The organism is Aminivibrio sp., from assembly GCF_016756745.1.
Taxonomy (GTDB): domain Bacteria; phylum Synergistota; class Synergistia; order Synergistales; family Aminobacteriaceae; genus Aminivibrio.
This window is the reverse complement of sequence record NZ_JAESIH010000041.1, coordinates 7,104-63,702: the sequence shown is the minus strand read 5'-3', so window position 1 is coordinate 63,702 and position 56,599 is coordinate 7,104. Positions and strand designations below refer to the sequence as shown.

General features: G+C 59.7%; 56 protein-coding genes, 2 tRNA genes and 1 riboswitch (1 of these 59 running past the window's edge). Of the genes, 23 read left to right on the top strand and 35 right to left on the bottom strand.

Features of this window, described 5'->3' with window-relative positions; translation table 11 throughout:
* The 17 genes from JMJ95_RS05335 to murJ form a co-directional block, all read right to left on the bottom strand.
* A protein-coding gene (locus JMJ95_RS05335; protein WP_290683399.1) for a DUF5752 family protein crosses the window boundary here: on the bottom strand, positions 1–643 show its 5' portion. It extends 35 nt beyond the left edge of the window; only the first 643 of its 678 coding nucleotides appear in the window; the start codon lies at positions 641–643; the stop codon falls past the left edge of the window.
* A 408-nt stretch (positions 644–1,051) separates the two neighbouring features.
* Positions 1,052–1,921: a protein translocase subunit SecF gene (gene secF / locus JMJ95_RS05330; RefSeq protein WP_290683397.1), complete on the bottom strand. Its 870-nt coding sequence runs from the start codon at positions 1,919–1,921 to the stop codon at positions 1,052–1,054.
* An 18-nt stretch (positions 1,922–1,939) separates the two neighbouring features.
* Complete coding sequence (gene secD, locus JMJ95_RS05325; RefSeq protein ID WP_290683395.1) at positions 1,940–3,337, bottom strand: protein translocase subunit SecD; 1,398 nt, start codon at positions 3,335–3,337, stop codon at positions 1,940–1,942.
* 118 nt (positions 3,338–3,455) lie between these two features.
* Positions 3,456–3,818: a preprotein translocase subunit YajC gene (gene yajC, locus JMJ95_RS05320; protein WP_290683393.1), complete on the bottom strand. Its 363-nt coding sequence runs from the start codon at positions 3,816–3,818 to the stop codon at positions 3,456–3,458.
* Between the two features lie 69 nt (positions 3,819–3,887).
* Entirely contained in the window at positions 3,888–4,514 is a 627-nt protein-coding gene (locus tag JMJ95_RS05315; RefSeq protein WP_290683391.1) for a redox-sensing transcriptional repressor Rex, read from the bottom strand.
* 57 nt (positions 4,515–4,571) lie between these two features.
* Positions 4,572–4,952, bottom strand: coding sequence for a RidA family protein (locus JMJ95_RS05310; protein WP_290683389.1), 381 nt, complete (start codon positions 4,950–4,952; stop codon positions 4,572–4,574).
* 22 nt (positions 4,953–4,974) lie between these two features.
* Entirely contained in the window at positions 4,975–6,258 is a 1,284-nt protein-coding gene (eno, locus tag JMJ95_RS05305) for a phosphopyruvate hydratase (RefSeq protein ID WP_290683387.1), read from the bottom strand.
* 57 nt (positions 6,259–6,315) lie between these two features.
* The gene (locus tag JMJ95_RS05300) at positions 6,316–6,594 is read right to left on the bottom strand and encodes an RNA-binding S4 domain-containing protein (RefSeq protein WP_290683385.1); all 279 of its coding nucleotides are present in this window, start codon (positions 6,592–6,594) and stop codon (positions 6,316–6,318) included.
* Positions 6,595–6,681: 87 nt separating this feature from the next.
* The gene (gene dnaG, locus JMJ95_RS05295; protein ID WP_290683383.1) at positions 6,682–8,412 is read right to left on the bottom strand and encodes a DNA primase; all 1,731 of its coding nucleotides are present in this window, start codon (positions 8,410–8,412) and stop codon (positions 6,682–6,684) included.
* Between the two features lie 75 nt (positions 8,413–8,487).
* Complete coding sequence (locus JMJ95_RS05290; RefSeq protein WP_290683381.1) at positions 8,488–10,449, bottom strand: sodium-translocating pyrophosphatase; 1,962 nt, start codon at positions 10,447–10,449, stop codon at positions 8,488–8,490.
* 130 nt (positions 10,450–10,579) lie between these two features.
* Entirely contained in the window at positions 10,580–11,215 is a 636-nt protein-coding gene (locus JMJ95_RS05285) for a molybdopterin-guanine dinucleotide biosynthesis protein MobB (protein ID WP_290683379.1), read from the bottom strand.
* Between the two features lie 60 nt (positions 11,216–11,275).
* Positions 11,276–12,805 (bottom strand): glutamine-hydrolyzing GMP synthase, encoded by a 1,530-nt coding sequence (guaA, locus tag JMJ95_RS05280; RefSeq protein WP_290683377.1) that lies wholly within the window; start codon positions 12,803–12,805, stop codon positions 11,276–11,278.
* Positions 12,806–13,341: 536 nt separating this feature from the next.
* Positions 13,342–14,973 (bottom strand): chaperonin GroEL, encoded by a 1,632-nt coding sequence (gene groL, locus JMJ95_RS05275; RefSeq protein ID WP_290683375.1) that lies wholly within the window; start codon positions 14,971–14,973, stop codon positions 13,342–13,344.
* 28 nt (positions 14,974–15,001) lie between these two features.
* A complete protein-coding gene (groES, locus tag JMJ95_RS05270) occupies positions 15,002–15,292 on the bottom strand; it encodes a co-chaperone GroES (protein WP_290683373.1) in 291 nt (96 codons plus the stop codon).
* 199 nt (positions 15,293–15,491) lie between these two features.
* On the bottom strand, positions 15,492–16,517 hold the full coding sequence (tsaD, locus tag JMJ95_RS05265; RefSeq protein ID WP_290683371.1) for a tRNA (adenosine(37)-N6)-threonylcarbamoyltransferase complex transferase subunit TsaD: 1,026 nt from the start codon (positions 16,515–16,517) through the stop codon (positions 15,492–15,494).
* On the bottom strand, positions 16,514–17,044 hold the full coding sequence (locus JMJ95_RS05260; protein ID WP_290683369.1) for a hypothetical protein: 531 nt from the start codon (positions 17,042–17,044) through the stop codon (positions 16,514–16,516). Before JMJ95_RS05260 ends, tsaD begins: the two co-directional genes overlap by 4 nt.
* A 3-nt stretch (positions 17,045–17,047) precedes the next feature.
* The gene (gene murJ / locus JMJ95_RS05255; protein WP_290683367.1) at positions 17,048–18,634 is read right to left on the bottom strand and encodes a murein biosynthesis integral membrane protein MurJ; all 1,587 of its coding nucleotides are present in this window, start codon (positions 18,632–18,634) and stop codon (positions 17,048–17,050) included.
* A 65-nt stretch (positions 18,635–18,699) separates the two neighbouring features.
* Between murJ and JMJ95_RS05250 the strand changes: the two genes are divergently transcribed.
* A complete protein-coding gene (locus JMJ95_RS05250; protein ID WP_290683365.1) occupies positions 18,700–19,170 on the top strand; it encodes a hydrogenase maturation protease in 471 nt (156 codons plus the stop codon).
* On the opposite strand, the gene lptB is transcribed toward JMJ95_RS05250, so the two are convergent.
* The 4 genes from lptB to thrC all read right to left on the bottom strand — a co-directional run bounded on the left by lptB (position 19,143) and on the right by thrC (position 23,172).
* Positions 19,143–19,868, bottom strand: coding sequence for an LPS export ABC transporter ATP-binding protein (gene lptB / locus JMJ95_RS05245; RefSeq protein ID WP_290683363.1), 726 nt, complete (start codon positions 19,866–19,868; stop codon positions 19,143–19,145). The genes JMJ95_RS05250 and lptB overlap by 28 nt on opposite strands.
* Positions 19,865–20,602, bottom strand: a complete 738-nt coding sequence (locus JMJ95_RS05240; protein ID WP_290683361.1) for a hypothetical protein — start codon at positions 20,600–20,602, stop codon at positions 19,865–19,867. Before JMJ95_RS05240 ends, lptB begins: the two co-directional genes overlap by 4 nt.
* A 63-nt stretch (positions 20,603–20,665) precedes the next feature.
* Entirely contained in the window at positions 20,666–22,126 is a 1,461-nt protein-coding gene (gene thrB, locus JMJ95_RS05235; protein WP_290683359.1) for a homoserine kinase, read from the bottom strand.
* Positions 22,123–23,172: a threonine synthase gene (thrC, locus tag JMJ95_RS05230; protein WP_290683357.1), complete on the bottom strand. Its 1,050-nt coding sequence runs from the start codon at positions 23,170–23,172 to the stop codon at positions 22,123–22,125. Before thrC ends, thrB begins: the two co-directional genes overlap by 4 nt.
* 405 nt (positions 23,173–23,577) lie before the next feature.
* Here thrC and JMJ95_RS05225 point away from each other — a divergent pair, with 405 nt between their 5' ends.
* Together JMJ95_RS05225 and JMJ95_RS05220 are read left to right on the top strand one after the other, a co-directional pair.
* Positions 23,578–23,904, top strand: coding sequence for a cupin domain-containing protein (locus JMJ95_RS05225; protein WP_290683355.1), 327 nt, complete (start codon positions 23,578–23,580; stop codon positions 23,902–23,904).
* 353 nt (positions 23,905–24,257) lie between these two features.
* Positions 24,258–24,647, top strand: coding sequence for a hypothetical protein (locus tag JMJ95_RS05220; protein ID WP_290683353.1), 390 nt, complete (start codon positions 24,258–24,260; stop codon positions 24,645–24,647).
* Here JMJ95_RS05220 and JMJ95_RS05215 read toward each other — a convergent pair.
* Positions 24,607–25,167 carry a nitroreductase family protein gene (locus tag JMJ95_RS05215; protein ID WP_290683351.1) on the bottom strand — a complete coding sequence of 187 codons (561 nt, stop codon included), beginning with the start codon at positions 25,165–25,167 and terminating at the stop codon, positions 24,607–24,609. The genes JMJ95_RS05220 and JMJ95_RS05215 overlap by 41 nt on opposite strands.
* 410 nt (positions 25,168–25,577) lie before the next feature.
* Positions 25,578–26,363, bottom strand: a complete 786-nt coding sequence (locus JMJ95_RS05210; RefSeq protein ID WP_290683349.1) for a hypothetical protein — start codon at positions 26,361–26,363, stop codon at positions 25,578–25,580.
* Positions 26,364–27,032: 669 nt separating this feature from the next.
* Here JMJ95_RS05210 and JMJ95_RS13915 point away from each other — a divergent pair.
* The 8 genes from JMJ95_RS13915 to JMJ95_RS05170 all read left to right on the top strand — a co-directional run bounded on the left by JMJ95_RS13915 (position 27,033) and on the right by JMJ95_RS05170 (position 31,655).
* Positions 27,033–27,104: a hypothetical protein gene (locus JMJ95_RS13915; protein WP_367153760.1), complete on the top strand. Its 72-nt coding sequence runs from the start codon at positions 27,033–27,035 to the stop codon at positions 27,102–27,104.
* A 474-nt stretch (positions 27,105–27,578) separates the two neighbouring features.
* Positions 27,579–27,652 (top strand) — tRNA-Gln (locus JMJ95_RS05200).
* An 8-nt stretch (positions 27,653–27,660) separates the two neighbouring features.
* Positions 27,661–27,736 (top strand) — tRNA-Glu (locus JMJ95_RS05195).
* 151 nt (positions 27,737–27,887) lie between these two features.
* Complete coding sequence (locus tag JMJ95_RS05190; RefSeq protein WP_290683345.1) at positions 27,888–28,706, top strand: aminotransferase class IV; 819 nt, start codon at positions 27,888–27,890, stop codon at positions 28,704–28,706.
* A gap of 56 nt (positions 28,707–28,762) precedes the next feature.
* On the top strand, positions 28,763–29,323 hold the full coding sequence (locus tag JMJ95_RS05185) for a LemA family protein (RefSeq protein ID WP_290683343.1): 561 nt from the start codon (positions 28,763–28,765) through the stop codon (positions 29,321–29,323).
* A 12-nt stretch (positions 29,324–29,335) separates the two neighbouring features.
* Positions 29,336–30,265, top strand: a complete 930-nt coding sequence (htpX, locus tag JMJ95_RS05180; protein ID WP_290683341.1) for a zinc metalloprotease HtpX — start codon at positions 29,336–29,338, stop codon at positions 30,263–30,265.
* Positions 30,266–30,267: 2 nt separating this feature from the next.
* A complete protein-coding gene (gene yccX, locus JMJ95_RS05175; protein WP_290683339.1) occupies positions 30,268–30,543 on the top strand; it encodes an acylphosphatase in 276 nt (91 codons plus the stop codon).
* Between the two features lie 23 nt (positions 30,544–30,566).
* A complete protein-coding gene (locus tag JMJ95_RS05170; RefSeq protein WP_290683337.1) occupies positions 30,567–31,655 on the top strand; it encodes an AbrB family transcriptional regulator in 1,089 nt (362 codons plus the stop codon).
* Here JMJ95_RS05170 and JMJ95_RS05165 read toward each other — a convergent pair.
* The 6 genes from JMJ95_RS05165 to JMJ95_RS05140 form a co-directional block, all read right to left on the bottom strand.
* Positions 31,652–33,085: an FGGY family carbohydrate kinase gene (locus tag JMJ95_RS05165; RefSeq protein ID WP_290683335.1), complete on the bottom strand. Its 1,434-nt coding sequence runs from the start codon at positions 33,083–33,085 to the stop codon at positions 31,652–31,654. The genes JMJ95_RS05170 and JMJ95_RS05165 overlap by 4 nt on opposite strands.
* Positions 33,086–33,167: 82 nt before the next feature.
* Positions 33,168–34,097, bottom strand: coding sequence for a sugar ABC transporter substrate-binding protein (locus JMJ95_RS05160; RefSeq protein WP_290683333.1), 930 nt, complete (start codon positions 34,095–34,097; stop codon positions 33,168–33,170).
* A 58-nt stretch (positions 34,098–34,155) separates the two neighbouring features.
* On the bottom strand, positions 34,156–35,115 hold the full coding sequence (locus JMJ95_RS05155) for an ABC transporter permease (RefSeq protein ID WP_290683331.1): 960 nt from the start codon (positions 35,113–35,115) through the stop codon (positions 34,156–34,158).
* Between the two features lies 1 nt (position 35,116).
* Complete coding sequence (locus JMJ95_RS05150) at positions 35,117–36,598, bottom strand: sugar ABC transporter ATP-binding protein (RefSeq protein WP_290683329.1); 1,482 nt, start codon at positions 36,596–36,598, stop codon at positions 35,117–35,119.
* The gene (locus JMJ95_RS05145; protein WP_290683327.1) at positions 36,595–37,404 is read right to left on the bottom strand and encodes a BtpA/SgcQ family protein; all 810 of its coding nucleotides are present in this window, start codon (positions 37,402–37,404) and stop codon (positions 36,595–36,597) included. Before JMJ95_RS05145 ends, JMJ95_RS05150 begins: the two co-directional genes overlap by 4 nt.
* Positions 37,391–38,353, bottom strand: a complete 963-nt coding sequence (locus tag JMJ95_RS05140; protein ID WP_290683325.1) for a sugar-binding transcriptional regulator — start codon at positions 38,351–38,353, stop codon at positions 37,391–37,393. Before JMJ95_RS05140 ends, JMJ95_RS05145 begins: the two co-directional genes overlap by 14 nt.
* A 386-nt stretch (positions 38,354–38,739) precedes the next feature.
* On the opposite strand from JMJ95_RS05140, the gene JMJ95_RS05135 reads away from it, so the two are divergent.
* From JMJ95_RS05135 to JMJ95_RS05125, 3 genes are read left to right on the top strand one after another with little or no spacing between them, the layout of a single operon-like run.
* Complete coding sequence (locus JMJ95_RS05135) at positions 38,740–39,765, top strand: aldo/keto reductase (RefSeq protein ID WP_290683323.1); 1,026 nt, start codon at positions 38,740–38,742, stop codon at positions 39,763–39,765.
* A 6-nt stretch (positions 39,766–39,771) separates the two neighbouring features.
* Positions 39,772–40,641 carry a DMT family transporter gene (locus tag JMJ95_RS05130; RefSeq protein WP_290683322.1) on the top strand — a complete coding sequence of 290 codons (870 nt, stop codon included), beginning with the start codon at positions 39,772–39,774 and terminating at the stop codon, positions 40,639–40,641.
* Between the two features lie 34 nt (positions 40,642–40,675).
* Entirely contained in the window at positions 40,676–41,920 is a 1,245-nt protein-coding gene (locus JMJ95_RS05125; RefSeq protein ID WP_290683321.1) for a Zn-dependent hydrolase, read from the top strand.
* A 49-nt stretch (positions 41,921–41,969) separates the two neighbouring features.
* Here JMJ95_RS05125 and glgB read toward each other — a convergent pair whose 3' ends face one another.
* On the bottom strand, positions 41,970–43,889 hold the full coding sequence (gene glgB, locus JMJ95_RS05120; RefSeq protein WP_290683320.1) for a 1,4-alpha-glucan branching protein GlgB: 1,920 nt from the start codon (positions 43,887–43,889) through the stop codon (positions 41,970–41,972).
* A gap of 101 nt (positions 43,890–43,990) precedes the next feature.
* On the opposite strand from glgB, the gene JMJ95_RS05115 reads away from it, so the two are divergent.
* Complete coding sequence (locus JMJ95_RS05115; protein ID WP_290683318.1) at positions 43,991–45,094, top strand: A/G-specific adenine glycosylase; 1,104 nt, start codon at positions 43,991–43,993, stop codon at positions 45,092–45,094.
* Here JMJ95_RS05115 and thiT read toward each other — a convergent pair.
* The 3 genes from thiT to JMJ95_RS05100 form a co-directional block, all read right to left on the bottom strand.
* A complete protein-coding gene (gene thiT / locus JMJ95_RS05110) occupies positions 45,051–45,566 on the bottom strand; it encodes an energy-coupled thiamine transporter ThiT (RefSeq protein WP_290683316.1) in 516 nt (171 codons plus the stop codon). The genes JMJ95_RS05115 and thiT overlap by 44 nt on opposite strands.
* Before the next feature lie 37 nt (positions 45,567–45,603).
* Positions 45,604–45,711, bottom strand: a riboswitch (TPP riboswitch).
* Positions 45,712–45,899: 188 nt separating this feature from the next.
* On the bottom strand, positions 45,900–46,076 hold the full coding sequence (locus JMJ95_RS05105) for a pyrimidine dimer DNA glycosylase/endonuclease V (protein WP_290683314.1): 177 nt from the start codon (positions 46,074–46,076) through the stop codon (positions 45,900–45,902).
* Positions 46,077–46,126: 50 nt separating this feature from the next.
* Entirely contained in the window at positions 46,127–46,999 is an 873-nt protein-coding gene (locus tag JMJ95_RS05100) for a VIT1/CCC1 transporter family protein (protein ID WP_290683312.1), read from the bottom strand.
* Between the two features lie 164 nt (positions 47,000–47,163).
* Between JMJ95_RS05100 and JMJ95_RS05095 the strand changes: the two genes are divergently transcribed.
* The 7 genes from JMJ95_RS05095 to JMJ95_RS05065 all read left to right on the top strand — a co-directional run bounded on the left by JMJ95_RS05095 (position 47,164) and on the right by JMJ95_RS05065 (position 52,799).
* On the top strand, positions 47,164–48,447 hold the full coding sequence (locus tag JMJ95_RS05095; RefSeq protein WP_290683310.1) for a radical SAM protein: 1,284 nt from the start codon (positions 47,164–47,166) through the stop codon (positions 48,445–48,447).
* A gap of 115 nt (positions 48,448–48,562) precedes the next feature.
* On the top strand, positions 48,563–49,504 hold the full coding sequence (locus tag JMJ95_RS05090; RefSeq protein WP_290683308.1) for a helix-turn-helix domain-containing GNAT family N-acetyltransferase: 942 nt from the start codon (positions 48,563–48,565) through the stop codon (positions 49,502–49,504).
* 453 nt (positions 49,505–49,957) lie between these two features.
* Positions 49,958–50,401, top strand: a complete 444-nt coding sequence (locus tag JMJ95_RS05085) for a hypothetical protein (protein ID WP_290683306.1) — start codon at positions 49,958–49,960, stop codon at positions 50,399–50,401.
* A gap of 24 nt (positions 50,402–50,425) precedes the next feature.
* Positions 50,426–51,028 carry a cyclase family protein gene (locus tag JMJ95_RS05080; RefSeq protein ID WP_290683304.1) on the top strand — a complete coding sequence of 201 codons (603 nt, stop codon included), beginning with the start codon at positions 50,426–50,428 and terminating at the stop codon, positions 51,026–51,028.
* A 378-nt stretch (positions 51,029–51,406) separates the two neighbouring features.
* A complete protein-coding gene (locus tag JMJ95_RS05075) occupies positions 51,407–51,682 on the top strand; it encodes a response regulator (protein ID WP_367153759.1) in 276 nt (91 codons plus the stop codon).
* 196 nt (positions 51,683–51,878) lie between these two features.
* Positions 51,879–52,061, top strand: a complete 183-nt coding sequence (locus tag JMJ95_RS05070) for a hypothetical protein (RefSeq protein ID WP_290683300.1) — start codon at positions 51,879–51,881, stop codon at positions 52,059–52,061.
* Between the two features lie 84 nt (positions 52,062–52,145).
* A complete protein-coding gene (locus tag JMJ95_RS05065; protein ID WP_290683298.1) occupies positions 52,146–52,799 on the top strand; it encodes a TrkA family potassium uptake protein in 654 nt (217 codons plus the stop codon).
* 445 nt (positions 52,800–53,244) lie between these two features.
* Here the strand turns inward: JMJ95_RS05065 and JMJ95_RS05060 are convergent, their stop codons facing one another.
* Together JMJ95_RS05060 and JMJ95_RS05055 are read right to left on the bottom strand one after the other, a co-directional pair.
* A complete protein-coding gene (locus JMJ95_RS05060) occupies positions 53,245–54,480 on the bottom strand; it encodes a glycosyltransferase family 4 protein (protein ID WP_290683296.1) in 1,236 nt (411 codons plus the stop codon).
* A gap of 2 nt (positions 54,481–54,482) precedes the next feature.
* Positions 54,483–55,388, bottom strand: coding sequence for a glycosyltransferase family A protein (locus JMJ95_RS05055; protein ID WP_290683294.1), 906 nt, complete (start codon positions 55,386–55,388; stop codon positions 54,483–54,485).
* Positions 55,389–55,574: 186 nt separating this feature from the next.
* Between JMJ95_RS05055 and JMJ95_RS05050 the strand changes: the two genes are divergently transcribed.
* Complete coding sequence (locus tag JMJ95_RS05050; RefSeq protein WP_290683292.1) at positions 55,575–56,267, top strand: PHP domain-containing protein; 693 nt, start codon at positions 55,575–55,577, stop codon at positions 56,265–56,267.
* Positions 56,268–56,599 lie beyond the last annotated feature (332 nt).

Genomic DNA, 56,599 nt, shown 5'->3' with positions numbered 1-56,599 from the left:
GAATGGAGACAATCTGTCCCTTCAGTTCTCCGAGGGAAAAAAGATAGGAATCCACCCTGCCGAGGAGCCTCCTCACCTCGGCGGTCGTCTCGCCGAACTGCTCGAGCCAGAGGGTGAAGTCGTCCTTTCCCTCGGGAGAACGTCGCCGGCCGTCGAGAAAGTGGTGAAAGAAACTCTGCCGGGTGGCTGTTTTGACCGCTGCGGGAAAATCCTCCAGGGAGGAAGCGACCTTCCCCGTAGCGAACATGAACTTTCTGCAGGCAATAAAATAGAATTCCCTATCCGCCTTCTTCCAGCTCAAAAAATCCCCCTGGTCGATGCGAGACTCGAGGATATCCTCAAGGATCGACCGAAGTTCCGCGAAGTCCTTGCACTTCACGGGATTGATCGCGCTGAGGACTTCCGCCAGCTCGATGTCCCCCAGGCCTCCATCGGCCCAGGAAGCAAAATCGTTGTTGAACTCAGACTCGGCGATATGAGGGCGGAGCATTCTGCCCCAGAAATGATAGTAGAGGGAACTTTCGGGTATTTCGGGGATGGCGGACCGGAGTTCCCTGAGAGTCTGTGCTCGAAGGCCCGTACTCACGGGCAGAATAGAGCATTCCATAAATCTGAAAGGACCGTCGGCTCCAGTAGTGTTCATGGCTGTAACCTCCTTTATGCAGTCGATGAATTTATCTCCGTTTCATCTTTCGGCTTTATCGGTATTATATGAGTATAACACATAATTTCCTTGTTCTACAATTAAAGTCGTTATTCCTAAATCCGCAGGCAGCGGGGAGTGTCACCAGTGCTCGCTTGGGCCGCCGGTGCAGATTGTCGTCCTTGACAACTGCACCTGAAACCGACATCCGTGTCGGTTTCTCTCCCCCGGGCGCTGTGCCCGGCGACACTCCCTCTGCCTGAAAAACCTGCGGATTTAGGTTATTCCCCTAAATCCGAAGACAGGAAGGAGCGTCACCGGTGCCCTGCCGGGGAGTCTGCAGAGAGGCGCCGGGAAGAGAATAAAAAAAGGAGCCCCCTGAAGGGGGCCCTGGAGTACTGAGAAAAATCAGCCCTTCTGGGGAGACTTCATCCACCATTCCGCCAAAAGGCCTGATGCTACGTAGATGGAGCTGTAGGTTCCCACCAGAATGCCCACCAGCAGAGCGAAGGAAAAACTTCTGAGGACCTCGCCGCCCCAGACGTAGAGAGCGACTACGGGAAGAAGGGTAGTGACCGACGTGTTGATGGTCCTGGAGATTGTCTGGTTGATTGAGTTGTTGAGCAGATCGACGATCCCCTCGCGCCTGAGGTTTTTCCAGTTCTCCCGGATGCGGTCCAGGACGACGATGGTGTCGTTGAGCGAATATCCCACGATGGTAAGAATGGCCGCGATGAAGGACGAGGAAATCTCCATGCCGGTAATGCTGAAAATTCCCAGGGTGATGACGGCGTCGTGAAGAAGGGCCGCCACACTCACCACGGCGAAGCGGAACTGGAAGCGGACGGTGATGTAGGCCAAAATGCCCGCCAGGGCGAGGATCAGGGCTATAAAGGCCTCCTGCCTCAGCTCGGCGCCCACCACGGGACCGACTTTTTCCAGCCGTATGATCTGAATGCCGGGAAATTTGGTACGAAGGGCGTTCACGGCCTGCTTGCGGGCTTCTTCCTCGTTGGCGCTTATCCGGATGATGACGCCCCGCTCACTGTAGGATTGGATGACGGAACCGCCCTGCCCCACAGAGTTCAGGACCTGCCGGATGTCCTCGATGGCCGTCGGCTGGGCGAACTCGGCCTGCACCACGTTGCCTCCCGTGAAGTCGATGCCGAGGTTCAGCCCCTTGAAGAATATGAGCCCAAGGCTTGCCACAACACAGACAAGGCTGAGAAGAAGAGCGGTTTTGCGGTGCTGCATGAAGTTGATGTTAGAAATTCTCATGATCGTCTTTCCTTCCTCTCACGAGCGGGGCAGCAGGGAACCCGCCGCGCCCCGTCCTCCAATGAAGTACTGGAGGAGCGCCCTGGTGACGAGAACGTTGCAGAAGACACTCGCCACGATGCCGATGCTCAGGGTCACGGCGAAGCCGCGGACCGGTCCGCTGCCGAAGTAAAAGAGCACGGCGGCGGCGATGAGGGTTGTGATGTTGGCGTCAAGGATGGTTGTCAGGGCTTTCTTGAAGCCTGCATCGATGGCCGCGAGAGGAGTCTTTCCCGCCCTGGTCTCTTCCCTCATCCGTTCATAGATGAGCACGTTGCCGTCCACGGCCATGCCTATGGTCAGAACGATACCCGCGATTCCGGGAAGGGTGAGGGTCGCCTTGAGGGAGATGAGGCCCGCAAAGACGAGGAGGATGGCCACCGCAAGGGCAGCATCCGCCGCAATGCCGAGGGTACGGTAGTACAGCAGCATGAAAAGGAACACCAGGGATGCGCCTATAAGACCGGCACGGATTCCGGAGTTGATGGAGTCTTCGCCGAGGCTCGGCCCAACGGACCTGTTTTCGATGACTTCGACGGCGATGGGAAGGGCTCCGGCCCGGAGCATAATGGAAAGCCGGCTTGCCTCCGCAGCGCTGAACCGTCCGGAAATCTGGGCATTGCCGCCGGTAATCCTCTCCTGGACCACGGGGGCCGAGATAACCACGCCGTCAAGGACGATGGCAATCTGCCGACCCACGTTGTCCGCTGTGGCCCTGTCAAAGAGCTTCGCGCCCTCGGAACTGAAAGTGAGGCCCACCACCGGTCTGCCCAGGTTGTCGTACCGGGTCTTGGCGTCCACGAGGTCTTTTCCGCTCACCAGCACAGGGCCGAGAAGATAGTATCGGCCTTCATCGTCCCTGGACACCCTGGAGCCGGTTATTTCTTCGCTCCGTTTGGCGAGAGCTTCCCTGGCCGCCTCGATCTGGGACCTGGCTTCGTTCCATCGGGTCTCCGCTCTCTGGAATTCCTCGTCGCTGTCGTAGTTCGGCCTCTGGGGGCCGGGGGGAACGGCGGCGGTGGCCTCGATGACGGACCGGAACTCCAGTTCGGCTGTCTTGCCTATGAGTTCGAGAGCCGCGTCAGGATCCTGTATTCCGGGAAGGTCAACTATGACTCTGTCCCGGCCTTCCCTCTGAATGACCGGTTCGGCCACGCCGTACTGGTCAACCCTGTTCCGCAGGACGGCGAGGAGCCTTTCGATGCTGTCCTCCGTCACCTTGCTGTCCTCCGATTCCTTCGCCTGAAGGACGATGTGCGCGCCGCCCTTCAGGTCAAGCCCGAGGTTGATCTTTCCCGATATGGGAAACACCGTCACGAGAGCCGCAACAACCACGATGGCGACTAAACCGAGCCGCCAGCGGTCTCTTCTGAGCATAATTCTTCCCTCCTGGACATACCGCGAAATTAGTGCATATCAAAGGACCGGAAAAAGCGGAGCGGCCGCCCGGAGGCGACCCTCTCCGCACCGGTGTCTTTCCTCACCTGGGAAAAGGTCAGTTTTTCTCCTCTTCCGTTTTGCCTGCATCCTCCCTGGGGGCGAACTCCTTCTGCTGGGGGGCTGCCGCGGAACGCTTGGTGGCCACTGCGGACTTCAGTATCCGGACTTTCACTCCGTCGGCGATTTCCACGACAATGCTGTCATCCTTTACTTCCCTGATGGTAGCGAAAAATCCGCCGATGGTTACGATCTGGTCGCCCCTGGAAAGGGACGCGAGAAGTTCCTCCTGGGCTCTCTGCCGTTTCTTTTGGGGCCTGATGATGAAGAAGTAGAAGATAACGACGAATATCGCGAGGGGAAAAAGCATTCCCATAAGATTGCCCTGTCCTCCAGCTGTCTGTCCGCACTGCTGATTCATGAAAAAAACGCCTCCTCAAAGTATTTTGGTTCAAAGGCCCCGAAGGGGACCATGATATTCTATCAAATACTACTCTTCTTTGTGCTTGAGGAAAAAAAGCAGCTTCTCGAGCTCGACGGAAATGTCCACCGCCGCGAGAAGCACATTCTCCGGAACGGAAAGGGAGACCGGCGCGAAATTGAGAATCCCCTTCACCGTCCCCGCCTCGGCTGCCTTGTCGACCACGTGCTGTGCAGCTCCTCCGGGGACGGTGAGTATCAGGACCTCTATTTCCTTCTCCCGGACGATCTCCGCAATGTCTTCCGCAGAATAGCAGGGGATGCCCTGAATTTCCTTTCCGATCTTTTCCGTGTCCACGTCGAAAAGAGCCCTGATGCGAAATTTGTCGTTCCGGAAGGCCTGGTATCCAAGCAGCGCTTCCCCGAGCTTTCCCACTCCGACGAGCCCGATGGACCATTTCCTGGGTGAGGCCAGAATGCGGCTGATATGCTTGTGGAGCCGGTCAACGTGGTATCCGACCCCCCTTTTGCCGATCTCTCCGAAATAGGAAAGGTCCTTTCTCACCTGGCTGGCCTTGAAGGAAAGCATCTCGCCCATTTCCTGGGAGGAAACAACTTTCTGTCCTTCGGCGACAAGCTGCTCCAGCAGGCGTTGGTACTGTACAAGCCGTTCAATTGTGGGTTCAGCTATCTTCATTTCCGCACTTCCTTCAGTGGGATGGTGAAGGGGCGGAGGTATTCTCCGCCCCGGAAGCTATTCCTTCCAGGCGACGACTTCGATTTCCACGAGGGCGCCCTTGGGCAGGGCGCTCACTTCCACGAAGGACCGCGCCGGCGGTTCCTTGTCGAAGTGCTTCGCGTACACGCCGTTGACCACGGCGAAATCTCCCATGCTTGCGGCGAAAACGGTGGCCTTGATCACATCGGAAAGGGAGTAACCGGCACTCTCGAGAACCGCCCTGACGTTCTTCAGAACCTGTTCCGCCTGCTGCTCCACTCCGCCCTCGACGAAATTCCCCGTGGCAGGGTCGATGGGAATCTGTCCCGAGCAGAAAAGGAAATTCCCTGCCCTTACGGCCTGGCTGTAAGGGCCTACGGCCGCTGGGGCCGCTGCGGTGGAAATAATTTCTTTCATCTCGTTTCCTCCTTCGTGGATATTATCTGCAGGAGTTTCCCCTGAACTGGGAAAGCCTGGCATAGGGCGCCCGTTCCAGGTCTTCGGCGATTCGCAGGAGCTGATTGTACTTGGCGACTCTGTCGATCCGCGCGGGAGCTCCGGTCTTGATCTGGCCGGCCCCGGTGGCGACGGAAAGGTCGCTGATGAAGGTATCGTCCGTCTCGCCGGAGCGGTGGGAGATGATGGTCCCGTAGCCGTACCTCTTCGCGAGGGCAATGACGTTGAGGGTCTCGGAGAGTGTGCCGATCTGGTTCAGCTTGATGAGGATCGCATTCGCAATGCCTTCCTCGATGCCCCTGGAGAGCTTTTCGGGGTTGGTGACGAAGAGGTCGTCACCAACGATCTGGATTTTCTTGCCGAGCCTCGAGGTCATGACGGCCCATCCGGCCCAGTCGTCCTCAGCCATGCCGTCTTCGATGGAGAGGATGGGATAGTCCCGGCAGAGTTCCTCCCAGTAGCCCACCATCTCCTCGGCGGAGAAGACTTTGTTCTCCCCGGCGAAATGATACTTGCCGTCCTTGAACAATTCCGATGCCGCAGGGTCGAGGGCCAGGCTGACATCCTTTCCTGGGGCGTATCCGGCCTTCTCCACCGCCTCGAGGATGAGGTCGATGGCCTCCCTGTTGCTCTTCAGGTCCGGGGCGAATCCGCCCTCGTCGCCGATGGCGGTGCTGTATCCCCTGGAGTTGACCGTTTTCTTGAGGGAATGGTAGGTCTCAACCCCAATGCGGAGGGCTTCGGCAAAGGTCTCGGCCCCGTGGGGAACGATCATGAACTCCTGGATGTCCACGTTGTTGTCCGCGTGGGCGCCGCCGTTGATCACGTTCATCATGGGCGTGGGGAGGGAGAAGGGCCCGAGGCCGCCTATCCATGCCCACAGGGGCATGTCATGGTCGTCTGCGGCAGCCCTGGCCGCGGCCAGGGACACGCCGAGAATGGCGTTGGCGCCGAGCTCGCTCTTGTTCGGCGTTCCGTCAAGCTCCATAAGGGCTGCGTCGAGCTCGGTCTGATCGTCGGCATCAAACCCCATGAGCTCGGGGGCGATCTTCTCGTTGACTCCGTTCACGGCCTTCAGGACGCCCTTGCCGTTGTATCTGGGACCGCCGTCACGAAGCTCCACCGCCTCGTAGGTTCCGGTGGACGCCCCGGAGGGAACGGCCGCCCTTCCCGATGCCCCGCTGTCAAGCCAGACCTCCACTTCCACCGTGGGGTTTCCCCGGGAGTCGATTATTTCCCTTCCGTGCACTCCTATAATACTGCTCATCGATCTCAGCTCCTTTTCAGTTCCATCCTCGTCCGAACAGGGGATGATTTTCTGCCGCTACCACGGTTTCTCCGCCGGATCCGCCCGCCGTTCCTCCCGAACGCCGTAGGCCCCTCCGGGAGCGCCCCGCTTCAGTGCGTTTTCATCGTCGCAGAGGACCTCCACGGTCAGGATCCTCGACGGATAGGCTATGTCGAGAACGTCCCCGGCCCGAACCTCCGCCGCGGGCTTGCACTGCCTGCCGTTGATCCTCACTGCGCCGAGGGTGACCATTTCCTGAGCCGCGGTGCGCCTCTTAACGAGGCGGGCAAGTTTCAGATATTTGTCCAGTCTCATGATTCTTCTTCCTCCGGTTTTGAAACCAACGAAAAGTATATCAAACCTCGTCCTCATTTTTCAATTCTTTCACAAAGTCATTTTTCCTTATTCCCGGGGATTGCTCTTGAGCAGCATGGCCACCTCCCGGAACCTCAGAAGATCTTCCCTGTCCGCCTCCCCCCGGGAAAGTTTTTCCCTGATGCGTTCATATTCCCGGCGGGCCTTCTTCTTGGCGAGGATGCCCAGAACCACGTCCCAGGCGGCCTGGTTTTCCCCGAGCCCTTCACACCAGTCCCCTCCGCGGGCGATGGCCCTGAGAGGGAAGGTTTCGCCGAGGGAATGCCAGCGGGCCTCCACTTCATCCCTGGAGGGGGCGGAAAGAAGGGCGGCGGCCACCGTCTGGAGCCGTTCGTCCTCAAGAAGGGAGAGGACTTTTATTTCGTCGGCGGTCCTTCGGATGTGGTCGTCCTTCCACAACAGGGCGCAGAGGGCGGCCTCCACTTCGTCAGTCTCATGTTCCTTCTCGGCCGGGGCACGCTTTCCCTTCGCCGGGGCCGTGGTTTCCCGGCCCGCGCCCCTCTTCCGGTAGTCTTCCAGGAGGCTGCTGAGTTCATGGGGAAAGATGCCCATGGCGGAGGCGACCCTCGCCAGGTACGGAGCCACGTCCACCGGGGACAGGCTGCCCAGGCCCGACAAAATCTCGTCGGTGGCCTTTCGGCGTTTCTCCGGGGAACGGAGCATCTCCCCGCGAAGGTAGACGTGATGGAGAATCAGCGGCCTGGCTGATTCGAGGGCCTTCCCGAAGAGATCCTTTCCCTCGGGAAGAGAGAGAAGGTCATCCGGGTCCTTCCCGCTGGGGAGCTCCACGACCCGAACGTCCAGTCCCGCCTTCTGGAGGACGTACATCCCCCTCATGGCCGCCTCCTGCCCGGCGAGGTCGGAGTCGTAGCAGATGCAGCACCGGTCCGTCAGTCTGCGGATGAGCGCTGCCTGGTCTTCGGTGAGGGCCGTTCCCAGGGATGCGGCCGTCTCCTCGAATCCTCCCAGATGGAGCCGAATGGCATCCATATAGCCTTCCACGAGGATCAGCCGCCCCGAAGCCCGGGCTGCCTCCTTCGCCCGGTGCAGGAGGTAGAGGTTTTTTCTCTTGCTGTAGAGCACTCCCTCCGGGCTGTTGATGTACTTGGCCCCCTCGCCGTCGATGAGCCGCCCTCCGAAGGCAAGAAGCCGCCCTGCGATATCCCGGACCGGGAAGATGACCCTGCCACGAAAACGGTCGTAGAGTCCCCCCTTCCCCTCAAGCACGAGCCCCGCATCCAGGGCCTCCTTCGGCTGGACGCCCTGCCTGAAGAGGCTGTTCCAGAGGGAGTCCCAGGATGATGGGGCCCACCCCAGCTCAAAACGCTCCCAGGTTTCAGGGGGCAGGTTCCGTCTCGCGAGATAGGCCCGGGCAGCCTCTCCCTCGGGCCCCCGGAGAAGGTCCCGGTAATGGGAGCAGGCCATCTCCATAATGTCCGTCAGGTTCCGGCCCCTCTTCTCCCCTCTCCCGGCGGCGGAAAGGGTCACTCCCGCCCTCGATGCGAGGATTTCCAGGGCCTCCCTGAAGCCGAGGCCCTCTTTCTCCATCACGAAGGTGAAGATATCGCCTCCCTGGCCGCAACCGAAGCAGTGAAAGGTCTGCCGGGACGGGGAGACGGAGAAGGACGGGGTCTTCTCCTCGTGAAAGGGGCAGAGGCCGATGAAGTTCGCCCCGGCCTTCTTCAGGCGGACATGATCCCCTATCACTTCCACGATATCGAGTCGTTCCTTGATGCGGCGGACGTCGTCGGACTGCACCCTGATCCTCCTGAAAACAAAAAAATTCGGGGGGAAGGTTTCCCTTCCCCCCAGTATTGTACTCTTCTTTTTCCTTTACACGAAAAGGGGTGCAAGAACAAGGGCCACAACGGACATGAGCTTGATGAGGATGTTCAGGCTGGGGCCGGCGGTGTCCTTGAATGGGTCGCCCACGGTGTCGCCCACCACTGCCGCGGCATGCTCGGAAGTTCCCTTGCCGCCGAAGTTGCCCTCCTCGATGTACTTCTTGGCGTTGTCCCAGGCACCGCCGGCGTTGGACATGAAGATGGCCAGCATCACGCCGGTGACGATGGAGCCGCCGAGAAGCCCGCCGAGAGCCTGAGCGCCCAGGGCGAAACCTACCACTACGGGAGAAAGGATCGCGAGCAGGCCGGGGACGATCATTTCCTTCAGGGCTGCGGCGGTGGAAATGTCCACGCACTTTTCATATTCGGGCTTTCCGGTGCCCTCCATGATTCCGGGAATTTCCTTGAACTGGCGGCGCACTTCGTCGATCATGGCCTCCGCCGCTCGTCCCACGGCCTGGATGGACATGGAACTGAACAGGAAGGGAAGCATTCCGCCGAGGAAGAGCCCCACCATGACCTTCGGATCGTTGAGGTCGATGGCTGTGAGCTTCACCGTATGGGCGTAGGCGGTGAACAGGGCGAGGGCGGTGAGGGCGGCCGAGCCGATGGCAAGGCCCTTGCCCATGGCGGCGGTGGTGTTGCCGATGGCGTCGAGCTTGTCGGTGATCTTGCGGACTTCCTTGGGCAGGTGGCTCATCTCGGCGATGCCGCCCGCGTTGTCGGCGATGGGGCCGTAGGCGTCCACGCTCAGGGCCATTCCCGTGATGGAGAGCATTCCCACGGCGGCGCAGGCGATTCCGTAGAGGCCGCCGAAGTAGAAGCTGATGAGGGTCGCGGCGCAGATGAGGAGCACGGGAATCACCGTGGACTTCATGCCCACCGCCATGCCGGCCAGAATGACCGTAGCCGGTCCGGTCTTGGAGGACTCGGCGATGTGCTTCACCGAACTGTAGTCACCGGAGGTGTAGATCTCGGTGACGAAACCGATGAGCACGCCGACGCCCACGCCCGAGAGAACGGACCAGAAGAGCGCAAATTCCCTGAACATGGCAAGGGTGACGAGGAAGGCACCGCCGATCATGATCCCGCCGGTGACGAAGGTTCCCGTGCGGAGGGCCGCGGAAGCGCTTCCGCCGTCCTTCACCTTGACGAAGGTGGTTCCGGTGATGGCGGAGAGAATGCCCACGGCGGCAAGGACGAGGGGATAGACCACACCCTTCGATCCGAACACGGCAAGGCCGATGGCCATGGCGGCGATGATGGAGTTCACGTAGGACTCGAACAGGTCGGCACCCATCCCGGCGATGTCGCCTACGTTGTCACCTACGTTGTCGGCGATGACCGCCGGATTCCTGGGGTCGTCCTCGGGGATTCCGGCTTCAACCTTTCCCACAAGGTCGGCTCCCACGTCGGCGGCCTTGGTGTAAATTCCGCCGCCCACACGGGCGAAAAGAGCGATGGAGCTGGCTCCCATACCGAAGCTGGTGATGAGGGTCGGATCCTCGAAGAGGGCGTAGCAGAACAGGATGCCCAGGACGCCGATGCCGACCACGGACATGCCCATGACGCTGCCTCCCTTGAAGGCCATGGTGAGGGCCTCGTTCATGCCTTTGGTGGCGGCGAAGGCCGTTTTGCCGTTCGCCTTGGTGGCGACCACCATGCCGGCGTAGCCGGCTGCGGCGCTGCAAAGTCCGCCGATAATGAAGGAGAAGCCGGCCGATCCGCCGATCTTGACCCAGAGCAGCACTCCCACGATAAGCAGGAAGGGAAGAAGCCATTTGTATTCCCTGTACAGGAAGGCCATTGCCCCCCTGTGAATAATGTGTGAAAGCTCGGAGATCCTTTCGTTATCAACCCTGAAGATGTCGATACGCACATAGGAAATGAAGGCGAAAGCAAGGGCGGCGATTCCCGTGATGCCGACGATCAGCAACAACAAAAAGTCCATTTCCACTACCTCCTCGATATGATGAGACTAGCGTCCACGACTGAAGAAAAAAATATGGACAAAACCCGGTGCGAAAGTAATTATAGGGAGTAAAAATACAAAAAACAAGCATGGACTGCCCGAAAATGCCTTATTTCCGTTGTTTCAGGTAAATTTCCGCCCCTCCTTTCAGCGAGTTCACTCCCTTCAGGGGAAGGACAAGCCCGGCGAGACATCCTGCGATCATCCCCGAGACAAAGGGCTTCAGGGGAATCCGCTTTCCCTTCACGAACAGGGAGGCAGGCTGATCCCCCTCGGCTTTTTCGTACATTTCGATAATCTGCCCCGCAAGTTCCTTCTCCCGCCCGGGGACGAAAATGCGGTTTCCATCTCCGCCCGCCCCGGTGCGGTCGAAAAAGGCGAATACGCCCTTCACGTCCGGCGGCAGATCCTCAGGGGAACCCACCCAAATCCTGGGGAGGGGAATGTTCTTGGCCCCCTCCACGATCACGACGTCCTTGCCGGGAAAGAATTCCAGTATCTTTTCCCTGGAGATTTCTCCGGTCCCCGTTTCAAGGAGGGCCCCGTCCCTGCCCCAGTAGACGGCGGAAATTCCGAGGGCGGAGGCCCTGCCCGTGTCGGTCCCCTTCGGGGAAAGGACATCCTCCCCAGTATGCTTTACAAAACCGGCGCTCAAACCGGCGGAAAGAATTTCCTGCAGCAGCGCGAGGGCGAGGGTGGTCTTTCCCCCGTCCTTAAATCCGGAAACAGCGATTAGAAGAGGCATGAAACCATTCCTTCCCTTTCTGCAGGCTATGATCGTCCCGTGCCGTCCCCCCCGTTCATCCTATTCCCACTCTATGGTGGAGGGCGGCTTGCTCGTCACGTCGAGCGCCACCCGGTTCACTCCCTTCACCTCGTTGCAGATCCTGCGGGCTGTCCGGTCGAGGATGTCGTAGGGCACCCGGACCCAGTCGGCGGTCATCCCGTCGTGGGACTCCACCGCCCGGAGAACGGCCACTTCCGAGTAGGTCCTGGAATCGCCCATGACGCCCACGGTTTTCACCGGCAGCAAAACGGCGAAGGCCTGCCAGATGGAGGGATACCCCTCCCAGGAAGCGATCTCCTCCCGAAAGATGGCGTCCGCGCGGCGGAGGGTGTCCAGCCTCGTCCCGTCGATCTCGCCGAGGCACCGCACGGCGAGCCCCGGGCCGGGAAAGGGCTGTCTGGACACGATGGCCTCCGGCACGCCGAGAAGACGACCGGTGGATCGGACCTCGTCCTTGAAGAGATCCCGGAGGGGTTCAAGAACCTTCAGTTTCATGTCCTCCGGCAGTCCGCCCACGTTATGGTGGCTCTTGATGACCGAGGCGTTCTTTCCCTTATGGCCGCTCTCGATCACGTCGGGATAGAGTGTCCCCTGGAGGAGCCAGGCGGCGTCCTCGAATCGGGCGGCTTCCTTTTCGAAGACCCGGATGAAGGTTTCGCCGATGATCTTCCGCTTCTTCTCCGGATCGGTGACTCCGGCGAGGGCGGACAGGAACGTCCGGGAGGCGTCCACGTAATGAACCTTGAGATTGAGCTGCTTGTACTGCTCCAGCACTTCCTCGGCCTCGCCGAGGCGGAGCAGGCCGTTGTTCACGAAAATGCAGTCGAGCCTGTCGCCGATGGCCCGGGCCGTGAGAACCGCCGCTACCGACGAATCAACGCCGCCCGACAGGCCGCAGATGACCCGGTCGTCGCCCGTCTTCTGCCGGATTTCCTCCACCATGATGTCGATCCAGTTCCCCAGGTCCCAGTCGGGGGAGCAGGAGCAGACCCGGAAAAGGAAGTTGGAGAGAATTTCGGTGCCGAAACGGGTGTGGACCACTTCGGGGTGGAACTGGAGCCCCCAGATGCCCTTTTCGGGGTTCTCAATGGCAGCCGGAACGCCCTTCGATGTCTCGGCGACCCGGGAAAATCCCGGTGCAAGCTCTTCGATGTGGTCGCCGTGGCTCATCCAGACCTCGAAAGAGGACGGCGTCCCCTCGAAAAGGAGGGACTTGCCCGACACGGCTATCTCCGTCCTGCCGTACTCCCTTGCCTTTCCCGAGGTGACCCTGCCACCCATCATGCTGGTGATGAGCTGCATTCCGTAACAGACGCCCAGCACGGGCACTCCCAGTGAGAATAATCCTTCCGGCACGGCGGGGGCATCCTCGTCGGTGACGCTCATGGGGCCTCCCGAGATGATGATGCCGCTCGGCCTGCGGCTTTCAATCTCCCCGAGGGAAACATCCCAGGGAAGGATTTCGCTGTGCACCTTCAGTTCCCTGACCCTGCGGGCGATGAGCTGGGTGAACTGGGAACCGCAATCAAGAATGACAATGTTGTCCAAAAACCATTCCTCCGAATCAATGGGGTGTATAGCACAGGTATCTTATCAGAAAGCCCTTTCCGGCTCCATAGAAGGGAACATTCCTAAATCCGCAGGCAGCGGGGAGCGTCACCAGTGCTCGCTTGGGCCGCCGGTGCAGATTGTCGTCCTTGACAACTGCACCTGAAACCGACATCCTTGTCGGTTTCTCGGCCCGGGCGCTGTGCCTGGCGACACTCCCTCTGCCAGAAAAAGCTGCAGATTTAGGACATTCCTAAATCCCCAGGCCCCGGTCCCCTCCAGGGTGACCTCTCCCCGCCCGGAGGCGAAGGACAGCCCTGTTCCATGCGGAGGACATCCAGGGCCTTCCCGACGTGGAACGCCCTGAAAAGGGAAAAACCTGTCTGCCTCTCCCCTGCGCCGTCATTCCGGAACTTCCGTCCGTTCCCGGTTCTTTCATGAACGCCCCTTCCACTGAAAAAAAGCCTCCCGGATTCCTCCGGGAGGCTTCACTATACCATTTATACCATTTCTTCCTTCCCGCTGGGGGATGGATTCTAGTACATATCCTCCATGCCGCCCATGCCGCCCCTGGGCATGGCGGGTTCCTTCTTCTCGGGCTTGTCGGCGACGATGGCCTCGGTGGTGAGGACCATGGCGGCGATGGAGCCCGCGTTCTGGAGGGCGCTGCGGGTAACCTTCACGGGGTCGATGATGCCGGCATCGATCATGTCGACATATTCACCTGTGACGGCGTTCAGTCCGTGCCCGGCCTTCAGGCTGCGGACCTTCTCGACGACCACGTCGCCCTGGAATCCGGCGTTCTCGGCGATGAGGTGCAGGGGAGCGGTGAGAGCCTTCAGGACGATGGTGGCGCCGGTGCGCTCGTCGCCTGCCAGGGTGGCGACGAATTTCTCAAGGGCGTCGATGCAGTTCACGGGAGCGACGCCGCCGCCGGCCACGATGCCTTCCTCCACTGCGGCGCGGGTGGCGTTAAGGGCGTCCTCGATGCGGTGCTTCAGTTCCTTCTGTTCGGTCTCGGTGGCGGAACCGACCTGGATCACGGCCACACCGCCGACAAGCTTGGCAAGGCGCTCCTGGAGCTTCTCCTTGTCGTACTCGGAGGTGGAATCCTCGATCTCCTTCTTGATCTGGGCGGCGCGCTTCCTGATTTCCTCGGAATTGCCGGCGCCTTCCACGATGGTGGTCTCTTCCTTGGTGATGCGAACCTTCTTGGCCTTGCCGAGCATCGAGATTTCGGTGTTGTCAAGCTTGATGCCGATCTCTTCGCTGATGACCTGGCCGCCCGTGACGATGGCGATGTCCTGGAGCATGGCCTTGCGGCGGTCGCCGAATCCAGGGGCCTTCACGGCCGCGACCTGCATGACGCCGCGCAGCTTGTTCACCACGAGAGTGGCAAGAGCTTCGCCTTCCACGTCCTCGGCGATGATGAGCAGAGGCTTGCCGGTCTGGACGACCTTCTCGAGGGTGGGAAGGAGATCCTTGATGTTGTTGATCTTGCCGTCGTGGATAAGGATATAGGCGTCGTCAAGGGAGACTTCCATCCTCTCGGGATCGGTGACCATGTAGGGGCTTATGTAGCCCTTGTCGAACTGGAGGCCTTCCACCATTTCAAGGGTGGTTCCCACGGTCTGGCTGTCCTCGACGGTGATGACGCCGTCCTCGCCGACCTTATCCATTGCCTCGGCGATGAGCTGGCCGACGGCCTTGTCATTGGCGGAGATGGAAGCGACCTGGGCGATCTTGTCCCGGTTCTTCACGGAAATGGCCTTTTTCTTGAGCTCGTCGACCACAAAGTCGATGGCCCGCTCGATGCCGGCGCGCATAAGCATACCGTTGGCTCCCGCAGCCACGTTCTTCATTCCCTCGGCAATGATGGCCCGGGCGAAAACGGTGGCTGTGGTGGTGCCGTCTCCGGCGATATCGTTGGTCTTGGAGGCAACTTCCTTCACCAGCTGGGCGCCGGTGTTCTCGTACACGTCCTCGAGCTCGATTTCCTTGGCGATGGTCACGCCGTCATTGGTGATAGTGGGAGAACCGAACTTCTTCTCGAGAACCACGTTGCGGCCCTTGGGGCCGAGGGTGACACCTACGGTGTCGGCAACTTTATCGATACCGCGGAGCATCGCGCGGCGGGCTTCTTCTCCGAAAATAAGAATCTTGGCCATAATTTTCTACCTCCTCTGGAAGATGGAACTACTTCTCGATGATGGCGAGCACGTCCCGCTCGCTGAAAATGACGTACTCATCTCCGTCAAGCTTCACTTCGGTGCCGGCATACTTGCTGAAGATGATCCTGTCGCCGACCTTCACCTCAAGGGGAAGCTTCTGGCCGTTCTCGAGAACCTTGCCGCTGCCGACGGCGATAACTTCGCCCTCGGTGGGCTTTTCCTTGGCGGTGTCGGGAAGAACGATGCCGCCCTTGGTCTTTTCCTCATGGTTGACGACCTTGACTACGATCCTGTCTCCAAGCGGTTTCAGATTCATGGTACAAATCCCTCCTAAGAATATTTTACCGGATGCTAGCACTCATTCGAAGCGAGTGCTAAATGACCGAAATAGATATTACGGGTGGAGGGGCGGAATCTCAACACCGGGAGAGGGGAAATATGAAGAATTATGGATGGTTATCTCGTTATTCTTCCCTTTTTCTTTGATTTATCGAGTTTTTCACCTGAAATGTGCTTCACCAAAGACTCCACGAAGGGTCGGGAGAAAAATCCAGGGGCGTCCGGGCGCCTCGCAGGTAGGCGCTGTAGCCTGCGGCGGCTATCATCACGGCATTGTCGGTGCAGCGGTTTACCGGGGGCAGAAAGACGTTCCACCCTCTTTGCGCCTTCATCGCCGCCCTCAGGGCGCTGTTGGCGGCGACACCTCCCGACAGGGTCACGGTGTTTATCCCGGTCTGCTTCACCGCCAGGGCGAGCTTCCCCACCAGAGATTCCACCACGGCCCTCTGGAAGGACGCACAGATGTCCTCCACCGGGATCGGCTTCCCTTCGGCCCGCAGGCGGCCGATTTCCGTCGCCGCCGCGGTCTTCAGACCGCTGAAGCTGAATACGATCCCCGCCGAACTTCCCCTCATGGGAACGGGAAAGTCAAAAGCCCCCGGATTGCCGGAAGCCGCGAGACGATCCATGACGGGCCCGCCGGGATAGGGCAGGCCGAGAACCTTGGCGACCTTGTCGTAGGCTTCTCCTGCTGCGTCGTCTCTGGTTCCGCCGAGAAAGACATACTTGCCGAAATCCTCCGCAAGGACGATCTCCGTGTGCCCTCCGGACACGATCATGCAGAGAAAAGGGGGAGCAAGTTCCGGAAAGGAAACCACGTTGGCGAACATATGCCCTTCGAGGTGGTTCACGGCGATGAGAGGCACATTCCACGCAAGGGAGAGGGCTTTGGCCGCCATGACCCCCACGAGGAGGGATCCCATGAGCCCAGGACCTGCTGTCACGGCGATGAGACCGATCTCCTTCGCCGGCTCCCTCACGGCGGCCCTCCGGAACGCTTCCTCTGTGAGGGGAAGAAACGCCTCGAGGTGCATCCGTGCGGCAAATTCCGGAATGACCCCTCCGTAAGGGGCGTGGGCTCCCACCTGGCTCGAAAGAAGCTCGGCGACCACGTCCCTTTGGCCCCGCAGAACGGCCACGGCGGAGTCGTCGCAGCTGCTTTCGATGCCGAGGGTAAGGAATCCCCGCTGCGGTGAGATCATCTCTTCGGCAGTTCCAGTTCAGTCGCATAGTCCCCGACGGCGAAGCGCACCGTCTTTCCCTTCACCGCCGCTGCGGGAACGACCACGGCAAACTCGGCCGTCAGGTCGGGGGGCAGCTCCCCCACGGGGACGAAATGCCGGTTTGTCAGTACGTCCTCCGGGGTGAGCACGTGGGAGCCTATGGAAATCATGGAATGTTCCAGCGTGAGGTTTTTCACCGTTCTGACCCGAATGATGAACATGGTCTTCTTTCTTGTTTCCTTGCCTCCGTAGAAGCTCACATTGTTCTTCAACCAGTCGGGGGCCATGGGGTCGGACCAGGCCGCCTCGACGAGCTTTCCGTCCACGTAAATGAAGGCAAAATGGGCCCTGGCCCCGATGATGAGGTCTCCAAGGGGCTCCCCTTCAAACCAGAGGTTTGCCGTCCGCTGTTCCAGAAGCCGCTCCAATTCCTGCGCACCGGCGGTGCCGGCGGCGGCGAAGAAAACTAGCACAAGCAGGAGCGCAGCGATTTTTTTCAACATCATGGTTCATTCCTCCCTGTCGGATCGTTTCGGTTCTCTGCCGCCCTTTTTCCGGGCCAGGGCACCCCGAAGCCAGCCCCATTCCTGGAAGCGCAACAGTCCGGTACTCACCCCGTAGGCGGCGCAGGAGACCAGAAAGATGCCTCCGAGCCACGCTCCCCGAAGGGAAAGGCTTCCCTCCGCCGGATAGGGCATTCCAATAGTATACACGAAGACTACCCCTGCGGTCACCGCAAGGGAGACGGCCATCTTTCCGGCCCATGAAAGGGAAAAGATTCCGAGGCCGGTCCCGAGGTTTTTGGAGAGCAGCCTCACCCCAACCCACCCCGAAAGGCTGAAGGAGAGGGAGGTGGCCAGGGCGAGCCCCCCGAAGGACATGGGCTTCATGAGGATCAGGGAGAACAGGGCCGTGGCGGCCACGCTCGTCAGGGTGACCCACAGGGCCTGCCTGGGAAGGCTGCGGGCATAGAGTCCCCTCATGACCACAGTGGAACATGCCATGCCCGGCAGGCCGACGGAATACATGGCCAGGGAATGGGCCGTCCCCTCCCATGCCCACGTCCCGAAGGCTCCCCTGAAGAAAAGAAGGTGGACGATTTCCCTGGAAACCAGGATCATCCCGAGGGTGACCGGGAGGATCACGAACAGGGCAAACCGCAGGGAATCCCTTATGATCTCACGGAATTCGTCCACGCTGTCGGCGGAACACCGGGAAAGCTGGGGAAGCACTGCCTGGGAGACCGCGATGACGAACAAACCCAAGGGAAGCTGAATGACCCGGTTGGCATAGTTCAGCACCGAGATGGCCCCCTCCTGGAGAAAAGAGGCAAGCATCCTGCTGAGCACAGGGTTGACCTGGTTGAGGGAGAGTCCGGCGGCGTAGGGAAGGAACAGGGAGAGCATCCTCCGCAGGTCCGGGTCCCGGAGGTCGGGTTTTGCGGGAAGGAGAGAGACCCCCATTTTTCCCGTCCACCCCCACTGCAGGGCGAACTGGCACGCTCCCCCGGCGAGGACGGCAGCCGCGAGGCCCCGCACTCCCCATGAGGAAGCGACCAGAAGCACCAGGACGATGTAGACAAGGTTGCTCAAGGCCGGCGCCAGGGCCGGCACGAGGAATGACCCCATGCTGTTCAGCACGCCCATGGCGAGGGCCGCCAGGGAGACGAACATGAGGAAGGGGAACATCCACCGGGTGAGGGACACCGCCAGGGAGGTTTTGACAGGATCGAATCCCGGGGCCATAATGCCTACCAGGAGAGGCGACAGAACGATACCTGAGAGAACGGCCAGACCCGTGGCCGCCAGTAGGACGGTAAAGGCCTGGCGGGCAAGCTCCTCCGCCGCTTTCTGTCCCCTGTCGGCCAGGACCCTGGAAAAGACGGGAACGAAGGATGCGGAAAGGGCCCCCTCGGCGAGAAGCTGCCGGGCAAGGTTCGCGAGGGTGAAGGCCACATTGAAGGCATCGAGTATCCCCGACGCGCCGAACCACGCGGCGGTGACGATCTCTCTCACTAAGCCGAGAACCCTGCTCGCCAGCGTTCCCGCCATCATGAAGAGGGCGTGACGCACCATGGTTGAAGTCGATCTCGCCACTGTCAGCGGCCTCCCCGAAATTGATCCGCACTCCGCGCCGCGGACGTGCAAGGAGTGTGAAACCCATGAACCGGACAATCCTGTGGTGCATCGGCAGCCCTATCCTTCTGGACGACGGCGTCGGCCCCGCCCTTTTCGCCGAACTGGAGGCATTCCCCGCCGAAGGGATTACCCCGGTGAACTGCGAAACCACGCCGGAAAACCACATCGCGCCCCTCAGAAAAAATCCGCCCCGGGTCCTCATCGTGGCCGATGCCGCCGACTTGGGACTTCCGGGAGGATCGGTCCGCCGAATGAGCCTGGAGGACACGGGGGACATTCCCTTCAGCAGCCACGGCATCCCCCTATCCCTCCTCCTGGAGCCTTTCAGGGACACCATGGAGATAATCGTCATCGGCATCCAGCCGGCGAGAAGGGGGTTCGGCGACAGGCTCTCACCGGAAGCGGCTGACGCAGTGAAACGGGTCGCCGACGCACTCCGCTCTGGACGCACGGGTGAACTGGAGCGCTACCAGGAAAACCGGTCGCCCAGATAGAACTTCCGTGCCACTTCGCTCTCCGCCACATCCTGGGGAGAGCCTTCGATGACGATTTTACCTTGGTGGATGAGGTAGGCCCTGTCCGTGATGGCCAGGGTATCCCGGACGTTGTGGTCCGTCAGCAGGATGCCGAATCCCTTCTTCCGCAGGGTGAGAATGATCTGCTGGATGTCGTAGACGGCGATGGGGTCGATGCCGCTGAAAGGCTCGTCCAGAAGGAGAAAATCCGGCAGGATGGCGAGACTCCTGGCGATTTCCACCCGCCGACGCTCCCCTCCGCTGAGAGAATAGCCGGGGATGTTGGTGATCTTCTGGAGGCCGAAATCCTCTATCAGCTTGTCCACCACGTTGCTCGCCGGTTCCTCGGGGGGTGGGTTCTCCTGGAGCACAAGCTCGAGGTTTTCCCTCACCGTGAGGTTCCGGAAGATGGACGCCTCCTGGGGGAGATACCCCACGCCCAGACGGGCCCTGCGGTAGACCGGCAAGGCCGTAAGTTCCCGTGAATTGATCGAGACAACCCCCGAATCGGGCTTGACAAGTCCGACGATCATATAGAAGGTAGTGGTCTTCCCCGCCCCGTTGGGGCCGAGGAGCCCCACGATCTCGCCCATGTGGACGTCCAGGTTCACCTCGGAAACCACTGTGCGGCCCTTGTAGGCCTTGCAGAGGGACCGGGCGTTTATTGCCTTGCTCATTTCGATCCTTCCATCTTGAAGATCAGCCGGGGCTTGCCCGTAGCCTCCACCCGGTTCTTTTCGGGGAAGAATATCAAGGTCTCCGATTTCAGGGACCGGGCAGCCTGCACGGCGGTCACGCCGCCGGACACTACCAGGGTTCCCCTCGCCTTGGAATAGACGGCCTTGCTCCCCCTTAATTCCGTGGGGTCGCCCTGCTTCGGTGTGAAAAGAAAATAGATGTTCCCGGTAGCAGTGAACTCATCGATCTCGCCGTTGGCGAGCTTTCCCTCCAGGGCGTCGCAGACGAGAACGTACCCTTCCTTCGTGTCGGCGTATCGGCGGAGCTTTGTCCCCCAGAAGTAGTCGCCCTTCATCCGGAGCATGTCGGCATCCACCTGGCGGGAACCCCAAAAGCCTTTCACTCCCCCGTCGAAGATAAATTCCTGGGGCTCGCTGAACACTCCCGATAGGGTCTGCCCCTTCATGTCCACCTTGTCGTTCTGCCAGGCGCCGAAGACGTGGACCCCCCCCCTCATGGTGAAGATTTGCCGGTTCATGTTCCCGTCCGCACTCTTGGAGGTGGCCATCAGGGTTCCCCGGGTGACCTTCACGTTCCCGTCGGCCCAGAAGTCCCCCGATTCAGACTCGTACCGCATTTTGTCGGAGGTAAGCTCCAGATCCTCGGCAAAAAGAGGGGAAACCGCAAAAAGAGCAAGCAGAACAAAGAAAACGGAGAAGCGGACATATCTCATGGGACAGCCTCCCATACGGAATTTTTTCCTATTGTACAGGATTTTTTCTCTCCGCCATAGGGGCTAGGAGCGAAGAAACGCCTGGGACAGGGCGGATGCGGCTCCCTCCATGTCGGGGGAGGCCACGATGCAGGCGATGACCGTGGAGGCCGCCGCTATCATGTCGATATTGATCCTGCACCCCGCAAGGACGGAGAACATCTGGGACGGAATCTCCGGACACCCTGAGATAAGATCCCCCTTCAGGGCTACCTTCGCCACCTCCGCGTCGAAGGTGACTCCCTGGGCCCCCACGCCTGAAGAGAAGGACCTGCAGATGGCGATGGCGTCCCCAAGAAGGCTCTGCTTCACGATGAAGGCGATGTCGTTCATCTGCCCCCTCATGACGCTCTGGACTATCATCTCCGCACCCACGCCCACAGCGGCAAGATCGGAGAACAACCTGGCCGCAACGCCGGGAACATCGGGAACCCCCAGAACGGCAATCTTCGCCACGTCCATGTCGCTGATCACTTCTTCCACGACGCACCTGCCGGAACCGTCTACACCGAAAGCCATGGGGAACGCACTTCCTTTCCTGAGAGAGCGGAAAATATCGGTACCGCTGACGTTTTTTGCCACCGTCACCCCGGCGGAATCCTCCGAGAGGACAAAAAAACGGGACCGGACGCCGGACCGGGTGAAGATGGAACACATGAGCTCCGCAAGCCTGTGGGCCTCGCCCCGGGCAAAAGCAAGCACGCTCGGCCCCGAGCCGCTGATGGCCACCCCCGAACACTGGGGAATTCGGCGGACCTCTTCGAGAATCGCCTCGCCTCCGGGGAAAAGCCGCGCCCTGAAAGGCTGGTGAAGCCGGTCGTCCATGGCCCAGGGAAGATTGTCCCAGTTCCCCGTAGCCCAGGAAGCTGCCAGGAGGGCTGAGCGGCTCAGGTTGTAAACCGCGTCCTTCATGGAGACTTCCTTCGGCAGGGCTTTCCGGGCATCTTCCGTGCTCAGCTCCACCGCCGGCACAGCCACCACGGCGACCATGTCCGGGGGGAGGGGCGGCATCCGGACGAAACGGAGATTCCCGCCGTCCCAGCAGCTCACCACCATGCCGCCGAGGCAGCAGGGCACCACGTTGTCAGGATGGCCTTCCATGGCCACCATCATGGGAAGAAGCTCCTCCTTCGGCAAGGGACGCTCCCGCAGTTCATTGGCGATGGCCACACCGCCTACGATGGCCGAAGACGAACTGCCCAGGCCCCGCTTCATGGGAATGGCGTTCATGGTCCTGAGGTGAAGCCCCGGAGGCTCCATGCCCCACTCTCTGCAGGCCCGTTCGTAGCTCTGGATCACGCCGTTGCGGGTCACAAGGGATTCCTCGCCGCCTCCCTCACCCACAACATCCACCTCGTACCGTCCCGGAGGCAGGACCTCCAGGACATCGAAGAAGTTATAGAGCGAAAGGGCCAGCCCCACCGTGTCGAAACCCGAGCCGAGGTTTGCGCTCGACGCGGGCACCTTCACCCGGAGCGGGATCACAGCCCGAGCACCTCCGCCAGCGCCTCGGGAGTCCCGTCGATCTCCACCGGCAGATCCACCCTGCTCACCGCGGAATCGGGATCCTTCAGGCCGTTACCGGTGAGCACCATGACGATCCGCAGCCCCCCGGGAAGTCTTCCGTTTTTCCGGAGCTTCACCAGTGCGGCCAGAGGCGCGCAGGAAGCAGGTTCGGCGAAGATACCGTCCGACGAAGCCAGCATTTTCTGGGCATCCAGAATCTCGTCGTCGGAAACGGAGAGGAACTGGCCGCTCGTGATTTCCACGGCCCGCCGTGCTTTGTCGGCACTCACGGGGCGGCCGATCCTGATGGCGGTAGCCACCGTCTCCGGTTCGTCCACCGGGCTTCCCTTCGCCAGGGGAGCCGCCCCCTCAGCCTGGACGCCCATCAGCCTCGGGAGTTTGCCTATACGACCAATCTCTCTGTAAAACTCGAAACCGGCGCAGTAGGCGCTGATGTTTCCGGCGTTGCCCACGGGCAGAACCAACCAGTCCGGCGCGCCGTCCAGCTCGTCGCAGATCTCCCACGAAGCGCTCCTCTGGCCGAACAGCCGGTACGGGTTGACAGAGTTCACGATGGCGAGGCTTCCCTTTTCCCTGGAAGCCTCCCGGGCCATTTCAAGGGCCCTGTCGAAATTGCCCCGGACGGCGATTACCCGGGCGCCGTAGATCAGGGCTTGGGCAAGCTTTCCCGTGGCCACCTTCCCCGCCGGCAGCAAAACGAAGCAGGGAATTCCCGCAGCGGCGCCGTAAGCAGCCGCCGAGGCGGAGGTGTTCCCCGTGGACGCGCAGATGAGTGCCTTCGCCCCCTCCTCCAGGGCCTTCGACACCGCCAGCACCATACCCCGGTCCTTGAAGGACCCCGTGGGGTTCAAGCCGTCATACTTGCCGTACAGCTCCACACCGAGATCCCGGCCGATGTTCCGTAGCGGAACAAGGGGAGTGTCCCCCTCGCACAGGGAAAGACGGGGAGTCCGCTCGGTAAGGGGGAAAAAACGCTCGTACGAATACAGAATGCCTTTTCTCATGAATCTCCCTCCTCAAAAAAAAGCCTGCATCGTCCTCATGCTGGAGACGATGCAGGCTCATCGCGGTCCCACTCCACTTCCGAATAAATCGGCTGCTCGATCCCGCTGTAGGGGGCGGACCCCGGCGCCTTCCCTCCCTCAGGACTTCGGCGCCCGCTCAGGGGTGGTATTCCCTTTCCCGCTCGGAGGAGGATTCTCAGCTTTGGTCCCCCATCTCTGTCCGCCGCTTAAAAAAAGGTACTCTTCCCTTCATCGCGTAAATGACATATTATTGGAAACGAAATTGATTCTTACTTATATACTCGTGAGACCGTATTGTGTCAAGGGTGGCGCCCCATCCTCCTACTAACGTCGGCGCCGTCAAATTCAATCGAAAGGGTGCGTGCAGACATGAGGACATTTGACATGGCAACCATCGAGAAATTTACAGGCAGGCCGGGATTCATAGGCAAATTCGTCCACTCCGAAGGATTCACTTTCGCCCAGTGGGAGATCAAAAAGGGAACGGAACTTTCCTTCCATTCCCATCCGCACGAGCAGACCAGCCTGCTGCTCGCCGGAAAACTTGAACTCGGGACCGGCAAGGAAAAGGTCATTCTTTCCCCGGGTCAGGGCATCGTCTTCGCCGGAGACGAGGGACACGAAGGCTTCGCCCACGAGGACTGCCTCGTCATCGACATTTTCTGCCCCGTCCGGGAGGACTTCAAAAAACTGCAGCAGGAACAGAAATAACCTCGTTCTTGCTTGGCTCTTGCTTGGCTCTTGCTTGGCTCTTGCTTGGCTCTTGCTTGTCATCCTGAGCGAAGCGATCGCGCAGCATCCCGAGCCCAGCGAGGGGAGGATCTCGGGGTGGGTCTATCGTCCCTTAGGGGCAAGGGCAAGATCCTTCGGCCAAAAATCCGGCCTCAGGTTGACAAACCGCTCGTGTCATCCTGAGGAGCCCTGCGACGATCGCGCAGCATCCCGAGCCCAGCGAGGGGAGGATCTCAGAGTGGGTCTTTCGTCCCTTAGGGGCAAGGGCAAGATCCTTCGGCCAAGAAAGCCTGTCTCAGGTTGACACTCGCGAAACATCCTGAGATAAGCGGATGGAGCATCCAGGAGGGAAGGATCTCGCTTTTGGTTTTGGACTGCCCCAAAAACAAGATCCTTCGTCGCCTGCGGCTCCTCAGGATGACAACAAGACCATTGTCATCCTGAGCGAAGCGATCGCGGAGCATCCAGGAGGGAAGGATCTCGCTTTTGGTTTTGGACTGCCCCAAAAACAAGATCCTTCGTCGCCTACGGCTCCTCAGGATGACAACAAGACCATTGTCATCCTGAGCGAAGCGATCGCGGAGCATCCAGGAGGGAAGGATCTCGCTTTTGTTTTTGGACTGCCTCAAAAACAAGATCCTTCGTCGCCTACGGCTCCTCAGGATGACAACAAGACCATTTTTATGCCTTTTCAGACTTTTCCTCCCATTTATCGAACATGACGATCTCGTCCAGCTTCTTCCGCGGACGTTCTCCGGGAGCCTCGGCAGGGTATCCCAGGGGCAGGATAGCCACCACGAACCTGTCCGGCGGAATCCCGAGGATGGGGCGGACATCCGCCTGCTCGTACCATGCCACCCAGCACGTGCCAAGGCCCAAGTTCTCCGCCTCCAGCACCGCGTGCTCCACGGCGATGGCCGTGTCCCGGATCACCTGTTTCAGAGCGAAGTGAGGGCTCGTTTCGTTCACCTCGAGGCCGGGCTCGTCCTGTATGCGGCACCGGACATCGGCCACGCAGACGAGAAACACGGGTGCCGCCTCCATCCACGACTGGCCGTGGGCTGCCTTCGCCAGCGCCCGTTTAGTTTCGGGGGACCGTACCACGATGAACCGCCACGGCTGGGTATTGTGCCCCGACGGGGCCAGCCGGGCACTCTCAAGAAGTTGAAGGACAAGCTCGTCCTCCACGTCCTTGCCGGTAAATTTGCGCACGCTTCGCCTGGTCCTGACAGCTTCGATCATCTAAGTTCCTCCCCTGAAAATTTTCAGCTTCCGATCCATCCAATTGACTTGACACAGAAAAACATGCAAATCAGCCATGGTGCGCAACTATTTATAGATCTCTGATCGATGAGCAAAATCAACGGCAATTATTACCAGTTGATGATCGTTAATTTCCTCAAGAAGGCGGTAATCCTTCGTCCTCGATTAGACCCAGTGCAGATTCCCTCATTGATTGAGAAACACTCCAGTCATGCTGGAGCCATTTTTATTCGCCCAAGCATACATGGCGATGGTATAGTCGGCGGTGGAATTTCTGCTGAGTTCCTCACCACGGAAACCGATAATTCTGACAACATCTCCATAAGAACTCCCATCGTAAATCTGATTGTATTTTGCCATAGTGACAAGCTGAGATTCTGATGAAGAAGTCAAAAAATTGGGTGCAAGGGGTCCTTATAAATTATTATAAGCTCGCTGGACACAAAGACCATCCAAGCAATACCTATCAGAGCGAGAACGACGGCGGCTTTCCCGAATTTTTCCTTCCTGTGAACTGAAACACACCCTAGTGCCAGAGCTACCGGAACAATAAAAACCGCCGCGATAAAAGGAACAATAAATCCCATAATCCCCAGGACCAAAGCGATTATACTTATAATAGACGATGTCGTGCCTTCAGCTTTCGTATTTCCAGAGGAAAATCCAGAACCAGGCCCCGTTTTCGACTTGGCGATTTGTTCCGCTTCTTTCCTGACCTCATTCTCCCGTTTTCTAAAGGCCGTTATGTGGGAAATTATTTCTTCAGTAACACCTTCTTTTACTGCTTTTGACTCCCATTTTTTTCCTATCTTCGAATCAATAACACCGTTTTCTACAAGCCGCTTTAATTCAGTTATGATATCCGAGACCGTGACGCTTGTGGGAATAGGCTCGGGTTCCACCGTTTGGATTTCTGATGTTATTGACTCAGTCGTAAAAGGCTCAGCCCTCTGAGACTCGACAGCTCTTTTCTTTTCCGCATCCCTGATTTGCTCTCCCTGCCTGATTTCCATTTCTCTCATTTTGAAGATTGCCATCTGTTCGATTATTTCCTCAGTGACGCCTTCATTGACTACTTTCGCTCCCCACTTTTTTCTTACCCCTGAATCGATAATTCCTTTTTCTTCGAGGGATTTCAGTTCTCCGATAATATCAAAAGCGGTAATTCCAGCCATCAGAAGACCCCCTTGTCAAATTTGTCCAGACACTTTTCAGCGTGATATTTCCACCATCGCGGATTTCGCGGACAAAAAGCAACAATGAAAAGGCAAGTGATGTTTACGACGTAATCCCACCGCTTCAGATATTCGCCGAATTCCCTCGGAACCCTCGTGTATTGTTTTCTCTCTTCAAGGCCTTTTTTCCATCGCTCTGCCTAACGACATAAATTAGAGCAACCTGCCCGCTCCTCCATAAAATTTCCTCATAACAAATTCTTTCCAGGTCGATTAAGCTTTTTGCGCCGATTCAAGGGTGTACAGGAGAAAATCTATCATTCCCAAAATTTATAGAGTGCGTTCGATATTCTGGAAAGGGAAAAACGATGATGAGTTGAATTCCGCATGCTCCCGAAAACTCCTCTGCACAATAAATACCACTCTTGTCCAAAATAGGAATTTGAGAATATTAAATTCCTCCCGGAGCGGCCCTTGAGATATTCTTAGTGCGCCAACAAAAAAAATCTCAGGCACAATAAACAGGGGCGCTCTAATGCTAAAGCCTGCGAGCCTGTTCAGTCAATTGCTTTCTGAGATTTTCACAGCAGTGAACTTTGACAACCTGGTCGCCAGATGGGGCACTGAGCGTCACGCCAAAGGATTCGGTCCAAGACGCAGCTCATCTCCATGCTCTTCTGTCATCCGCCGGGAGCGGATTCTCTCCGGGAGATCGCGGGCGGCCTCAGCTGCTGTAACTGAAAGCTCGTTCACCCGGGGATAAAGGAGCCTCCCAGAAGATCCACCCTCTCCTATACGAACGGTCATCGTCCCGCAGAGCTTTTCGAGGAACTGTTCCGGAGGCTGTCGGATCATTTCCGTATCCCCTTCAGAAAACAGGGGACCTGTTGTCAAATCTGCCTAAAGCAGCTCGGCAAAGCCCTGGAAATTCAGGGGGCTATTTCAGATTTCGATTTAATTTGGACAGCAGTGGTTTTCTTCGTTGATTCCAAGGTACCCCTTTCCTTTTTGGAATCTATTCTGCCTGTAAACAAAGCAGATTCTTTTGAGGTTATCTGGAGGGGGCGAAGTGAAACAAAAAATCCTAAAAAACATTTAAAGACTAAATCTTCCGATTTTTTGCCATCTAAAAAATTCACCCCTGCCCCTTGTCAAACGCTTGATTTGTGGTAATATACTCCCCGCACAAGCAATAGCAACAAGAAGCGCCGAAGTTGGGGAATCGTCCAATGGCAGGACGCCTGACTCTGGATCAGGTAATCTTGGTTCGAATCCAGGTTCCCCAGCCAGCACGCAAGGCCCCATCGACTAGCGGCCTAGGTCGTAACCCTCTCAAGGTTAAAACACGGGTTCGAATCCCGTTGGGGCTACCATAATATAAGAAAGAGGCTGCCTCTTCGAGGCAGTCTCTTTTTTGCGCCTTTCCGGAAGAAACGTTTCGCCCGGAGGTTTTTTCCGTTGAGACCCAGCCTCCAAAGTGCTAGGATTAGCCATCGAAAATCGGATCGAGGTGCTGTCTTCCAAATGTCATTCTGTTATTTCAACGGTGAATTCGTGGAGGATTCCCGCGCTGCGCTTCCTCTTTCGGACCTGGCGTTCCAGAGGGGGATCGCCGTATTCGACACGGTTCGGACCTACGGCGGCCGTCCTTTCGCCATGGGCCGCCACCTGGAGCGGCTTGCCGAATCGGCCCGGCTCTCCGGCATCAGCCTTCCCCTGCCCCTGGAGGACATGGTCGCCGTCATTCGGGAAGGGGTGTCCCGCATCCACGGCGACAGCCTCGCCAAGCCTTTCCTGACCGCCGGAGACTCGGAAGAGAACGGAACCTTTCCCCACTCCAGGGTTTTCGTCCTCTTCTCTCCTCTCTCTCCTGTTCCGGAGGAGGTCTATTCAAAAGGACTGGCCCTTTCCCTTCTTCCCAGGGAAAGGGAGCTTCCCCGCATAAAGAGCATCAACTACATGACACCCTTCTGTCACAGGGAGGCGGGCACGTTCGAACCCCTTTACTGTCCCGGGGGCGAGATTACCGAGTCGGCCACGAGCAGTTTTTTCTCCATCGCAGGGGAGAATCTCATCACGGCGCCGGACCACAGGGTCCTTCGGGGCATCACGAGGGAAATCGTCATGGAGATCGCCCGAAAGAACGGCCTGAACGTGGAACTGCGGTGCCTCCACCTCGACGAGCTGGAGTGCGTCACGGAAGCGTTCATTACAGGCAGCGTGAAGGAAGTGGCGCCGGTAGTGAAGGTCGGAGAAAGGGTGATCGGCGACGGGACACCGGGACCCGTGACAAGGAAGCTGATCGGACTGTTCAGGGAGCGGATCCCGCTGTATCTGGACTGAAGAAAAGGTATAATGCCGGCATAAATCAACCATTGCCCGGTGAAGGAGGGATTTCCTTGGAGAACATTCTCTATATCCTGCTCGGACTTCTTGCGGCGGCAGTACTCTACGCTGTGTACATCTACAATTCCCTGGTCCGGAAGAAGGCCCACGCCGACAACGGCTGGAGTCAGATAGACGTGCAGCTCAAGAGGCGGTACGACCTCATCCCCAACCTGGTGGAGACTGTGAAGGCCTACGCAACCCATGAACGGGAGATTTTCGAGCGGATCGCCGCCCTGCGGAGTGCCTCCCTCGCCGCCGCCACGATCGAAGAGACGGCCCCGCTGCAGAACCAGCTCACCGGGGCGCTGAAGTCCCTTCTGGCCGTGTCGGAGAACTATCCCGACCTGAAGGCGAACCGGAATTTCCTCGCCCTGCAGGAAGAGCTTGCCTCCACTGAGAACAAGATTGCCTTCGCCCGCCAGTACTACAACGATGCGGTGAAGGAGTACAACATCGCCATCGCCGTTTTCCCCAACAATCTGATCTCGGGGAAACTGGGCTACGGCCCCAGGCCCCTCTGGGCCGTGGATGACGCTTCCGAGCGGAACGCCGTAGACGTTTCCTTCCGGTAGGGGGCGATTCCAATGGCGAGTTTCAACAAGTTGATCGACCATAACAAGCACATGAGCATCCTGCTTTTCGGGGTCATGGCCGTACTCTTCGCCTTTTTCGGCGCCTCCCTGGGAGCCTACTGGGGCGGCGACTGGCTCACGGGCGTGATCATCGCCGTGGCCGTGGCAGGCCTGTACTTCTTCATCTCCTGGCGGTTCGGCGCTTCCATCATCCTGGCGTCGAGCGGCGCGAAGGAGATCTCCCACGAAGAGGCCCCCCAGCTCTGGAACACGGTGGAGGAGCTTTCCATCGCGGGTGGGATGCCTATGCCGAAGGTGTACCTCATCGAGGACGAGGCCATGAATGCCTTCGCCACCGGGAGGGACCCCCAGCATGCCGCCGTGGCCATCACCAGGGGGCTGCTGGATAAGCTGAACAGGGAAGAGCTCCAGGGGGTCATGGCCCACGAGATGTCCCACGTCCGGAACTACGATATCCGGTTTTCCATGCTCATGGCGGTGATGGTGGGATCCATCGTCCTTCTGGCCGACGTGGTGCGGCGAAGCATATTCTACAGCTCCCTGGGCGGCAGAAGGCGAAGCCGCGATTCCCGGGGCGGCGGGCAGGCTCAGGCTGTCCTGGCCATTGTGGCCGTGATCCTGTCCATTGTCGCTCCCCTGCTGGCGTCCCTTATCCAGCTTGCGGTGAGCCGGCAGAGGGAATACCTGGCCGATGCGTCCGCCGTGGAGCTGACACGGAACCCGGCAGGGCTCATCTCCGCGCTGAAGAAGCTCACCGCCGACACAACCGAGCTGAAGGGGGCAAGCCAGGGGATGCAGCACCTCTACATCGTGAACCCCCTCCTGAAGAAAAAGAAGGGGAAGGACAGCCTCTTCAGCACCCATCCGGCCCTTTCGTCCCGGATCGAGCGTCTGGAGGGACTTATGGGAGCATCCGCCTGACTGTGGAACGGCGTCACTTTCTCGTGGAGGGAAGGGTGCAGGGGGTGGGCTTCCGCCACTGGACGGCCCGGACGGCCCTTTCCCTCGGGCTTACGGGATGGGTTCGCAACCTTCCCGATGGTTCCGTCGAAGTCCAGGCCCAGGGAGAAAGAGAAGCCCTGGACAAAATGGCGGCCTGGCTGCGCCGGGGACCGTCCTCCGCCCGGGTCACACGATTGACGATCATTGAAAAGCCCCCCGAACGCGGGGAGGAGTCGTTCATCATACGCCATTTCTGACATTTAATCCGGAGGTTATCCCCATGGCAGGTATTCTTCTCGTCTTCGCCGCAGGAATCGGCGGCTGTCTGGTTTTCCGTCGTTTCAGGTTGCCCGCTCCGGGAGTGCTGGGTTCTCTTTCTTTCGCCGCAGCCCTGAACCTGGCGGGGTTCTATCCCGAGTTCCCCCTCCGGTACCTGGTGTGGTTCAGCAACATCGTCATCGGCACATACGTGGGTCAGAAAGTGAACCGAACCTCGGTCCGTATCCTTCGGGACCTCCCCGTCCCGGCCCTCACTATCTCTGCGGGGATGCTGGCCATCTCCTTTGCGGGAGGCGGCCTGCTCTATCTCATGAGCGACCTGTCACCCGTCACGGCTCTCCTGGGCTCCACCGCCGGAGGCATTTCCGAGATGGCCCTGCTTTCCATGTCCCTCGGAGCGGACGTGGCAAGCGTTACCCTTCTGCAGGTCTTCCGGCTTCTCGCTGCCATTCTGGCCACGCCCATCTTTTGCAGAAGGTGGACAGCCTGGTGCGAAGGCAAAACACAGGGCGCCCCTTCATGTTCCTGTCCCCTGCCCCAGGAAATCCAGGATATGGCAGACGACGACCTTCCTCCCTGGCGGTGGGAAAACAGGCTTTCGGCCCGTGGGTTTGCCGTCCTGGCAGCCGTGGCCCTCGCCGGAGGGTTCACGGGATTCCGCCTCCACCTTCCCGTGGGGATCCTCACAGGAGCCATGTTTGCTGTGTCTATCATGAACCTGGCGGGGAAAGAACAGCCTCCCATTCCCGGAGCCCTGCGGACCACAGCCCAGATAGGTATCGGGATCACCATCGCCGGCAACATCACTGCGGACACCCTGAGGCAGTTCACCACCATGGCCGGCCCGGTTATAGCCATCACCCTCGCCATGCTGGCCGCCAGCCTCTCCCTCGGCTTTCTGCTCCACAGGATGACGGGGTGGGACTACCCCACCTGCCTGCTGTCCACTTCCCTGGGAGGACTCTCCCAGATGTCCATCATCTCGGAAGAAATGGGGGCGGACCCCCTGAGGGTGAGTATTCTGCAGTCGGTCCGCCTCTTGACGATCCTGATGGTGTTTCCCCTTCTCATGACATTTCTTTTCACCTAAGGCCGGGTTGTTCCCCCGTTTTCGGCCAGTTCCCTGAAGCAGCGGTTCCAGGACAGAAATTTCTCGTGGAGGCCCCGGTCGGGAAAGACCATGGTCCCTTCTCCGCCCATGGTTTTCAGCCTCTCCGGCGAAAGGGATCCCGACGCTGCGGCGGCCAGGAGGGCATCTCCGTAGGAGGCATCCACATCCCGGTGAAGCCGGAGCTTTTTTCCCGTAATGGAACTGATGATCCCCATGAGAGTCCTGTCGTTGCACAACCCCCCGGAAACGTCGAGAACATCCGGAACGGATCGGACCTCCCCGATCCTGGAAAGGAGGAAGGAAAGTTCGTAGCCCAGGGCTTCCCTTCCGGCCCGGATCATTCTCCCGGGGGTAACCGAGCTGTCCATGCCGGAAAAGGTCATCCTGGCCTCCGGATTGTGGAAGGGAGTTCTCGCCCCGTCGAGCCACGGGAGGATGAGAATGCCCGTAGGGGATTTTTCCCCCTCCGGGTCCCCCGCACGGAAGGTCCGGTTCATCCACTGAAGAAACCGGGATCCCGACGCTGTGGCCGCCCCGATGCGGAAGGTTCCCTCGAGGAGGGACATTCCGGAGACGAAGCCCGGAACCTCGGCAGGCCTCTCCGTGGTCAGGAGGAGGCTCACCGTGGACCCGAAGACCACAACGCAGTCCCCCGGAAAAAAAGCCTTGGCCGCTGCCGCCTCGGCATTGATATCGCAGGCTCCGGCGGCGACGGGAATACCTTCGGGGAGTCCCGTTTCACGGCCGGCGCCGGCGGTTACCCGCCCAAGGACTGAGAGGGGCCAACGGAGAGGGGGAAAACGGGCCGGATCCACTCCCTCTCCGTCGAAGAGGTCCCGTGGCCACTCCATGACAGGACGGTCCACAAGAGTTGTCCCGGCGGCGGAGGGGAAGTCCCAGGCCCGCTCCCCGGTAAGGCGGTAGGTGACGAAGTTGTTGGGCTCGATGAAGAAGGCGGTTTTGCTGAAAACATCAGGGCGATGCTTCTTCAGCCAGAGGATTTTGGGGAAGACGGAATGGGTGGTGAAGGGCCCCCCGAGCCTTGCAGCCAGCTTCGGACCGTATTTTGCGTTCAGGCCATCCGCCTGCTCCACTGCCCGCCGGTCAATGCCGTAAAGGATGGCGTTGTGGGTCTGCCGTCCCTGCCCGTCCACCGGGATAAAGGAGCCGCACACCGAGCTTACGCAGATTCCTGCGATCTCCGACAGGGGAACGGAGCGGGAGATCTCCCCGCAGAGAGAGAGAAAACCCCGCCACCAGCATTTTTCTCCGTCCACTTCGTACATGCCCGCCTCCGGAGAAAGGGTCTCTGAAGGGACCTTCGCCCTGGCGGCTGTATGGCCCTCACCGTCGATCACGCAGGCCTTGAGGGAGGACGTTCCCATATCCACTCCCAGAAACAACGGCATAGACTTCATCTCCTTTGAAACGGGCCGCGCGGAATAGTTCTTCCGACGGCCCGCAGCGTGCTGTTTTTTTCCTGTACGGTTGTTATTCCGGCAGGCTGGTCCTGTCAATGAGAGGAGCGTCCATGTAGAAGATCTTCCGGCCGCCCGTGGCTTCCTCAACGGTCTTTCCTTCCACGGCGAGCGAGTTCACCAGCTCTATGGCCTTCCCCGCCATGGCTTCGAAGGGCTGGGCCACCGTGGCGGACATCTGTCCGGCGCCGATCCGCCGGAAGGTCTCCTGGTTGCCGTCAACGCCCACGATCACGGCCTTCTTGTTTCCTCTCTCCTGGAGAACGTCGCCGGCAACGTAGGCAAGCTGGTCGAAGGCGCACCACACGCCGTCGATCTGCTCGCCAAAACGGGTTGCGTAGGTCTCCATCGCGGCCCTCGTGTCATCCATGAAGCGCTTGGTGGCCACCACGCTGTACTCGGCCAGGACTTTCACGCCGGGGTACTCGGTGAGGACCACGTCGAGGACCTTTCCCCTCCGGCGGGTGCCGTAGTGCTTCTCGAACTTGATGACGATGATGTTGCCCTGGCCGCCGATGGTGTCCATCAGGAAGGTGGATGCCTTCGCCCCCATGGCGAAGTTGTCGGCGGTGATGTCGGCCACCACGCCGTCTACGTACCCGGAGTCGATGGTGATCACGGGAATCTTCGCCTCCACGAGCTTGTCCAGAGCGGGACGGATTTCCTGGGGATGGGCCATGGCCATGACCACGGCGTCAACCTTCATCTGGTAGAGGTTCTCGAGCTGGTTGGACTGGGTCTCGATGGATCCGGCGGAGTTAAGCATCTTCACGTCCCAGCCCTTCTCCTTTGCCAGCTTCTCGAAAGAATTGGCCACCCTCGCCTGGGCCTCCGCCGAAAAGTTCGTGGCGATGAAGCCTACCGAAATCTCCTTCGCCTCACCACACCCCGCCGCCGCGAGGACAACCGCTATTGCCGCCAACAAAAGTACCGTTCTTTTCATCGTTCTTCCCTCCCTGATTGGTGTTTCGCTCCGGTTCAATGGATCTTTCCGGACGCGGTCAGTGCCGCGCCATCTTTTTCGCCTGAAGGGACGTAATGGTGACCGACAGCAGGATGATGAGCCCCTTCACGATGTCCTGGGTGTAGTAGGGTGCCCCGGCGAGAGTCATGCCGTTGTTGATGACCCCAATCATGAGGGCACCGACGAAGGTACCGAAAGGATTCGCCCGGCCGACGCTGAGGACCGTCATACCGAGGAGGGCCGCCGCGAAAGCGTCCATCATGAACCCCGAGGCGCCCTCGGGGTTGGCCGAACCGAGGCGGGACGTGAGCAGGATGCCCGTGAAGGCCGCCGCCAGTCCCGAAAGACAGAGGGCCAGGATTTTGCACCGGTCGATGTTGATGCCCGCGAGGCGCGACGCCGCCGGGTTGGCCCCCGTGGCCTGCATGTACTTGCCGGTGCGGGTGCACGAGATCATTACCTGGGCCGCGGCGACCACAGCGAACATGATGAAGATGAGCGAGGGTACAGGTCCCACGCTCCCCCTGCCGAGGGCTAGAAAGGATGGGGGCATCTGGCCGTAGAAGGAGACTCCCTTGGTATACATATAGACCATGCCTCCGGCGATAATGCCCGTGGCAAGGGTGGTGATGAGGGACGGGATGCCGATCTTGGTCACCAACAGTCCCGCCGCCAGGCCGAAAGCGATCCCCACGGCCAGGGAGAAGAGCACCGCCGCCAGGGGGTGCATTCCCCCGAAGATGAGCCCCGCCACGAGAGCCCCTGACAGGCTGGCGATATGGGGAAAGGCCAGGTCCAGTTCGCCTACGATGAGGCACATGGTAAAACCTTCTGAAATGACCGCCAGCAGGGCGATCTGCCGCAGGATGTTCATGATGTTCTCCCCGCCTGCAAAGCCGGGGACGGCAAGGGCAAAACCCGCCGAGATGACGATCAGGGCGAGTATGGTGCCGAACCTCGTCAGCGACCGCTGGAAATTCAGTTTTTCCTGGGACATGTCAGCTCTCCTCCCCCATCATGGTGGCGAGTATTTCTTCGCTGTCGCAGGGGGGGCGGAACTCCCCGGCGATGCGGTTGTTTCTCATGACGATGATTCTGTCGGCCATGGCGAGCAGCTCCCGAAGATCGGAACTGATGAACCACACGCCAGCCCCGCCCTCGGCGAGATCCTCCATGATGGAGTACACCTCCCGCTTGGCGTCCACATCGATCCCCTGGGTGGGCTCGTCGAAAATCCAAAGTAAGGAGGGTGTGCCAAACCACTTCCCCACCGAGACTTTCTGCTGGTTGCCTCCGCTCAGGGTCCGCACGTCCTGGGACAGCCCCGCCGATTTGATGGACAGGCGTTCCGAAACCGAGACGGCATGCCGGGCGGCATCCTTCTTCCGGAGAAAGCCCAGGGAGGTGAAATTGCCCAGCAGGGGCAGCACAAGGTTTTCTCCCACGGACAGGTCGGAGACGACCCCTTCTTCCCTGCGGTTCTCCGGTATCATGGCAATGCCTTTCCCGATGCTCTCTCCGGGGCTCCGGGAAGTGAAGGCTTTTCCGGCAAGACGCATGACGCCTTCCTCGAAGGGGAGACCGCAGAAGACCGCCCGGGCCAGTTCCGTCCTGCCCGAGCCCACGAGCCCGGCAAACCCGACGATCTCTCCCCGGCGGACGGAAAAGGACACGTCTTTGAACCTGCCTGCCGCCGAAGAGCATCCTTCCATCGCAAAGACCTCTTCCCCCAGCGCAATGGGACGCTTGGGGTACTGCCCGGCGAGATCCCTGTCGATCATCAGGCGGATGAGCCCCTGTTCGTCCACGGAGGAAGTATCCAATGTATCCACCTTTTTCCCGTTCCTGAGGACCGTTACCCGGTCCGTAAGTTCAAGCACTTCGGAAAGATGATGGGAAATGTACAGAATGGCCAGTCCGCGGGCCTTCAGGTCCCGGATGAGGGCGAAGAGGCTTTCGCACTCCTTCACGCTCAGGGGGGCGGTGGGTTCGTCGAAGATCACCACTTCCGGGTTCCGGAAGAGCACCTTCAGGATGGAGAGCATTTCCTGTCTCCCGCTGCCCATCTCGGACGCGGGGGCGTCGAGATCCACGTCCATGCCGTATTTTTCAGCAAACCGGAGGGCATCTTCCCGCATCTTTTTCTTCCGCAGAAAACCGGCGGAGGTAAATTCAAGGCCGAGGAAAAGGTTCTCCCACCCTGAAAAATGGGGCACAAGCTCTCTCTCCTGGTGCACCACGCCGATGCAGTCCGCCGCGTCCCGGGGAGACCGGAAATGCATCTCTCCGCCGTTCAGAAGGAAGGACCCCGAAGTAGGGGTGTGAACCCCCGCGAGGATCTTCACCAGAGTGGATTTCCCCGCCCCGTTTTCGCCCACGAGCCCATGAATCTCTCCCTTCTCCAGGGTGAAGGAGAAGTCGGAAAGTGCCCGTACCCCGGGAAATTCCTTGGTGAGGTTCCGGGTCTCGAGGACGGTCATTTCAGCCTGTCCCTGATTTCCTTCGTCCGGCGGATGAACTCGGCGGCCTTCTCCGGGTCCACGGGTTTGAAGGTGTCCCTGCCATACTTGATGCTTGTTCCCATGATCACGCCATCGGCCAGGGAGAGCATACGCTCGGCGTTCTCAACGCTCACGCCGGTGCCGGCGATCACGGGGGCATCCCCCGCTCCCCGGCGGGCAGCCCGGAGGTCGTCCTCGGCAATCTCGCTCCCGGCAGTGGTGCCCGCCAGGCAGACCGCGTCGGCGAGGCCGAACTTTACCGCGCCCCTGGCGATGTCCTCGAGCTTCCGGCCCCCCAGGGGTTCCGTATGGCCCGAGATGTTGGCAAACACCTTCATGTTCCCGGACAGGGAGGATTTGAGCCTCTGGATCTTCCCCGCGTCCGGGTCCACAATGCCCCAGTCGCCCACGAAGACCCAGGAAAGGAAGATACGGACGAAATCTGCCTCCACCGCCGCTCCGATGGCCACGGCGGCCTCGGGATCGGCGAGGACGGAAAGGCCGAAGGGTACGTCAAAGGTCGCCGAGGTTTCCGAGATGACCCTGCTCATGGCCGCCACAGTGGCGTTGTCAACCTTCGAAAGATAGGGGCGGTCTCCCTCGTTGCTGAAGACAATACCGTCGAAACCCGCCTTCACCAAGGCTTCCGCGTCCCTCAGGGCCGTGTCCCGGATTTTCCGCATACCCGCCCCTGCGTCGTAGAGGGGGGATCCGGGAAGGGGCGGAAAGTGCACCATCCCGAGAAGGGGTTTCTTTACCTTGAACAGTTCTTCAAATACCGTCATGTTCCATCGCCTCCAGGTGCAAGAGATATTCGCTCGTCTCGTAATCCGTGATGAGCACGTTCACAAGTTTTCCCGCCAGGGCGGCGTAGATTCCCCGGTATTTCTGGGGCCCACCGCCGATGCCCACACGGCGGGGAATTTTCTTGAGGGTTTTGAAGGGGATGCTCACCAGCCTGCCGTTGTAGGGGATGGGCACTTCCTCCCCCTTCCCGTCGATGATCCTGCCGAGCACGTCGCCCACGCCTCCCACTTTGCGGGCCTTTTCCATGTCGAGGTACTCCGCCGGGATGTAGGGAAAGAACATCCTGTCCAGTTCGGGGCCGATGGAGAAAAAGGCCGTCTTCACCGAATCCCACAGGCGGGTGGTAAGTTGGATCTGGGGTTCCTGCAGCAGCAGGTCCCGCACTTCCGCGGAACTGACTATGGCCGGGGCAAGCAGATAGGAAAAAGCGCACCCCAGGATATTGCCCATGTCGCTGGCGAGGCGGTTCGTTTCCCGCTCGGGCTCTTCCTTGCCCCATCCCCCCAGAAGGGGGACGATCCTCAGGTCGGGAAAACGGCGCGAGCGGTCCAGGGACTCGATCATCTCCCTGATGGTCACCCCGCACCCTATGCCCACCGTTCCTCCCCGGTCGAAGTATCGGGGCATCAGCTCGCTCGCCTTCTTGCCGAGGAGCTTGCGGAGGAAATTGCCGTCCGTGTCCTGGGGAATCTCCACCACCACGGCATCCAGCAGGCCGAATTTCTTTTTCAGTTCCTCCTCGGCGTCGGCCGTCCGGGTAAGGGTGTCCCGGATGCGGACCTCGATGACTCCCCGTTCCATGGCCTCCTGGAGGATGCGGGAGACTGTGGGGACGGAGACACCCAGCACCCGGCCGATCTCGGCCTGGGACATCCGGGAGTAGTAGTAGAGTTCCGAGGCTTTTACCAGCAGGGCGTCCGAATACATAGGGTTCCTCCGTTTGAAAGATGTTCCTGAAATAATTTTCTCTCCAGGCACAGTATAGGCAAAGTGCAACGGGAAAGCAAACCCTGAAATTTGCGGCACAGGAAGGGCAGCGAGGAGCATTTCCGGTGCTCGCTTGGGCCGCCGGTGCACATTGTCATCCGTGACAACTGCTCAAGCGAGTCCCGCGGCTCTCTTCCTTCGCCGGTTGCCTGCTTGTTAAACCTACATCCCTGTCGGTTTCTCGGCCTGGCGCTGCGCCCGGCAACACTCCCGCCGCCCGAAAAACCTGCGGTTTTACGATCATTCTCCTCTCTTCCGCTCCGGCGAGTTCTCTGCTATCCTTTACGAAATGCCGGAAACCGTCCGGCGAGAAGGAGCTGACGACCATGAGATACTTTCCCTTCGGGAAAACGGGAGTTTCCCTGTCTGAAGTAGGATTCGGAGGCATTCCCATCATCCGGCTATCCTTTGCCGATGCCGAGCGGACCCTCCGCCGGGCCTTCGACTTGGGCATCACCCTCTTTGACACGGCGAACGCCTACCACGACAGCGAGGAGAAGATCGGCAGGGCCCTCGCCCCGGTGAGAGACAAGATTTTCCTCGCCACCAAGACCATGAAGCGGGACGCCCCCTCCGCCGCGGAGCACATCGACCTGAGTCTCAGGCGCATGAATACCGACTATATCGACCTTTTCCAATTCCACCAGGTGGTCCTCGAAAAGGACTGGGAGAAGATCTTGGCTCCGGGGGGCGCCATGGAGGCGGCCCTGGAGGCACAGAAGGCGGGGAAGATCCGCTTCATCGGCATCACCTCCCACAGCCTCTCCATGGCGAGGAAGCACGTGGAATCCGGCCTGTTCGTCTCCATCCAGTTTCCCTTCAACTTCATCGAAACCGATGCGGCAAAGGAACTCCACCCCCTCGCCCGGGAAAAGGGGGTTGCCATCCTCGCCATGAAACCCTTCGCGGGCGGGGCCATCACCGACGCGGCCCTGGCCTTTAAGTACCTCCGTTCCCACGAGAACCTCTTCCCCATCCCCGGGTATGACTCGGCGGAATCGGTGGAGCAGATCGTCGCGTTCTATGAGAAACCAAACGAGGTCACCGCCGATGACCTTGCCGCCATGGAAGCGGTCCGAAAAGAACTGGGAGGCCAGTTCTGCCGCCGGTGCGAGTACTGCCAGCCCTGCCCCCAGGGAGTCTCCATCACCCAGGGAATGATCTACCCCCTGCTGGCGAGCCGCATGTCCCCGGAGGTGGCCTCGGAGTTCGCCTCCGCGAACATGGACACCTTGACGAAGTGCACGGAATGCGGGGCCTGCGTGAAAAAGTGCCCCTACACCCTACCCATTCCGACCATGCTGAAGAAGCACTACGATCTGTATCTCGGCCACAGGAAGGCGAAGGCCTAGACAGTCGTGGCGGAGAAGCCCCCGGTATCGATCCGGCTCGTCCTTTTCGTGGGAGTGTTCGCCATCTCCACCGGGGCCATCTTCGCCCGCATGGCGGATGCGCCGGCTCTGGTGATCGCCGCCTACAGGACGGGGCTCGCCACCCTTTTCCTGTTGCCCTTCACGGGGGCGGGCACCCTTCGGGAGGCCCGGGCCCTCTCCAGAAAAGACCTCCTGACGGTGGTGCTCTCTGGGGGCTTTCTTGCCCTGCACTTCGCCACGTGGATCTCCTCTCTCTTCTACACCACCGTGGCGAGCAGCGTGGTCATCGTGAACGCCATTCCCCTGTGGACGGGCCTGCTCTCCCCCCTGCTGACGGGAGATCCTTTTTCTTCCCGGCTGAAGAAGGGCCTGCTTCTCGCCCTTCCAGGAGGGGTCATCATAGGGTGGGGCGATTTTGCCCTCGGGGGGAGCGCCCTCTGGGGTGATTTTCTCGCCCTGCTGGGAAGCTTTTTTGCCGCCCTGTACATCCTCTTCGGCAGAAGAGTCCGCCCAAGGATGTCCCTGACGGGCTACGTGACCCTGAACTACGGCACATCCGCCCTTGTCCTGTGGGCCATCGTGGCCGCCATGGGGCTCCCGCCCTCAGGGTATTCGGGAACAACCTGGGCCGCCTTCTTTCTCATGGCCCTGGTGCCCCAGATCCTCGGCCATTCGAGCTACAACTGGGCCCTCCGCTGGCTTTCCGGGGGGACCGTGGCACTCTGCCTTCTGGGGGAGCCCATCGGCAGCACCATCCTCGCGGCCCTCTTCCTCTCCGAACCCGTGACCCTGGGCAAGGCGGCGGGGGGCGCTCTCATTCTGGCGGGGATTTTCATCGCGTCAAAAGAAGAATAGAACGGACGGCAAAAGGAAAGAAGGAAGAATAGACATGCTGGAGGCAAAAACAGAGAGGATAAAAAGGGACATCGAAACCATGGCCGGGTTTACGGCCACGCCCGGGAAGGGCATGACGAGATTCTCCTTCTCGAGGGAGGACCGGCTGACCAGGGACTACATAGCCTCTGAAATGAGGGGGGCGGGGCTGACGGTCTTCGAGGACACGGCAGGAAATTTGTTCGGGCGGCGTGAGGGAACCATCCCCGGGGCGCCGGTCATCATGATCGGGTCCCATTTCGACTCGGTGAAGAACGGCGGGGCCTTCGACGGCCCGGCAGGAGTGGTCATGGGCCTGGAGATCGCCAGGGTCCTCCATGAGAACGGCATCGCCTCGGAGCATCCTCTGGAGTTCGCCGCTCTGGTGGAAGAGGAAGGAGCCCGGTTCGGCGGAGGGCTGTACGGCAGCAGGGCCATGACGGGCAAGGTCACCAGGGAAGCCCTGGATATCTTCAAAGACCGGGACGGAGTGTCCGCCGCAGAGGCCATGAAAGCCTTCGGCTTCGATCCCGACAAAATCGGCGAGGCAGTCCGGCCCCAGGGCAGTCTGAAGGCCTTCATCGAGATGCACATCGAGCAGGGCCCCATCCTCGAGAGCAGCGGGACCGACCTCGGCCTTGTCAAGTCCGTCGTGGGCATCAGCCAGAGGGACGTGGAGATCCTCGGCAGGCCGGACCACGCCGGGACTACCCCCATGGACATGCGGTGCAACGCCCTGATCGCCGCCGCCGAGGCAGTCCTCTTCCTCGACCGGGCGGCGAAGGAAGCCGCCGGGGGGACGGTGGGAACCGTGGGCAGGATGGAAGTCTTCCCCGGCGGGGCGAACATCGTTCCTGGGAGAGTGTTCTTCACCATCGACGTCCGGTCGGTGTACATGGAGAAGCTCGAACAGGTGACCGGGTCCTTCGCCGCCTTCCTGAAGGAGCTTGAGAAGAAGCACGGCGTCGCCATATCCGTCACCGACAAGCTCACCGTCAGTCCCGTGGAGATGTCGGCGGAGATCCTCGGCCTTTTCGAGGCGGAGGCGGCGAAGCGGGGTTATTCGTCGATGGTCATGCAGAGCGGCGCAGGGCACGACGCCATGATCATGGCATCGGCCACGGACACGGGACTGGTCTTCGTACCCAGCAAGGGAGGACGGAGCCACTGCCCGGAGGAGTGGACCGACTACGGCCAGATCAAGAAGGGCGTGGACGTGGTTCTGGGCGCCGTGCTCTCCCTGGCGAAGGCCATGGTCTGAAAACCAGCGAAAAACTGACAAGGGTGGACCCTGTCGGGTCCGCCCCTCTTTACCGTTCCAGCTTCAGGAACAGCATCCCCAGTGGAGGAAGGGTGAGGCAGAGGGAGTGTTCGCCCTGTTTCCACCGAAGCTCCTCCGAGTGAAGCCCCCCGTAGTTGCCGAACCCGGAACCGCCGTATTCCTTTGCATCGCTGTTCAGGATTTCCCGCCAGTAGCCCCCGCAGGGAACGGGAATCCGGTAATGGAGCCTGGGCACCGGGGTAAAGTTAAACACGGCCAGGATCATGTCGCCGGAAGCGCTCTTCCGGACGAAGGAGACCACGCTCTTTTCCCAGTCGGAGAAATCGCACCACTCGAAGCCGTCGGGAGTAAAATCCCGCTCGTGGAGGGCCGGTTCTTGCCGATACACCCGGTTCAGCTCCGCCACGAGAAGGGAGATTCCCCTGTGCTCCGGGATGGAAAGCTGGTCCCACTGGAGGCTGTCGTCATGGTCCCATTCCTTCCCCTGGGCGAATTCGCACCCCATGAACAGGAGTTTTTTGCCGGGATGGGCGAACATATAGCCGTAGAGCACTCGGAGGTTGGCAAATTTCTGCCAGGCGTCCCCGGGCATCTTGCCCAGCATGGATCCCTTGCCGTGGACCACCTCGTCATGGGAAAAGGGAAGAAGGAAATTCTCCGTAAAGGCGTACATGATGCTGAAGGTGATCTTGTCGTGGCTGTACTTCCGGTACACCGGGTCTTTTGACATGAAGGCAATGGTGTCGTGCATCCACCCCATGTTCCACTTCATGCCGAACCCCAGCCCCCCCACGAACACGGGGCGGGTGACCATGGGCCACGCGGTGGATTCCTCGGCGATGGTCTGTACGTCGGGAAACTCGCCGTAGACGGCTTCGTTCAGTTTTTTCAGAAAGTCGATGGCCTCGAGGTTCTCCCGGCCGCCGAACCGGTTGGGGATCCACTCCCCCGCCTTTCTGGAGTAGTCCAGGTAGAGCATGGAGGCCACGGCGTCCACCCTCAGGCCGTCGGCGTGGAACCGGTCGAGCCAGAAGAAGGCGCTGCTCAGCAGAAACCCCCTCACCTCGTTCCTGCCGTAGTTGAAAATCCAGCTTCCCCAGTCGGGGTGGTAGCCTTTCCGGGGATCCTCGTGCTCGTAAAGGCATGTGCCGTCAAACTTCGCCAGGCCGTAACCGTCCGCCGGAAAGTGGGAAGGCACCCAGTCGAGGATCACGCCGATGCCCTTCTGGTGCAGCACGTCCACCATGTACATGAAATCCTCCGGGGTGCCGTACCTGCTGGAGGGTGCGAAGTAGCCCAGGGTCTGGTATCCCCACGAGCCGTAGAAGGGGTGCTCCATCACCGGAAGGAGTTCCACGTGGGTGAACCCCATGGACAGAGCGTAGTCTCCCAGCTCGTGGCCGAGTTCCCGGTACGAGAGTGACCGGAACCCTTCCACGGGATTCCTCCTCCATGAGCCGATATGAACCTCGTACACCGACATCGGGGCGTCCAGGGCGTTTTTCTCCTTCCTGGAAGCCATCCATTCCCCGTCTCCCCATTCGTATTCATGGGGCCAGACTATGGAGGCCGTCTTCGGGGACACTTCCCAGAAGCAGGCAAAGGGGTCCCCTTTCTCGATGACCTCCCCCCCGCGGGTGCGGAGGGAGTACTTGTAGAGCGCACCTTTTTCCACTCCCGGGATAAAACCCTCCCAGACTCCGGAGCTGTCCTTCCGGGAAGAGAGGTAGTTGGCGGTCCTGTTCCACTCGTTGAAGGTGCCGGTCACGCTCACTTCCTCGGCGTTGGGAGCCCAGACGGCAAAGTATGTTCCCCGCTTCCCGCCGTGTTCCGTGACGTGGGCGCCGAGTCTTTCATAGAGGCGGCAATGGTTCCCCTCACGGAAGAGATAAGAATCCATCTCCCCGAAAAGGGAAAAATCATACTGCGTTTTTTCTGCTCCGGTCATGGTTCTCTCCTCCCCCAGGTGGTGCATCAATCTGTAAGTTATTGTACCCTATGACGGCAGAGAGAACAGTTTTTCCGAAAGAACACGGAAGGAGTCATTTCATGACGGAAAAGGGAATCTTCACCTCCGGGCGGTATGGGGAGCAGACCACAACAGCCCTTTTAGACTGGTACGACCGGGTCCGGCGTCCCTTTCCCTGGAGGGAGACGGCAGACCCGTACAAAATATGGATTTCCGAGGTGATGCTCCAGCAGACCCAGACATCCCGGGCGGCGGACTACTACCTCCGGTGGACCGCCCTCTTTCCCACAGCGGAAGCCCTTGCCCGCGCCCCCGAGGAGGACGTCCTCAAGGCATGGGAGGGCATGGGCTACTACGGCAGGGCACGGAACCTCCTGACGGCGGCGAAGGTGATCGCCGCTACCCTCGGAGGCAGGCTTCCGGAGTCCTACGAGGAGCTCCTTGCCCTTCCCGGCGTGGGCCCTTACACCGCCGGAGCGGTGGCGAGCATCGCCTTCGGCCTTCCCGTTCCGGCGGTGGACGCCAACGGGAAGAGGGTGTTCTCCCGCCTTCTCGACCTCGAAAGCCCGGTGGATCGTTCCGCCGGCGAGGCGGCCGTCCGGGAGGCCTTTGTCCGCATCCTTCCCCGGGACCGCCCAGGGGACTTCAACCAGGCGGTGATGGAGCTCGGGGCCACTCTCTGCCTTCCCCGGTCGCCCAAGTGCGGAGAATGCCCTCTTTCAGGGATCTGCCGCGCTCGTGAACGGGGGACGGTCCTGCTCCGCCCCGTCTTTTCAGGGAGGGAAAAGGGGGAAACGGCGGAAGGGCGGATGATCGTCCTTCTCAGGGAAGGAAAAGTCTACCTCCGGAAGCGTCCTCCCCGGGGGCTCTGGGCCGGCTTCGAAGAGTTCCCCTGGGAAGCTCCTCCGGCGGAACCGCCCCTTCCTCCCGCGCTTTCGCAAACCGAAGGGGCTGATTTCGGCCTGGTCCGGTGCTCTTTCACCCGGTGGCGCGTCTCTCTCCGGGTGACGGTGGTTCCTGCCCCGGACGGCCTGCAACAGAACGTTCCCGGAGGGAGATGGGCCGGGGGCGACGAACTCGCCTCCATTCCCCTTCCCGCCGGGAGCGCCGGAGTACGGAAGATGCTGTTCAGGGCCGGGCTTATCGCCTGCCCGTCCCGAAGACCGAAAGCCGGGGCAGAATGAGGTGCACCAGCACGGCGGACACAACAAGGGTGGGAAGAAGGAACGAGCCGTTGTAGACCGAGGAGTAGATCCACACGTTGCTTCCCTCGGGGGCGAAGCTGCCGAAGAAGATCACTCCGGAGAGGACGTGGCATCCGAACCGCAGCAGCCCCGAAAGGGCCATCCCCACCAGGGGGCTGCCCGCGAAGAACCCGGCCAGGCCGAGAACGCCGAAGGCCGCCGGATAGTCGAGCAGCGCCTGGAGGGGGTGCACTACGTAGCCGCCTGTCATGAGCTGCATGATGCCCGAAACGGCTCCCGCGAAGCATCCCGCCTTTCCTCCCCTCCGCAGGGCGAAAAGGAAGAGAGGCACCATCTCCAGGGTAATGGAGCCGCCCTGGGGCATGGTCCACAGCCTCAGGGCCGAAAAGACGACCGACAGGGCAACCGCGAGGGAGCCTTCCACGAGAATCCTGTTTTTATCACCGGGCATAAAAAATCCTCCTTTGCAGATATGCGTCGGAGGAATGTCCTTGAAACGGGCACCTTCCCTTCGCCGGCATGACCCGGATCAGGTTCCAGGGGTCGGGGCTGTGATGCCCCCTCTCAGTCCTTTCCGAACTCCCCCGATGCGAATGAGGATATTATACTCTTCTCTTTCTTTCCGGTCACCGTCCCGAGACCCGCCTAAATCCGCAGGCAGCGGGAGCGTCACCGCCGGACATACGGTGAATTCGCCATCCCCGGGGCGAAGAGATCCTGCTCCGCGCTCTTTGCAAAGATATCCCCTGAGAGAGGGCGCCTGAGGGGAGAGAAACCTGCTGATTTAGGGATGGCCGCTCCACATGGTCCGGGCAGGATGGTTCCGCCATCCCCGGAGGGCGTACTCCGGCGAGAGGCCGTTCAGAAGCTGTAGGGGTCTCCGCCCTCTGCTTGCCAAGCCTGCGGACATCAAGCACCTCGGCGGAGCGGAAAAATCGGGGTAGGGGAGAAAGGTCTGCATGATGTCTCCTTCATTTCACTCAAAACCCGTCTCTGACCGTACCGATATCGTCAGAGCTCCACTCCGAGAAAGAGCCTGGCGAGGTACCCGATGAGGAAGGAAATGCCCGCCACGCCGAGGCTGATGGAGAGCATCTCGAGAAAATTCTTCCGGAAGGGGACATCCCGGACCACCGACATGAAAAAGGTGAAGAACAGAATGATGCCTACCCCGTTCAGAAGTGTCAGGGACAGGGCCGCAAAGGGGCTGTCAAAAATTATATAGGGGAAGACCAGCACCACAACGGTGCCCAGGTAGATGAGGCCCGTGTACACTGCGGCCTTGAGGGGTTTTCGGTCCCCTTCCTCTGACTTCTGGGAGAGATACTCCGACGCCGACATGGAGAGGGCGGCGGCGATGCCCGTGATGCTTCCCGCCATGGCCACCAGCTTGCCGCTGCCGAGGGCGAAGGTGAAGCCCGCCAGGGCTCCCGTGAGTTCCACCAGGGCGTCGTTCAGTCCCAGGATCATGGAGCTCATATATCGGAGGCGCTCCTCGTCTATGAGGTCGGCAAGGGCGGCCTCGTGCTCCGTTTCCTCCCTGAGAATCACAGCGACCTCGGGAATGGCCTCCTTCACCGCGCCGTAGTTCTTCTCCGCCCGTTTCTCGCCCTTTTCCATGAGCTTGATGGCGAAGGTGATGCCCAACACCAGGGCCAACAGGACGAAAAGGACCACCTTCCACCTGTCCGGAGGAAGGGAAACCCCCGTATACCGCTCCCAGATGGAAGCGTGCCTCTTTTCATCTTCGGCTATTCTCAAAAACAGTTCCCCGTTCGGGCCCTTCACCCGCCTCGCCAGCGCCGAGTAAACGGCGTACTCCGTAATCTCCGTCCTCTGGAACCCCAAAAGAATGGATCGTGTTTCTTCGGTTATAGACATCATCAGAATTCTCCCGGTATACAGATTTCCGCCCCTGTCAAAAAAAGAGGACGGAGTTTTTTTCCGCCCCGCTACCGCTCCGGACCGGCGCGTTTTTGTTATTATACTCCACGGCATGATTTCTCCCCTTCCGGCCACGGGAGGGAATATGGGGAGGAGATACCGCCGTGTCCGATCTGTCGCCCTTCTTTCGAAAAATGACGGGAGCCGTGGTCCTGGGGGTCAATCCTCCCGTGCATGATTTCACCTTTTTCGACCTCTGGGCCAAGCCCCTGGGTCTCCTCTTCCTGCTGGGCTTCCTCCGCCGGCAAGGGAACCGGGTCTACCTGGCGGACTGCATCTTTGAGGGACGAACGGGGGAGCTCTCCTTCGGAAGAAACGCCGTCAAAAAGACGGAGATCCCCAAACCCGCCTGCCTCGCCTCCATTCCGAGGCGCTACCGCCGTTTCGGCCTCGGGGAAGAGGACTTCCGCGTCCTCCTCGGAAGGTTTCCTGCCCCAGACTTTATCCTCGTGACCTCCATGATGACCTACTGGTACGACGGGGTCTTCAGCTGCATTGACACCCTGCGGCAGGTGTTTCCCGGCGTCCCGGTGATCCTCGGAGGCGTGTACGCCCGGCTCTGCCCTGAACACGCAAAACTCTCCGGAGCAGACATGATCCAGACGGAACCCATGGACCTCGATTTCTCCCTGCCTGCCACCGACCTGTACCGGGGACTGCGGTACGGTGTCCTCGCCACGACCTTCGGCTGCCCCTTCCGGTGCGAATACTGCGCATCCCGTCTTCTCGAACCGACCTACCGGAGAAGGGACCCGGCTCTCGTGACGGAGGACGCGGCGCGACAGCTCTCGAGCGGCGAAGTAAGGGACCTCGCCTTCTACGACGACGCCCTCCTGGCAGGAAAGGAACGGCATTTGTTTCCCCTTCTTGAAACTCTGAACGAACGGTACCCCGGCATCGGGCTCCACACCCCCAACGGCCTCCACGTCCGGGAGATCGATGACGGCTGCGCCGAAATGCTGAAGAAAAGCGGATTCCAGACACTGCGCCTCAGCTTTGAAAGCTCGGACCCGGAAATGCAGCACAGAGGGTCGGACAAGACATCGGACGAAGAATACCTGGCCGCCCTGGCCGCCCTCAGAAAGGCCGGTTTTTCAGACCGGCAGCTTGAGACCTACATCCTCGCCGGAGTGCCGGGCCAGTCGGTCCGGTCGGTGGAACGTTCCATCCGGTTCGTCCTGGAACATGGGGGCAAACCGAGGATAGCCGAGTTTTCACCTGTTCCGGGAACGCCCTCCTTCGAGGAGGCTGCCGTTTCGCTCCCCGCCCTCCGAGACGAACCCCTGCTCTCCAACAAGACGGCCTACTCCGCCTATCTCGCAGGCACCATGTCCCCCGGGGAGCTCCAGGTCCTCAAGGACATGGCGAAGGCGGGAATGGCCGGGTGAGGACATCTGAAAGAAAAGCGACGACAATAAAGAAAGAATTGCATATTTTGCTTGACATCATCAATAAACCGGAATACTATAAAGCATGAGAGTATCTGAAAGGAGGGCAAAACAAGTGAAGGACATTCCTGAAAAGATCACGAAGCAAATCCGCAGCTTCAACAGATTCTATACCGGCGTCATAGGAGCAGTCAACCAGTCGGTACTCAACAGCCCCTTCTCCGTTGCCGAAGCGCGGGTCCTCTACGAAATCAAGCACAAAGGAACCCCTACCGCGAGCGAGATCAACGTCGAGCTCGGGCTCGACCCGGGATACCTCAGCAGGATCATCCGCCGGTTCGAACACGATGAACTCCTGGAAAAGGAACGGTCTCCCCTGGATGGCAGGGCCTATATTCTCCGCCTCACTCCCCGAGGCGAACATGTCCTCACTGCCCTGGAAAAAGCATCGGACCAGAAGGTTTCAGAACTACTGGCCCCCATGACGAAGGTGGACGTGGAAGCCCTGCTGCGATCCATGGACACCATCCGGAGCATACTGACCTGCGAACCCGGAGAAGTGATCATCCGGCCCGCGAAGCCGGGAGAACTGGGTCTCGTGGTATGGCAGCACATGGATTTCTACATAAGAGAATACAACCTCGACAGCACCTTCGAGTATTACCTCTTTGACGGCATGGCCCGCTTTCTGAAAAACCGGGAGGGAGGGAAAGGCGGAGCCTGGGTTGCGGACCACAACGGCGCCGTGGTGGGGTCCATAGCCATAGACCACGAGGACGACAGGACGGCAAAGCTCCGCTGGCTTCTCGTCCATCCGGAATTCCAGAGCATGGGCATCGGTAGGCGGCTCATGGACGAAGCCATGGAATTCTGCAGGATGAACCTCTACCACCGCATCTTCCTCTGGACCTTCTCCGAACTCAGGGAAGCCCGTCATCTCTACGAACTCTACGGTTTCTCCCCCACGGAGGAAGTGAACCATACCATCTGGGGGAGGAAGATCACCGAAGAACGGTGGGACTACCTTCTCGTCGACCCCGAGGAGGAGGATGCGTAGGCATCTCTTTCCTTTCCACGAGGCGGGGCTCCGGCGGAACCGGCTTTGAAGCTTTTCCCCTTCGTGACGAAAGAACGACAGGCTTTTCCGAAAAGGAGGTTGAGAAGAACACCGTGAGCATCCCTTTTCGAAAGACCATCCCCATCGCGCCGGGAATCAGGGCCAACCTGAGCAAGTGCCCTAAATCCGCAGGCAGAGGGAGCGTCACCGGTGCTCGCTTGGGCGGGGGGTGCAGATTGTCGTCCTTGACAACTGCCCAAGCGATCAACACGGCTCCCTGCGTTCGCCGGTTGCCTGCTTGTGAAACCGACATCCGTGTCGGTTTCTCTCCCCCGGGCGCTGTCCCCCAGGGGATAATCTCTTCGCCCCTGGCGGGGCGAATTCACCTTATGCCCGGCGACACTCCCTCTGCCTGAAAAACCTGCGGATTTAGGGTGCGGCGTCAGCGCCGCAGTGGGTTCGAAAGGAGTCGGCAGGGGTGTCCGTGCGAACGTGACCATTCTCGGATCGGGCATCTTCTACCGCAAGAAACTTCCCATTCCCTGGCCCGGCGGCTCAAAGAACGCAGGAGTTCCTTCCTTCGGGCCGGACGGGGTTTCGGAGGGCAGGAACGCCGCAGACGGGAAGAACGGATCTATCCAGGTGATCATCGACATTCAACTCCGCCCCCTTCCGCTCACGGCACCCCTTGCCTGCACCCTGTCCGGATACGGCGAACCGGGACGGGAAGAGGACCAGTATCTTTTCAGCCTCCGGGTACACAGGGACCGGTGGGACGACACCAATTCCTTTGCCCCGGCGGGTATCGATCCTGGGGAAGCCGTCGGCGGCTTTGAAACCCGCCGGAACATGACGAAAACGGGCATCTTCAAATCGGTTGAGCCCTTCTCCCTGTAAGGGACCGGAAAGGAAGCCCTGTTCATGAAATGCTACGACATCACCAGGGAGCTTCTTTCGTCGCCCGTCTACCCGGGCGACCGGGAGCCGGAACTGCAAACCGTCTTCGACATGCGCAGGGGAGCGGACTTCAATCTCAGTTCCCTTTCCTGCAGCCTCCATACCGGCACCCACTGCGACGCTTTTCTACACTTCCGCCGCGACGGGCAGGATATCGCCGGCATGCCCCTCGACCATTTTATCGGCCCCTGCCACGTCCTTTCCGTTCCGGGACACACCCTCATCACTGAAGAACACCTCAGGAACAACCTCCCGGAAGGAACCATGCGGCTGCTGCTGAAATCGGGCGGCACATCCTTTCTCGCCCCGTCGGGGGCGGCCTTTCTGCTCAGCCGGGGAATACTCACCCTGGGAACGGACTCTTCCTCCGTGGCCCCGCTGGACAACGAAGCGGGCATTCACCTCCCTCTCCTTTCAGGCGGCGTGGCCCTCATCGAATCCCTGTGGCTGGAAGAGGTTCCCGACGGGGAATATTTCCTCTCGGCGGCCCCCCTCAAAATCCGGGGAGCGGAAGGCGCACCCTGCCGGGCCGTGCTGTTCAGTTTTGACCGGGAATGCAGCCTGTAAGGGCACATGGGATGACCTACTACAAAAAAACCAGGCACTGGGCGAAAAAAACATCCGTTCATCTTCGCCCCCGGGCTCGTCGGAGCGGAAAAAAGCGCGTCCGGACTCGACATCCGCACCAGCGACAACGGCCCGGGAATACCTGACGATGAAAAAACATGATCTTTACCAAGTTCTTCCGGAGAATTCACTCGGGACCTCTTCCCGGCGGAACGGGGCTCGGATTGCCCATCGCTTCGAAAAATCGCCAGGGTCCACGAGGGGGACAATCCGTGTCGAAGACAATACGCCTTCAGGAGCGGTTTTCATCATCTCCCTGCCGGGCACATCAGGGAGGGGACGGAGGACGACCTCTCATGAGCGCCCCGGAAAAGAAGCATCAGAATACTGGTCATCAACGACGAAGAATCCGTCAGGAGGACCCTCCGGTCCATTCTTTCCCTGCGGAAGTACGACGTGCCCCTTGCCTCCGGCGGTGCAGAAGGCATCGAAAAGGCCATCGAAACCAACCAGGAACTCGTCATCCTCGACCTCTCCCTTCCCTGGCATGGACGGCAGGGACGTCTGCCGGGAACTGCGCACCTGGATGAACTCGCCCATCCTGATCCTCTCGGTCAGGGGCAACGAAAGCGACAAGACCTGAGGAAGGGCTGACAAAAAATATTTTGTCCTCACGCGACCCATTTTTAACACATTAATCGACATTATTCAGAGGTTCCTTAAATCAGAGAGTCCTTAGGTCACGGCTTCTTTCTTGACGGTGTCTTAATTTGCCCTCTGGTGGTCTATAATGTTAATATCATGCCGCGAAAAGGCGGTGGAAAATCGGGAAAGGAAGGAGTGGGGAAGGATGCTGTGTCTTGGTGATCTTGCCGAAAAGTGCCGCTCTTTCTCATTCGACGAAAACGGCTGCCTTCGCCTGTTTTTTTCGGATCATTCCATCGTTCTGTATAAAGACGATGACGTCCTAGTCTTCACCGGGGACGGGGACTCGTCTCCGAGCGAGGCCGAACGCTGGGTCAAAACCCACTGAAGCCGCAGCGGCGCCTGAATTCCGGTATCATCCGCAGGACGGGTGCGCCGGAATCTCCTCACCTACCCTCATGGAGGAACGAACGTGAAAAAAAAAGTGGTGCTGGTCATCGGTTTGGGCCGGTTCGGCAAGTCTCTGTGCAAAACCCTCTCCGAGTTTCATAACCAGATCATAGCTGTAGACAATGACAATGAATGTGTCGAGGAAACCGCCGGACTCGTTGACATGTGCGTTCAGGCGGACGCCACCGACGCCGAGGCTCTTGCCAAATGCGGCGCCAAGGAAGCCGACGTCGCGGTGGTCGCCATAGGAGAAAGCGTCGAGGCCAGCATTCTTGCAACCACCAGCCTGAAGGACCTCGGCGTTCCCTATATCATCGCCCGGGCGGAAAACGACATTCATGCCCGGGTTCTCGCCCGGGTGGGAGCCAACAGGGTCATCTTTCCCGAGCGGGACATGGGAGAACGGCTGGCACAGCTGCTTGTCCTCCCGTGGATGTCCCACTTCGCCCAGGTCCCGGGGTCGCTCTTCTATGTGGGCGAAATCCGCCCCAACCCAGAAATGACAGGCAAGACCCTGGCAGAGCTTGATTTCAGAGTCCGTTACAACGCGGTGATCCTCACCATTAACCGAGGCGGGAAACGGTTCATTCCCAGGGCGGAGACCACCATCGAGTCCGGGGACATGATTCTCGTGGCCGGTCAGAGGGAAGACCTGAGGAAGTGGGTGGAGGAATAAAGGGTTCAGCTCCGGCAAAACGTTTTACGGACGGACGGGTTCGTTTCCGGCATCCGTTCGGGACGCCAGCACCCCGGTTGGTCATCCCCCAACGAATGGGAGGGATCCGGTTTTGTCTGTCGTCCTGAGCGGAGTGAAGGACCTGTTTCTAGAATCTTAAAAATCACCCCCGAGATCCTCCCCCTCCGGAGATGCTGCGCAATCCGTCGCTGCGATCGGTTCGGGACGTCAGCACCCCGGTAGGTCATCCCCCAACGAATGGGAGGGATCCGGTTTTGTCTGTCGTCCTGAGCGGAGTGAAGGACCTGTTTCTAGAATCTTAAAAATCACCCCCCGAGATCCTCCCCCTCCGGAGATGCTGCGCAATCCGTCGCTGCGATCGGTTCGGGACGCCAGCACCCCGGTTGGTCATCCCGAGCGCAGCAAGGATCTCGCTTTTTCCCCTTCACCGGGATTTGACGGTTGCCAGCGTGTAGTACACCTTCTCCATCCTCTGAAACACCGCCTGCCATGTGATGTTTTTCAGCCGTTCAGCAAGTTCTCTGTACGATTCCGCCGATAGCGTTCCGGCGACGAGGTCCGTCAGTACCTTCCTCAGGTTTGCAGCAATGTCGCTGACGAATTTCGATTCGTATCCCGGCGCGATAGTATCAACGCCTTCAAGGGGAGGGCAGGGAATTAGCCGGAGCCAGTCCTTTCCTGCAATTTTGAGGATGTCCCTGACACCCGGCAGGTCGGTGGCAAGGCAGAGGCAGCCGGAGGCAAGAGCCTCGGGGAGTACCAGGGGAAGTCCCTCGTAAAGGGAGGGGAGGATGAAAATGTTCGCCCCGGACAGGGCGGCCGCGAATTCTTCCTGTTTCAAAGGCCCCGCGATGATTGCCCGTTTCCCGAGCCTCCCGGCGAGCTCGATGCATTCGGCCCGTTCGGGGTCGGTTCCTCCTCCTGCGAGAAGCAGCGTCCACGGCAGGTCGGTGACGGAAGCGAATGCCCGGAGCATCCAGGGTACCCCCTTGGCACGGCTCAGTTTTCCCCCGTAGACGATTGTCGGGATATCTGCCGTTTTCTCTCCCGGAACAAACAGTTCGCTCCGGAATCCGGCGCCTGTGACGTGGATCCGTTCGGCAGGGATGCCGTAGACCTGCCGTATCTCCTCCACCTGCCCTGAATACAGCGCAAATACTCCGTCAAGGCCTGAGCACCCGGAGACAACATCCGGCCTGAACCCGGGGCATGTGCGCATTTGCCGAAGATCTGTGCCGTGGCACGTGGCGACCATGGGGATGCCCGGAAGGGAGCGGCGGGCGAGAGACGTGGCCAGCCAGAGGTGGTTCGAGTGGATAATGTCCGGCCGGAACCGGTCAACAGACTCCAGAACCGCCGTCTTGAAGGCATCGTTATAGGATGAGAGCTGCCGGTCCGTCAGGTCGGAAAACCTCATTGCCGGATAGGGCATAACGTCGCTCATACCCGGCATCGGGAAGGGGAGGTCTCCTCCCCCGAAGGTGACGAAACGGGTCCGAAGATTTGAAAGGCCGGGAAAAAACGGGAGAGCACCTTCCTGTATGCCAGCCACGACCATGTTTTCATGTCCGGATTTTTCCGATTCCATGAGGATGGCCTGAAGCGTTGTCCCGCTCCCTGTGGAATCCGGCCGCTGGCTCAAGAGGTGAAGAATCTTCATTCTCAGCTCTCCTTTCCGGCAATGGCAGTCCGTATTCTCATGATGTGGCCGTTTTCTTCGCGTTCAAACCCCGAGTTGTGAAGCAGCAGGGCCGCATCTTCCGTTCGCCCCGTTCGCAGCAGATGCCTGCAGGAAAGATAGATCAGCTTGCAGCAGTAGGCCCGAAGCGAAGGAACCAGGTGGTCCGGCACCGTTCCTTCGCAAAGCCCGGCACGGGCAGTTGCAACAAAGGGCAGTTCCCGCTCCCGGGGAATGCGCCTGCAAAGGCGGTTACCGGCGTCTTTTCTGTAACAGGAAGGCCCGAAATGGCTGAACGCGACCGGGTATTCCAGTGCAATCCGTCCCCAGAGGTCAAGATCCTCTCCAAGGTGGACCCCCTCGGCAAAGAGCCCTGCCTCGAGCAGCACTTTTTTGGGAGCTCCGGCAGCAGAAGTAAAGACCGGCGGTTTGCCCATAGCTGCAGCCCTGAAGTAGTCAGGCAGAAGCCCTTCCCAGGTCGGACCGGGAAATCCGGAGAATGTCGGCATTCTCGTGCTCCCGTCAGGCAGGATGAACATGTAGGACGTGGCGCAGATTCCTGCGCCCGGGAAGGATGCATGAAGGCGAAGCAGGGTTTCCAGGTGACCGGGATGCCATTCGTCGTCCGCATCGAGGAAAGCGATAAAGTGTGAGCCGGCAGTCCGGATTCCGTTATTTCGCGCGGAGGAAACGCCTCCGTGAGATTGACGGATCAGGCGGACGCGCTGGTCACAAAAGGCCGCTGCCTGTTCGGGGCCATCATCCGAGGATCCGTCATCCACGACCAGGATTTCAATATTCTGCAGGCCCTGGTTCAGGACGGATGAGAGCGCCCGTCCGATATAGGGCCCCTTGTTGAAGAGCGGAATGACAACGGTCACTTCGGGCACGGTATTCTCCCCTTTCGTCCTGCTCCGGATGAGGTCAATCGTAGCATAAAGCATACCCGAAAAGAGATGCACCTTTCTCCCGGAACAACCCGTAACACAACCCGCATCCATCTTTGACATTCTAATGTTTTATAAGTATAATTCCGCTCGTTGTGCTTTTATCACATCCAGACACCGGAGCGGGCAATGATTCTTGATACCCACGTTCATTCAAAAGAATTTTCCTACGACAGTCCTCTCCCTATCCGCGAGGCAATACTTCGCGGAAAAGCGACAGGGCTTGACGGGTTATGCGTCACCGATCATGAGCACATGGGAATGCGGCGGTTTGCCGAGCAGTTGACGCACAGGCATGACTTCCTTGTTCTGGTCGGCATGGAATTCCTGACGTTCGAGGGAGACCTGCTCATCTTCGGCCTTGACAAGGTGCCCGATCGCGCGATGCATGCGGATGAGCTTGTTTCCATCGTCAACCGGCAGGGAGGATGCGCCGTAAGCGCACACCCTTTTCGCGACAACGGCAGAGGGCTGGGAAATGAAATACTGGGGCTCCGTGGCCTGCACGGCATTGAAGCCCTGAATGGAAGCACCCGCCGGCATCACAACATCATGGCATCGGATCTCGCCTTCGAACTGGGATTGGCCCGCCTCGGAGGAAGCGACGCGCACCTTCCGGAGCGTGTGGGGCTCTGTGCGACACGGTTTCTTCAACCTGTAAGAAACGAGCGGGACCTGATCCGTGCTATCCGTGCAGGCCTTGTTGAACCCGTTGTTCTTGAAGACGGTCAGTATCGCACCCATACGGCACCTGCGGACCGGGTGCCTCTAATAGAGGCCTCATCACGCCGGAAGGAACAGGAACGACAGTACGTTTTCTGAACACCCGTCAGCCGATTGTTCCGGAATTTTCCAGCCCTTGCTGGTTTGCACCCCTCCCTCTTTCAACTCTTCCACATTCCAGTCCCCTTTCGGGACGACAGAGTAAGTCAGTCATCCCGAGGCAGGGTTCACGGACGATCGCGTAGCATCCCTGAAGGGGAGGGATCTCGGGGTTGGTTTTTCGTCCCTTAGGGGCAAACCGAGGTCCTTCCGGCGAGAACCACGCCGTCAGGATGACAGGCAAAGGCACCCCGGGCCGGTGATCAGGCTTCTGCCGCCGGTCCGGGGAACGACCTCGATCCGCGCGCTGATCCGCTCCTTGAGAGCGGGCA

Coding starts and splice junctions, on each gene's coding strand:
- secF (WP_290683397.1), bottom strand. CDS start 1,921: ATGAGAATTTCTAACATCAACTTCATGCAGCACCGCAAAACCGCTCTT.
- secD (WP_290683395.1), bottom strand. CDS start 3,337: ATGCTCAGAAGAGACCGCTGGCGGCTCGGTTTAGTCGCCATCGTGGTT.
- yajC (WP_290683393.1), bottom strand. CDS start 3,818: ATGAATCAGCAGTGCGGACAGACAGCTGGAGGACAGGGCAATCTTATG.
- JMJ95_RS05315 (WP_290683391.1), bottom strand. CDS start 4,514: ATGAAGATAGCTGAACCCACAATTGAACGGCTTGTACAGTACCAACGC.
- JMJ95_RS05310 (WP_290683389.1), bottom strand. CDS start 4,952: ATGAAAGAAATTATTTCCACCGCAGCGGCCCCAGCGGCCGTAGGCCCT.
- eno (WP_290683387.1), bottom strand. CDS start 6,258: ATGAGCAGTATTATAGGAGTGCACGGAAGGGAAATAATCGACTCCCGG.
- JMJ95_RS05300 (WP_290683385.1), bottom strand. CDS start 6,594: ATGAGACTGGACAAATATCTGAAACTTGCCCGCCTCGTTAAGAGGCGC.
- JMJ95_RS05290 (WP_290683381.1), bottom strand. CDS start 10,449: ATGGACTTTTTGTTGTTGCTGATCGTCGGCATCACGGGAATCGCCGCC.
- JMJ95_RS05285 (WP_290683379.1), bottom strand. CDS start 11,215: ATGCCTCTTCTAATCGCTGTTTCCGGATTTAAGGACGGGGGAAAGACC.
- groL (WP_290683375.1), bottom strand. CDS start 14,973: ATGGCCAAGATTCTTATTTTCGGAGAAGAAGCCCGCCGCGCGATGCTC.
- groES (WP_290683373.1), bottom strand. CDS start 15,292: ATGAATCTGAAACCGCTTGGAGACAGGATCGTAGTCAAGGTCGTCAAC.
- tsaD (WP_290683371.1), bottom strand. CDS start 16,517: ATGATCTCACCGCAGCGGGGATTCCTTACCCTCGGCATCGAAAGCAGC.
- JMJ95_RS05260 (WP_290683369.1), bottom strand. CDS start 17,044: ATGATGTTGAAAAAAATCGCTGCGCTCCTGCTTGTGCTAGTTTTCTTC.
- JMJ95_RS05250 (WP_290683365.1), top strand. CDS start 18,700: ATGAACCGGACAATCCTGTGGTGCATCGGCAGCCCTATCCTTCTGGAC.
- lptB (WP_290683363.1), bottom strand. CDS start 19,868: ATGAGCAAGGCAATAAACGCCCGGTCCCTCTGCAAGGCCTACAAGGGC.
- JMJ95_RS05240 (WP_290683361.1), bottom strand. CDS start 20,602: ATGAGATATGTCCGCTTCTCCGTTTTCTTTGTTCTGCTTGCTCTTTTT.
- thrC (WP_290683357.1), bottom strand. CDS start 23,172: ATGAGAAAAGGCATTCTGTATTCGTACGAGCGTTTTTTCCCCCTTACC.
- JMJ95_RS05225 (WP_290683355.1), top strand. CDS start 23,578: ATGGCAACCATCGAGAAATTTACAGGCAGGCCGGGATTCATAGGCAAA.
- JMJ95_RS05220 (WP_290683353.1), top strand. CDS start 24,258: ATGGAGCATCCAGGAGGGAAGGATCTCGCTTTTGGTTTTGGACTGCCC.
- JMJ95_RS05215 (WP_290683351.1), bottom strand. CDS start 25,167: ATGATCGAAGCTGTCAGGACCAGGCGAAGCGTGCGCAAATTTACCGGC.
- JMJ95_RS05210 (WP_290683349.1), bottom strand. CDS start 26,363: ATGGCTGGAATTACCGCTTTTGATATTATCGGAGAACTGAAATCCCTC.
- JMJ95_RS05190 (WP_290683345.1), top strand. CDS start 27,888: ATGTCATTCTGTTATTTCAACGGTGAATTCGTGGAGGATTCCCGCGCT.
- htpX (WP_290683341.1), top strand. CDS start 29,336: ATGGCGAGTTTCAACAAGTTGATCGACCATAACAAGCACATGAGCATC.
- JMJ95_RS05170 (WP_290683337.1), top strand. CDS start 30,567: ATGGCAGGTATTCTTCTCGTCTTCGCCGCAGGAATCGGCGGCTGTCTG.
- JMJ95_RS05165 (WP_290683335.1), bottom strand. CDS start 33,085: ATGCCGTTGTTTCTGGGAGTGGATATGGGAACGTCCTCCCTCAAGGCC.
- JMJ95_RS05160 (WP_290683333.1), bottom strand. CDS start 34,097: ATGAAAAGAACGGTACTTTTGTTGGCGGCAATAGCGGTTGTCCTCGCG.
- JMJ95_RS05155 (WP_290683331.1), bottom strand. CDS start 35,115: ATGTCCCAGGAAAAACTGAATTTCCAGCGGTCGCTGACGAGGTTCGGC.
- JMJ95_RS05150 (WP_290683329.1), bottom strand. CDS start 36,598: ATGACCGTCCTCGAGACCCGGAACCTCACCAAGGAATTTCCCGGGGTA.
- JMJ95_RS05145 (WP_290683327.1), bottom strand. CDS start 37,404: ATGACGGTATTTGAAGAACTGTTCAAGGTAAAGAAACCCCTTCTCGGG.
- JMJ95_RS05140 (WP_290683325.1), bottom strand. CDS start 38,353: ATGTATTCGGACGCCCTGCTGGTAAAAGCCTCGGAACTCTACTACTAC.
- JMJ95_RS05135 (WP_290683323.1), top strand. CDS start 38,740: ATGAGATACTTTCCCTTCGGGAAAACGGGAGTTTCCCTGTCTGAAGTA.
- JMJ95_RS05125 (WP_290683321.1), top strand. CDS start 40,676: ATGCTGGAGGCAAAAACAGAGAGGATAAAAAGGGACATCGAAACCATG.
- glgB (WP_290683320.1), bottom strand. CDS start 43,889: ATGACCGGAGCAGAAAAAACGCAGTATGATTTTTCCCTTTTCGGGGAG.
- JMJ95_RS05115 (WP_290683318.1), top strand. CDS start 43,991: ATGACGGAAAAGGGAATCTTCACCTCCGGGCGGTATGGGGAGCAGACC.
- thiT (WP_290683316.1), bottom strand. CDS start 45,566: ATGCCCGGTGATAAAAACAGGATTCTCGTGGAAGGCTCCCTCGCGGTT.
- JMJ95_RS05105 (WP_290683314.1), bottom strand. CDS start 46,076: ATGCAGACCTTTCTCCCCTACCCCGATTTTTCCGCTCCGCCGAGGTGC.
- JMJ95_RS05100 (WP_290683312.1), bottom strand. CDS start 46,999: ATGATGTCTATAACCGAAGAAACACGATCCATTCTTTTGGGGTTCCAG.
- JMJ95_RS05080 (WP_290683304.1), top strand. CDS start 50,426: ATGAAATGCTACGACATCACCAGGGAGCTTCTTTCGTCGCCCGTCTAC.
- JMJ95_RS05070 (WP_290683300.1), top strand. CDS start 51,879: ATGCTGTGTCTTGGTGATCTTGCCGAAAAGTGCCGCTCTTTCTCATTC.
- JMJ95_RS05060 (WP_290683296.1), bottom strand. CDS start 54,480: ATGAAGATTCTTCACCTCTTGAGCCAGCGGCCGGATTCCACAGGGAGC.
- JMJ95_RS05050 (WP_290683292.1), top strand. CDS start 55,575: ATGATTCTTGATACCCACGTTCATTCAAAAGAATTTTCCTACGACAGT.